At 72.8% G+C, this 56,325-nt stretch carries 54 protein-coding genes (2 of these 54 running past the window's edge); 30 read left to right on the top strand and 24 right to left on the bottom strand.

Features of this window, described 5'->3' with window-relative positions; all coding sequences use genetic code 11:
- A protein-coding gene (locus Mco01_RS23610) for a GNAT family N-acetyltransferase (RefSeq protein WP_204059085.1) crosses the window boundary here: on the bottom strand, positions 1–77 show its start. Its footprint begins 1,033 nt before the window's first position; 77 of the gene's 1,110 nt are visible here — the first part of the coding sequence; the start codon lies at positions 75–77; its stop codon lies off the left edge, out of view.
- Positions 78–180: 103 nt separating this feature from the next.
- Between Mco01_RS23610 and Mco01_RS23615 the strand changes: the two genes are divergently transcribed.
- The 4 genes from Mco01_RS23615 (at position 181) to dop (ending at position 6,007) form a co-directional block, all read left to right on the top strand.
- Positions 181–1,044: a tRNA (adenine-N1)-methyltransferase gene (locus tag Mco01_RS23615; protein ID WP_204059086.1), complete on the top strand. Its 864-nt coding sequence runs from the start codon at positions 181–183 to the stop codon at positions 1,042–1,044.
- A 205-nt stretch (positions 1,045–1,249) separates the two neighbouring features.
- Positions 1,250–3,013, top strand: coding sequence for a proteasome ATPase (arc, locus tag Mco01_RS23620; RefSeq protein ID WP_204059087.1), 1,764 nt, complete (start codon positions 1,250–1,252; stop codon positions 3,011–3,013).
- Positions 3,014–3,226: 213 nt separating this feature from the next.
- Entirely contained in the window at positions 3,227–4,414 is a 1,188-nt protein-coding gene (locus Mco01_RS23625) for an acyltransferase family protein (RefSeq protein ID WP_204059088.1), read from the top strand.
- 75 nt (positions 4,415–4,489) lie between these two features.
- Entirely contained in the window at positions 4,490–6,007 is a 1,518-nt protein-coding gene (dop, locus tag Mco01_RS23630; RefSeq protein ID WP_204059089.1) for a depupylase/deamidase Dop, read from the top strand.
- 9 nt (positions 6,008–6,016) lie between these two features.
- Here the strand turns inward: dop and Mco01_RS23635 are convergent, their stop codons facing one another.
- Positions 6,017–6,952, bottom strand: coding sequence for a serine/threonine-protein kinase (locus Mco01_RS23635; RefSeq protein ID WP_204059090.1), 936 nt, complete (start codon positions 6,950–6,952; stop codon positions 6,017–6,019).
- A 121-nt stretch (positions 6,953–7,073) separates the two neighbouring features.
- Positions 7,074–7,478 (bottom strand): hypothetical protein, encoded by a 405-nt coding sequence (locus tag Mco01_RS23640; RefSeq protein WP_204059091.1) that lies wholly within the window; start codon positions 7,476–7,478, stop codon positions 7,074–7,076.
- A 209-nt stretch (positions 7,479–7,687) separates the two neighbouring features.
- On the opposite strand from Mco01_RS23640, the gene Mco01_RS23645 reads away from it, so the two are divergent.
- Complete coding sequence (locus tag Mco01_RS23645) at positions 7,688–7,897, top strand: ubiquitin-like protein Pup (protein WP_036318734.1); 210 nt, start codon at positions 7,688–7,690, stop codon at positions 7,895–7,897.
- A gap of 389 nt (positions 7,898–8,286) precedes the next feature.
- Here the strand turns inward: Mco01_RS23645 and Mco01_RS23650 are convergent, their stop codons facing one another.
- Entirely contained in the window at positions 8,287–9,132 is an 846-nt protein-coding gene (locus Mco01_RS23650; protein WP_204059092.1) for a helix-turn-helix transcriptional regulator, read from the bottom strand.
- Positions 9,133–9,261: 129 nt separating this feature from the next.
- Here Mco01_RS23650 and Mco01_RS23655 point away from each other — a divergent pair, with 129 nt between their 5' ends.
- Entirely contained in the window at positions 9,262–10,155 is an 894-nt protein-coding gene (locus Mco01_RS23655) for an NmrA/HSCARG family protein (protein WP_204059093.1), read from the top strand.
- Positions 10,152–10,664 (top strand): cupin domain-containing protein, encoded by a 513-nt coding sequence (locus Mco01_RS23660; protein ID WP_204059094.1) that lies wholly within the window; start codon positions 10,152–10,154, stop codon positions 10,662–10,664. The genes Mco01_RS23655 and Mco01_RS23660 overlap by 4 nt, the downstream gene beginning before the upstream one ends.
- Positions 10,665–10,706: 42 nt before the next feature.
- Here the strand turns inward: Mco01_RS23660 and Mco01_RS23665 are convergent, their stop codons facing one another.
- The 7 genes from Mco01_RS23665 to Mco01_RS23695 form a co-directional block, all read right to left on the bottom strand.
- A complete protein-coding gene (locus tag Mco01_RS23665; RefSeq protein ID WP_239103864.1) occupies positions 10,707–13,466 on the bottom strand; it encodes a glycoside hydrolase family 38 N-terminal domain-containing protein in 2,760 nt (919 codons plus the stop codon).
- Positions 13,456–14,604, bottom strand: coding sequence for a Gfo/Idh/MocA family protein (locus Mco01_RS23670; RefSeq protein ID WP_239103865.1), 1,149 nt, complete (start codon positions 14,602–14,604; stop codon positions 13,456–13,458). The genes Mco01_RS23665 and Mco01_RS23670 overlap by 11 nt, the downstream gene beginning before the upstream one ends.
- 104 nt (positions 14,605–14,708) lie before the next feature.
- Complete coding sequence (locus Mco01_RS23675) at positions 14,709–15,950, bottom strand: CehA/McbA family metallohydrolase (RefSeq protein WP_204059095.1); 1,242 nt, start codon at positions 15,948–15,950, stop codon at positions 14,709–14,711.
- A gap of 2 nt (positions 15,951–15,952) precedes the next feature.
- The gene (locus Mco01_RS23680; RefSeq protein ID WP_204059096.1) at positions 15,953–17,017 is read right to left on the bottom strand and encodes an ABC transporter ATP-binding protein; all 1,065 of its coding nucleotides are present in this window, start codon (positions 17,015–17,017) and stop codon (positions 15,953–15,955) included.
- Complete coding sequence (locus Mco01_RS23685; protein ID WP_036318750.1) at positions 17,014–17,838, bottom strand: carbohydrate ABC transporter permease; 825 nt, start codon at positions 17,836–17,838, stop codon at positions 17,014–17,016. The genes Mco01_RS23680 and Mco01_RS23685 overlap by 4 nt, the downstream gene beginning before the upstream one ends.
- On the bottom strand, positions 17,835–18,737 hold the full coding sequence (locus Mco01_RS23690; protein ID WP_204059097.1) for a carbohydrate ABC transporter permease: 903 nt from the start codon (positions 18,735–18,737) through the stop codon (positions 17,835–17,837). The genes Mco01_RS23685 and Mco01_RS23690 overlap by 4 nt, the downstream gene beginning before the upstream one ends.
- Positions 18,724–20,091: an extracellular solute-binding protein gene (locus tag Mco01_RS23695; RefSeq protein ID WP_204059098.1), complete on the bottom strand. Its 1,368-nt coding sequence runs from the start codon at positions 20,089–20,091 to the stop codon at positions 18,724–18,726. Before Mco01_RS23695 ends, Mco01_RS23690 begins: the two co-directional genes overlap by 14 nt.
- Before the next feature lie 233 nt (positions 20,092–20,324).
- Here Mco01_RS23695 and prcB point away from each other — a divergent pair, with 233 nt between their 5' ends.
- The 5 genes from prcB (at position 20,325) to Mco01_RS23720 (ending at position 25,274) form a co-directional block, all read left to right on the top strand.
- Positions 20,325–21,140, top strand: a complete 816-nt coding sequence (prcB, locus tag Mco01_RS23700; RefSeq protein ID WP_204059129.1) for a proteasome subunit beta — start codon at positions 20,325–20,327, stop codon at positions 21,138–21,140.
- 28 nt (positions 21,141–21,168) lie between these two features.
- On the top strand, positions 21,169–21,966 hold the full coding sequence (gene prcA, locus Mco01_RS23705; protein WP_204059130.1) for a proteasome subunit alpha: 798 nt from the start codon (positions 21,169–21,171) through the stop codon (positions 21,964–21,966).
- 168 nt (positions 21,967–22,134) lie between these two features.
- On the top strand, positions 22,135–22,806 hold the full coding sequence (locus Mco01_RS23710; RefSeq protein WP_204059099.1) for a hypothetical protein: 672 nt from the start codon (positions 22,135–22,137) through the stop codon (positions 22,804–22,806).
- Positions 22,807–22,886: 80 nt separating this feature from the next.
- Positions 22,887–24,245: a Pup--protein ligase gene (pafA, locus tag Mco01_RS23715; RefSeq protein ID WP_204059100.1), complete on the top strand. Its 1,359-nt coding sequence runs from the start codon at positions 22,887–22,889 to the stop codon at positions 24,243–24,245.
- A gap of 111 nt (positions 24,246–24,356) precedes the next feature.
- Positions 24,357–25,274: an FKBP-type peptidyl-prolyl cis-trans isomerase gene (locus tag Mco01_RS23720; RefSeq protein ID WP_204059101.1), complete on the top strand. Its 918-nt coding sequence runs from the start codon at positions 24,357–24,359 to the stop codon at positions 25,272–25,274.
- Between the two features lie 115 nt (positions 25,275–25,389).
- On the opposite strand, the gene Mco01_RS23725 is transcribed toward Mco01_RS23720, so the two are convergent.
- Positions 25,390–26,253, bottom strand: coding sequence for a chitosanase (locus tag Mco01_RS23725; protein ID WP_239103866.1), 864 nt, complete (start codon positions 26,251–26,253; stop codon positions 25,390–25,392).
- 265 nt (positions 26,254–26,518) lie between these two features.
- On the opposite strand from Mco01_RS23725, the gene Mco01_RS23730 reads away from it, so the two are divergent.
- Both Mco01_RS23730 and Mco01_RS23735 read left to right on the top strand, forming a co-directional pair.
- The gene (locus Mco01_RS23730; RefSeq protein ID WP_204059102.1) at positions 26,519–27,184 is read left to right on the top strand and encodes a helix-turn-helix transcriptional regulator; all 666 of its coding nucleotides are present in this window, start codon (positions 26,519–26,521) and stop codon (positions 27,182–27,184) included.
- 14 nt (positions 27,185–27,198) lie between these two features.
- A complete protein-coding gene (locus Mco01_RS23735; RefSeq protein WP_204059103.1) occupies positions 27,199–27,678 on the top strand; it encodes a DUF3291 domain-containing protein in 480 nt (159 codons plus the stop codon).
- On the opposite strand, the gene Mco01_RS23740 is transcribed toward Mco01_RS23735, so the two are convergent.
- On the bottom strand, positions 27,621–28,694 hold the full coding sequence (locus Mco01_RS23740) for a DUF3866 family protein (RefSeq protein ID WP_239103867.1): 1,074 nt from the start codon (positions 28,692–28,694) through the stop codon (positions 27,621–27,623). The two genes, Mco01_RS23735 and Mco01_RS23740, sit on opposite strands and share 58 nt — an antisense overlap.
- Before the next feature lie 39 nt (positions 28,695–28,733).
- Between Mco01_RS23740 and Mco01_RS23745 the strand changes: the two genes are divergently transcribed.
- From Mco01_RS23745 to Mco01_RS23785, 9 genes are all read left to right on the top strand, one after another.
- Entirely contained in the window at positions 28,734–29,675 is a 942-nt protein-coding gene (locus tag Mco01_RS23745; protein WP_204059104.1) for a helix-turn-helix transcriptional regulator, read from the top strand.
- Between the two features lie 34 nt (positions 29,676–29,709).
- Entirely contained in the window at positions 29,710–30,663 is a 954-nt protein-coding gene (locus tag Mco01_RS23750) for a helix-turn-helix transcriptional regulator (protein WP_204059105.1), read from the top strand.
- Positions 30,664–30,701: 38 nt separating this feature from the next.
- On the top strand, positions 30,702–30,890 hold the full coding sequence (locus Mco01_RS23755) for a hypothetical protein (RefSeq protein WP_204059106.1): 189 nt from the start codon (positions 30,702–30,704) through the stop codon (positions 30,888–30,890).
- Positions 30,891–30,953: 63 nt separating this feature from the next.
- A complete protein-coding gene (tatA, locus tag Mco01_RS23760) occupies positions 30,954–31,286 on the top strand; it encodes a Sec-independent protein translocase subunit TatA (RefSeq protein WP_204059107.1) in 333 nt (110 codons plus the stop codon).
- 46 nt (positions 31,287–31,332) lie between these two features.
- Positions 31,333–32,199, top strand: a complete 867-nt coding sequence (tatC, locus tag Mco01_RS23765; RefSeq protein ID WP_204059108.1) for a twin-arginine translocase subunit TatC — start codon at positions 31,333–31,335, stop codon at positions 32,197–32,199.
- Between the two features lie 331 nt (positions 32,200–32,530).
- On the top strand, positions 32,531–33,526 hold the full coding sequence (locus Mco01_RS23770) for an amino acid ABC transporter permease (protein WP_204059109.1): 996 nt from the start codon (positions 32,531–32,533) through the stop codon (positions 33,524–33,526).
- Positions 33,527–33,534: 8 nt separating this feature from the next.
- On the top strand, positions 33,535–34,287 hold the full coding sequence (locus tag Mco01_RS23775; RefSeq protein ID WP_204059133.1) for an amino acid ABC transporter ATP-binding protein: 753 nt from the start codon (positions 33,535–33,537) through the stop codon (positions 34,285–34,287).
- A 34-nt stretch (positions 34,288–34,321) separates the two neighbouring features.
- Positions 34,322–35,323 (top strand): ABC transporter substrate-binding protein, encoded by a 1,002-nt coding sequence (locus tag Mco01_RS23780; RefSeq protein ID WP_204059110.1) that lies wholly within the window; start codon positions 34,322–34,324, stop codon positions 35,321–35,323.
- Positions 35,324–35,458: 135 nt separating this feature from the next.
- On the top strand, positions 35,459–36,343 hold the full coding sequence (locus Mco01_RS23785) for a diacylglycerol/lipid kinase family protein (RefSeq protein WP_204059111.1): 885 nt from the start codon (positions 35,459–35,461) through the stop codon (positions 36,341–36,343).
- Between the two features lie 27 nt (positions 36,344–36,370).
- Here Mco01_RS23785 and Mco01_RS23790 read toward each other — a convergent pair whose 3' ends face one another.
- Genes Mco01_RS23790 through Mco01_RS23805 form a run of 4 tightly spaced genes read right to left on the bottom strand, consistent with a single transcriptional unit; the run spans position 36,371 to position 40,981 of the window.
- Positions 36,371–38,167 carry an FtsX-like permease family protein gene (locus tag Mco01_RS23790; RefSeq protein ID WP_204059112.1) on the bottom strand — a complete coding sequence of 599 codons (1,797 nt, stop codon included), beginning with the start codon at positions 38,165–38,167 and terminating at the stop codon, positions 36,371–36,373.
- Positions 38,168–38,173: 6 nt separating this feature from the next.
- A complete protein-coding gene (locus Mco01_RS23795) occupies positions 38,174–38,914 on the bottom strand; it encodes an ABC transporter ATP-binding protein (protein WP_204059113.1) in 741 nt (246 codons plus the stop codon).
- Positions 38,911–39,450: a PadR family transcriptional regulator gene (locus tag Mco01_RS23800; protein WP_239103868.1), complete on the bottom strand. Its 540-nt coding sequence runs from the start codon at positions 39,448–39,450 to the stop codon at positions 38,911–38,913. The genes Mco01_RS23795 and Mco01_RS23800 overlap by 4 nt, the downstream gene beginning before the upstream one ends.
- Before the next feature lie 55 nt (positions 39,451–39,505).
- A complete protein-coding gene (locus Mco01_RS23805) occupies positions 39,506–40,981 on the bottom strand; it encodes an MFS transporter (protein ID WP_204059114.1) in 1,476 nt (491 codons plus the stop codon).
- 78 nt (positions 40,982–41,059) lie between these two features.
- On the opposite strand from Mco01_RS23805, the gene Mco01_RS23810 reads away from it, so the two are divergent.
- Together Mco01_RS23810 and Mco01_RS23815 are read left to right on the top strand one after the other, a co-directional pair.
- On the top strand, positions 41,060–41,698 hold the full coding sequence (locus Mco01_RS23810; protein ID WP_204059115.1) for a TetR family transcriptional regulator: 639 nt from the start codon (positions 41,060–41,062) through the stop codon (positions 41,696–41,698).
- A 37-nt stretch (positions 41,699–41,735) separates the two neighbouring features.
- A complete protein-coding gene (locus tag Mco01_RS23815) occupies positions 41,736–44,447 on the top strand; it encodes a DEAD/DEAH box helicase (RefSeq protein WP_204059116.1) in 2,712 nt (903 codons plus the stop codon).
- A gap of 69 nt (positions 44,448–44,516) precedes the next feature.
- Here Mco01_RS23815 and Mco01_RS23820 read toward each other — a convergent pair whose 3' ends face one another.
- Genes Mco01_RS23820 through Mco01_RS23830 form a run of 3 tightly spaced genes read right to left on the bottom strand, consistent with a single transcriptional unit; the run spans position 44,517 to position 48,173 of the window.
- Positions 44,517–45,959, bottom strand: a complete 1,443-nt coding sequence (locus Mco01_RS23820) for an RNB domain-containing ribonuclease (RefSeq protein WP_204059117.1) — start codon at positions 45,957–45,959, stop codon at positions 44,517–44,519.
- Positions 45,960–46,018: 59 nt separating this feature from the next.
- Positions 46,019–46,915 carry a 5'-3' exonuclease gene (locus Mco01_RS23825; protein WP_204059135.1) on the bottom strand — a complete coding sequence of 299 codons (897 nt, stop codon included), beginning with the start codon at positions 46,913–46,915 and terminating at the stop codon, positions 46,019–46,021.
- Positions 46,916–46,931: 16 nt separating this feature from the next.
- A complete protein-coding gene (locus Mco01_RS23830; protein WP_239103869.1) occupies positions 46,932–48,173 on the bottom strand; it encodes a PP2C family protein-serine/threonine phosphatase in 1,242 nt (413 codons plus the stop codon).
- Between the two features lie 241 nt (positions 48,174–48,414).
- On the opposite strand from Mco01_RS23830, the gene Mco01_RS23835 reads away from it, so the two are divergent.
- From Mco01_RS23835 to Mco01_RS23845, 3 genes are all read left to right on the top strand, one after another.
- Complete coding sequence (locus Mco01_RS23835; RefSeq protein WP_239103870.1) at positions 48,415–49,539, top strand: M24 family metallopeptidase; 1,125 nt, start codon at positions 48,415–48,417, stop codon at positions 49,537–49,539.
- 108 nt (positions 49,540–49,647) lie between these two features.
- A complete protein-coding gene (locus Mco01_RS23840; protein ID WP_204059118.1) occupies positions 49,648–50,793 on the top strand; it encodes an acyl-CoA dehydrogenase family protein in 1,146 nt (381 codons plus the stop codon).
- 83 nt (positions 50,794–50,876) lie between these two features.
- Positions 50,877–51,731: a sulfotransferase family protein gene (locus tag Mco01_RS23845; protein ID WP_204059119.1), complete on the top strand. Its 855-nt coding sequence runs from the start codon at positions 50,877–50,879 to the stop codon at positions 51,729–51,731.
- A gap of 22 nt (positions 51,732–51,753) precedes the next feature.
- Here Mco01_RS23845 and Mco01_RS23850 read toward each other — a convergent pair whose 3' ends face one another.
- Positions 51,754–52,776 (bottom strand): LacI family DNA-binding transcriptional regulator, encoded by a 1,023-nt coding sequence (locus Mco01_RS23850; RefSeq protein ID WP_204059120.1) that lies wholly within the window; start codon positions 52,774–52,776, stop codon positions 51,754–51,756.
- Between the two features lie 40 nt (positions 52,777–52,816).
- On the bottom strand, positions 52,817–53,596 hold the full coding sequence (locus Mco01_RS23855) for a sugar phosphate isomerase/epimerase family protein (RefSeq protein WP_204059121.1): 780 nt from the start codon (positions 53,594–53,596) through the stop codon (positions 52,817–52,819).
- 195 nt (positions 53,597–53,791) lie between these two features.
- On the opposite strand from Mco01_RS23855, the gene Mco01_RS23860 reads away from it, so the two are divergent.
- Positions 53,792–54,868, top strand: a complete 1,077-nt coding sequence (locus Mco01_RS23860) for a Gfo/Idh/MocA family protein (protein WP_204059122.1) — start codon at positions 53,792–53,794, stop codon at positions 54,866–54,868.
- 58 nt (positions 54,869–54,926) lie between these two features.
- Here Mco01_RS23860 and Mco01_RS23865 read toward each other — a convergent pair whose 3' ends face one another.
- Entirely contained in the window at positions 54,927–55,547 is a 621-nt protein-coding gene (locus Mco01_RS23865; protein ID WP_239103871.1) for a GNAT family N-acetyltransferase, read from the bottom strand.
- Positions 55,548–55,680: 133 nt separating this feature from the next.
- Between Mco01_RS23865 and Mco01_RS23870 the strand changes: the two genes are divergently transcribed.
- Positions 55,681–56,178 (top strand): Lrp/AsnC family transcriptional regulator, encoded by a 498-nt coding sequence (locus tag Mco01_RS23870; RefSeq protein WP_204059123.1) that lies wholly within the window; start codon positions 55,681–55,683, stop codon positions 56,176–56,178.
- A 50-nt stretch (positions 56,179–56,228) separates the two neighbouring features.
- Here Mco01_RS23870 and Mco01_RS23875 read toward each other — a convergent pair.
- Positions 56,229–56,325, bottom strand: part of the annotated coding region (locus Mco01_RS23875; RefSeq protein ID WP_204059124.1) for an N-acetylglucosamine kinase (this coding region is incomplete at its 5' end). 658 nt of the annotated region lie beyond the right edge of the window; 97 of its 755 annotated nt are in view.

Here is a 56,325-nt window from a genome sequence, read left to right on the forward strand (position 1 = left end):
GCCACGTCGCCGGCGTCCCCCTCGTTCGGCAGGCGGAGGACGGCGGATCCGGCGGGGATGGTCTCGAGGGGCAACATGTCCCATTGTTACCAGGGGCCCCGCCGCCGCGACCATCGGGTTTCCCACCGGCCCCCGTCGCCCGGGCGGGGGGACCGGGGCGATGCCACTAGCCTTTCCAGCATGGGTTTTCGCAGGCACGGCCCGTTCCAGGCCGGAGATCAGGTTCAGCTCACCGACCCGAAGAACAAGCGGCACACGGTGACGCTGAAAGAGGGCGGCGTCTTCCACACGCACAAGGGGTCGATCCCGCACGACGACCTGATCGGGCAGCCCGAGGGCTCCGTCGTCCGCTCCTCGGGCGGCACCGCCTACCTGGCGTTCCGTCACCTGCTGGCCGACTACGCCGTGTCGATGCCGCGCGGCGCGGCCGTCGTCTACCCGAAGGACGCGGCCCAGATCGTCGCCATGGCCGACATCTTCCCGGGGGCGCGGGTCGTGGAGGCCGGCGTCGGGTCGGGCGCGCTCACCTGCTTCCTGCTGCGCGCGGTCGGCCCCGAGGGCTCGGTCACCTCCTACGAGCGCCGGGCCGACTTCGCCGAGATCGCGACCAAGAACGTGGAGAAGTTCTTCGGCGGCCCGGTGGGGCAGTGGCGGCTCGTGGTGGGAGACCTCGTGGCCGCGCTCGACGAGGCCGACGTCGACCGCGTCATCCTCGACATGCTGGCGCCCTGGGAGTGCGTCGACGCCGCCGCCAAGGCCCTCACACCCGGCGGAGTTATTTGCTGTTATGTCGCTACAACGACGCAGATGTCCCGAACGGTGGAGACCCTGCGCGAGCACGGGAGTTTCACCGAGCCCCACGCGTGGGAGACCCTGGTTCGCGACTGGCATGTCGAGGGCCTCGCCGTACGGCCGGACCACCGGATGGTCGGCCATACCGGGTTTCTCGTCACCGCCCGTCGCATGGCGGACGGCGTGACGCCCCCGCCCCGACGCAGGCGCCCGGCCAAGGGGGCGTATGGAGAGGGGATCGAAGCAGTGTGACAATTCAGCCACAACCCGGCAAAGCCACGTGACACGGGAACAGATGGGTGTGTTCCTAATGCTGACCCGAAGAAACGGTCCATAAGGTATCAAACGCCGAACACCCAACGTAACTACACGAACACTGCCCGGCCAGGTTACGTACAGCGCCAAGATAGGTAGGGTCTTGAGTAGTCGTTCTCGACGGGGAAGGAGGTGACGGGGCGTGGCAGCTCGCGACGATGCCGAGGCTCGAGCCGCGCAGCGCGAACGGGAGGTCGCCGATCTCACAACACAGGTCTCCTTCCTGCAGGAGGAGATCACCGCGTTGCGCCGGAAGCTGGCCGAGTCCCCCCGGCAGGCCAGGGTCATCGAAGAGCGTCTGCATGAGGCGCAAGCCCAGGTGGCCGCCCTCACCAGCCAGAACGAGCGGCTGGTTTCCACCCTCAAGGAGGCCAGGGATCAGATTGTCGCGCTCAAGGAGGAGGTCGACCGGCTGGCGCAGCCGCCGTCCGGTTTCGGCGTCTTCCTGGAGTCCAGGGACGACGGCACGATCGAGGTGTTCACCGGGGGCCGCAAGCTCCGGGTGAACGTCAGCCCGGCCGTGGACGTCGACTCGCTCAAGCGTGGCCAGGAGGTCATGCTCAACGAGGCGCTCAACGTGGTCGAGGCTCTGGGCTACGAGGACGTCGGCGAGATCGTCATGCTCAAGGAGCTGCTGGAGACGGGCGACCGCGCCCTCGTCATCTCCCACGCGGACGAGGAGCGGGTCGTCAAGCTCGCCCACTCGCTGCTCGACCAGCCGCTCCGCGCGGGCGACTCCCTCCTGCTCGAACCCCGTTCCAACTACGTGTACGAGCGGATCCCGAAGTCGGAGGTGGAGGAGCTCGTCCTCGAGGAGGTCCCCGACATCTCCTACGAGGAGATCGGCGGCCTCAGCCGGCAGATCGAGCAGATCAGGGACGCGATCGAGCTGCCGTACCTGCACGCCGACCTGTTCCGCGAGCACAAGCTCCGCCCGCCGAAGGGCGTCCTGCTGTACGGCCCGCCCGGCTGCGGCAAGACGCTCATCGCCAAGGCCGTCGCCAACTCCCTGGCCAAGCAGGTCGCGGAGAAGACCGGTCAGTCCGGCAAGAGCTTCTTCCTCAACATCAAGGGCCCCGAGCTGCTGAACAAGTACGTCGGCGAGACCGAGCGGCACATCCGCCTGGTCTTCCAGCGGGCCCGGGAGAAGGCCTCCGAGGGCACCCCGGTGATCGTGTTCTTCGACGAGATGGACTCGATCTTCCGCACCCGCGGCTCGGGCGTCTCCTCCGACGTCGAGAACACCATCGTCCCCCAGCTGCTGTCGGAGATCGACGGCGTTGAGGGCCTGGAGAACGTCATCGTCATCGGCGCCTCCAACCGCGAGGACATGATCGACCCGGCGATCCTGCGGCCCGGCCGCCTGGACGTCAAGATCAAGATCGAGCGGCCGGACGCCGAGGCGGCCAAGGACATCTTCTCGAAGTACCTGGTCAGTGAGCTCCCGCTGCACGGCGACGATCTGACCGAGCACGGCGACAGCCGTGAGAGCACGATCTCCGCGATGATCCAGCGGGTGGTCGAGCGGATGTACGCCGAGAGCGAGGAGAACCGCTTCCTCGAGGTGACCTACGCCAACGGCGACAAGGAGGTCCTGTACTTCAAGGACTTCAACTCCGGCGCCATGATCCAGAACATCGTGGACCGGGGCAAGAAGATGGCCATCAAGGAGTTTCTGGAGACCGGGCAGAAGGGTCTGCGGATCGCCCACCTGCTGGCCGCCTGCGTGGACGAGTTCTCCGAGAACGAGGACCTGCCCAACACCACCAACCCCGACGACTGGGCCCGCATCTCCGGCAAGAAGGGCGAGCGGATCGTCTACATCCGCACGCTCGTCCAGGGCAAGCAGGGCACCGAGGCCGGCCGGTCGATCGACACGGTCGCCAACACCGGTCAGTACCTGTAAGCGGCGCCTTCGGGAGCCGGCACGGCGTCACCTGGAGCGGCGCGATCTCCGGATCGCGCCGCTCCGGCATGTCCGGGCCCAAGCGGTTTTGTCCCGTTCCCGTCCCCCGGGACCGGACGACCGGCGCACAAAGCGGGTGAAAAGGGGGGAACCGGGAGGGAACCGATCGCGTCAAAGGTGCGTGATCTACCTAGGCGTGCCAGGGTGACCCCTGTGCCCTCCCCAGGTTCCCCGGCCGTCAAGGCGGCGAAGGGGCCCCGCCTCGTCGAGCTGGACGCCCTGCGGTTCGTGGCCGCGTTCGCGGTGATGTCGTTCCACTTCATGGCGGCGAGCCGGTCCCTGTGGGACGAGTACCCGACCACGCTCTTCGCCCCCGTCAGCCGGCTGTCGTCGCTCGGCATCCTGGGCGTCGAGCTGTTCTTCCTCATCAGCGGGTTCGTGATCCTGATGAGCGTGTGGGGGCACACGGTCGGGGAGTTCGCCGTCTCCCGGGTGTCCCGGCTGTTCCCGGCGTACTGGTTCGCCGTGGTCGTGATCTTCATCATGTACCGCTTCAGCGGGGTCACCGCCTTCGACCCGAAGCTGTCCACCGGGGAGTACCTGCTCAACCTGAGCATGCTCCAGGGCGCGTTCGGCGTCGGCCACGCGGGCGCCGTGTTCTGGTCGCTGTGGGTGGAGCTGCGGTTCTACGTCCTCATCGGGGTGTTCGCCCTGTTCGGGATCACCCTGCGGCGGTGCCTGGCGTTCCTCGGGGCGTGGCTCGCGCTGGCCCTGGCCGCCGAGCTCACCCAGAACGACGTGCTCGTGTTCGTGTTCCAGCCGCGCCAGGCGCCGTACTTCATCGCGGGAATGGCCTTCTTCCTGATCCACCGGTTCGGGCCGCGGGCCGGGTGGCTGCTGCCGTGGGCGTTCGTGGCGGGGGGCTACGCCATGTCCCTGTACGCCGCCACCGAGCGCGTGGGGGAGCGCGTCCGGCTGATCGGGCTCAAGCACTACCCGGCGCCGCCGGAGAACGTCGTCGTCGCGATTTCGGTGATCTTCCTGCTGATGGCCGCGGTCTCGCTCGGCTGGCTGCGGTGGCTGCGCTGGAGGCCCCTCATGACCCTCGGGGCGCTCACCTATCCGCTGTACCTGCTGCATCAGACGGTCTCGGCGGTTCTCATCCCCACATATCGGGACATCGTGGATCCCTGGCTGCTCGTCGCGATCACGATGGCGGTCTCGATCGCGATCGCGTACCTCGCGTACCGGATGGTCGACAGGCCAGGTCAGCGGTGGCTCAGGGTCCGTCTGGGCGCTCTGGTGGCCCGTACGGGGGGACGCCGCGGGGCCGGCGGAGGCCCTGCTTCCCCTGTCCCGCAGCCCCTCGCCGCGCAAAGTCACGAGGCATCTGTGCCGTAACTGTCTGGTAGCAGGGCATAGAGAAGGGGCTAGGCTCGGATATGACGACGACAGCCTGAAACAGGCGGGGTGCGAATGACGGTTCGGCGGGTGATGGGCATCGAGACCGAGTACGGCATCGCCGTACCAGGTCAACCGGGAGCGAACGCGATGGTGACCTCGTCGCAGGTCGTCAACGCGTACCTGGCGGCATCGGCCGCCCGGGCTCGCCGGGCCCGGTGGGACTTCGAGGAGGAGAACCCGCTCCGCGACGCCCGAGGGTTCGACCTGGCCCGCGAGGTGGCCGACCAGAGCCAGCTCACCGACGAGGACCTCGGCCTCGCCAACGTGATCCTCACCAACGGCGCGCGCCTGTACGTCGACCACGCCCACCCGGAGTACTCCACGCCGGAGACCACGAACCCGCGGGCGTCGGTGATCTGGGACAAGGCCGGCGAGCGGGTCATGTACGACGCGGCCGTCCGGGCCTCGTCCATGCCCGGCAACGCGCCGATCCAGCTCTACAAGAACAACACCGACGCCAAGGGCGCCTCCTACGGCTGCCACGAGAACTACCTCATGCGCCGGGCCACGCCGTTCGCCGACATCGTGCGGCACCTGACGCCGTTCTTCGTGTCGCGGCAGGTCGTGTGCGGGGCGGGCAAGGTCGGCATCGGCCAGGACTCGCGCGGCGAGGGCTTCCAGATCAGCCAGCGGGCCGACTTCTTCGAGGTCGAGGTCGGCCTGGAGACCACGCTCAAGCGGCCCATCATCAACACCCGCGACGAGCCGCACGCCGACCCGGAGAAGTACCGCCGGCTGCACGTGATCATCGGCGACGCCAATATGTCGGAAATTTCGACATATTTGAAGCTAGGGACCACCGCGCTCGTCCTCGCGATGATCGAGGAGGGCTTCCTCACGGCCGACCTCACGCCGGAGTCCCCGGTCGCCGCGCTCCGGGCGGTGTCCCACGATCCCACCTGCCGGTACGAGATCGCGCTGCGCAGCGGGCGCAAGATGACGGCCGTCCAGCTCCAGATGGAGTACCTGGAGCAGGCGCGCAAGTACGTCGAGGACCGGTTCGGGTCCGGCGCCGACGACATGACCAAGGACGTGCTCAACCGCTGGGAGTCCGTGCTCACCCGGCTCGCCGAGGACCCGATGCAGCTGTCCCGCGAGCTCGACTGGGTGGCGAAGCTGGAGCTCCTCGAGGGCTACCGGACCCGGGACGGCCTGCCGTGGTCGCACCCGCGCCTCCAGCTGGTCGACCTCCAGTACTCCGACATCCGTCCGGAGCGCGGCCTGTACAACCGGCTGGTCGCCCGGGGGCGGATGCAGCGGCTGGTGAGCGACGAGGAGATCGACCGCGCGGTCGAGCTGCCGCCGACCGACACCCGCGCGTACTTCCGCGGGCGGTGCCTGCGGCAGTACAGCGACTCGGTCGCCGCCGCCTCCTGGGACTCGGTGATCTTCGACATCCCCGGCAGGGAGTCGCTGCAGCGGGTGCCCACGCTGGAGCCGCTGCGCGGGACCAAGGCCCACGTCGGGGAGCTGCTCGACCGCTGCCGCACCGCGGCCGACCTGGTCGCGGCCCTGACCGGCGAGAGCTGACCCGCCTCCTCAGAGGGCCGGGTGGTCGGGGACGGGCCAGCCGGTCCCCGACCGGCGCGAATCTACATTGTAAGGGCGGGCGGCCGGGAGCTCGCCCTGGCTGCGGCCGGGCGCGGCGGCCGGGATGCCCTGCCGCCGAAGCACGTCGGCCAGCAGGCGGGTCGCGGCCTCGGCGCTCAGCCGCTCCTCGGGCTCGCGCCGCAGCAGGCCGTCCAGGACCGCGCGCAGGGGTCCGGCGCGGTGCGCCGGGTCGGGCTCCCGGGTGAGCGCCAGGCCGGCCGCCAGCGGGCCCACGCTCGGGTACGGCGGCCTCCCCTCGACCCCGCAGTACAGGGTGGCCCCGAAGGACCACAGGTCCGCGGCGGGCGCCGGGGCGCCTCCGCGCATCCGCTCGGGGGCGAGGTACGCTCCGGACCGCGTGAGCGGCACGGTGGTCGAGGAGCCGGGGTCCCGTTCCAAGGCCGCGATGCCGAAGTCGGTCAGCACCACGCGGTCCTCGGTCAGGACCACGTTGCCGGGGCGGATGTCGCCGTGGATGACCCCCAGGGAGTGGGCGTGCCGCACGCCCGTGAGGAGCTGGAAGCCCACCCAGGCCGCCCAGTGCACCGGGAGCCGTCCGAGGTGCCGTACGGTCTCGCTGAGCGTGAGGCCCTGGAGGAGCTCTGTCACGATCCAGAGCCTGCCCCGGTCCTCCAGCAGGTCGTGCACCGTGATCACGGCCGGGTGGCTCAGCCGGGCGGCCGACCGGGCCTCGCGCAGCGCCTGCCGCCGCGCGGCCTGCAGGTCCGCCGCGTCCACCCGGTACGGCGGCTGGACCTCCTTGATCGCCACGTCGCGCTTGAGGCGCAGATCGTGGGCGTGCCACATGATCCCCCCGCCGTCACGGCGGAGGGGCGACAGCAGCCGGTAGCGATCCGCCAGCAGTTGCCGTGCACCCGTTCCCATCAGCCACCCGTGTGCTCGAAACCGCTCGACTGTACCGAGATCCTCAACATTGTGATCCGAACGGTCGCCGCCCCGCGCCGATTGGCCGTCACCAAGAGTGTGACATCGATAACGATCCGGTCTACAGCAGCCCGATGCCGAGGATCAGCGTCCCGGCCGCGAGCGCGGCGCCGCCCAGGACGGTGAGCAGGATGAGCCGGTTCGGCCGGGTGTCGGACGGCCGGGCGACCGACAGGAAGAAGCCGAGCGGCATGAGGATGGGCGCCGCGACGATCAGCAGCCGGGCGAGCGTGCGCAGGCCGTCCGGCAGGTCGGCCTGGTCGAGGTAGAGCAGCGCGACGAGGGAGAACAGGACGAGCACGCCGGCGTGGGCGTGGCCGGCCCGCCACAGCCCCCGCCGCACGGGGTTGTCCAGGTATCCGGGGACCTTGCGGAGGATGGCGGTCAGCAGCGTGAGGCCGCCGTAGCCCACGCCGGTGACGGTGATCAGCAGGATTCCGGCGGTGGTGGCGGACGCGGGGGACATCGGGTGCTCCTTCATTGGACAGCAGTGCTATCCAATTATTGGATAGCGAGGCTATCCGTCAAGTGGGTTTGCGTTGTGGCCGGTGGGAGGGTTGGCTGGCAGGACGCGATGAGGCCCGGCAAAGATCGCGGCTCCATTCGCGCGCAATGTCGTCCGGTTCGGGGAAGATATGGGGGAGAGGCGTCCCCCCGAGCAGCGGAGGTACAGGGATGGCGACCAAGGACACGGGCGGGCAGAAGCAGGCCGGCCGCCAGGACCACGAGGTCGAGGAGACCGAGGCGCAGGCGTCCCCGGACGTCCAGGAGCGCAACGAGAAGCTCACCGACGACGTCGACGCGATCCTCGACGAGATCGACGAGGTCCTCGAGGAGAACGCGGAGGAGTTCGTCCGGTCGTACGTCCAGAAGGGCGGCGAGTAGGCCGGGCCCGACGGCCCGCGGCCGGACCGGCCGGCCACGGCGCGGTCCGGACCGCCGGTGACCGGCGGCGCCACGGGCGCGTGCCGGGAGCGGGAGCGGCCGACGTGCCGGGCCCCGGCGCGCCGGATCACCGGCTCCTCGCCGCCCGGCCCCGGGCGCACGGCCGATCTCGGACGGCCCGGGACGGACGACAGATCCGCACGGCCGTGAAGGACCAAGGGTCCGCCCGGCCCGTGCTCATGACGAGGCGCAGCACGGCCTTGAGGGACGACCGGTCCCGCACGGCCGGTGCGCATGACGACTCCGGGGGCACGACGGGTCGCACCGCCCAGGGCGCGAGAACGCGCGCGAGGGGCCCCGCACGGACCGGATGACCGTCCGGACGACAATCAGGCCGGCGAGGCGCCCAGCAGCGCGGTGACCCGCCGCAGGTCGGCGGCGGTCGCCGGGACCTGCAGCACCATCAGCAGATCGGGCCGCTCCACCGGGCGGAGCTGGTACATGACGAGGTCGACCCGCCCGGCCTCCGGGTGGTCGACGCCGATCGTCGCGGGCCGGAAGTACCGGTCCGGATACTCGGCCCACCACCGGCGGAACTCGGGGCTCTTCTCCGCCAGCTCGGCGACGAGACCTGCGAGCCGTGAGTCCTCCGGCCGCTCGCCCACCGCGACCCTGACCTGGTTCAGCACCGCCCGTGCGGCCGCCTCCCACCGCACCAGACGAGAACGGGCCACGTCGTCGCCGAACATGATCCACAGCAGGTTCCGCCGGCCCTCCGGCAGGAGCGCCGGGTCGTGGCGGAGCCGCGCGTAGGCCGAGTTCCACACCACGAAGTCGAAGCGCGCGTCGTACACCGACGCGCAGTTGGGGACGGCGGCGTCCACCAGTCGCTGCAACCGGAGCAGGCCGTCCGTCCCCGCCGTGTCCGGCTCGGGCGCGGCCAGGCCGGCCAGGCGGCACAGGTGCCGGTACTGGTCGGAGTCCAGCCGCAGCGCCCGCGCCAGCGCGGCGACCACCTGGGCCGACGCCGCGATGTCGCGGCCCTGCTCCAGCCACGTGTACCAGGTGAGGCTGAGCCCCGCCAGCTCGGCGACCTCCTCGCGCCGCAGGCCGGGCGTCCGCCGCAGGCCCGGTCGGAGGTCCTCCGGGAGCCCCACGTCGGCCGGGCGCAGCCGCCCCCGCTGGGCGCGCAGGAACGCGCCGAGCTCCGCGCGGCGGGACCGGTCACCGCCCATCTGACCTGACTCCCCGTGTCGGTGGCTCCCGCGCCGACCGCCTGCCTGGCACCAACGCCACCAGGACGGGCGTCGTCGTCGTGTCTACCGTGATGATCGTAGCGATTCGGACACGACACGGAGGACACGATGAACGAGACAGGAGGGCCGGTGCTCGTCATCGGCGCGACCGGGCAGCAGGGCGGCGCGGCCGCGCGGCACCTGCTCGACCGCGGCCGGAGGGTGCGGGCGCTGGTGCGCGACGCCGGCGCCCCCGCCGCCGCGGCGCTGCGCGAGGCGGGCGCCGACCTGGTGACCGGCGACCTCGACGACGCCGCCTCGCTGGAGGCCGCCATGGAGGGCGTCCACGGCGTCTTCCTGGTCCTGACCATGATGGAGGGGCCGCGGATCACGGCGGCGGGGGTGGCGGCCGAGGAGCGGCGCGGCCTGCTCGTGGCGGACCTCGCCGCGCGGCTCGGCGTCCGGCACCTCGTCTACAGCTCCCTCAACGGCGCGGGGGCCGGCTCCGGCATCCCGTACTACGAGAGCAAGGAACGGATCGAGGACCGCATCCGGGCGCTCGGCGTGCCGGCGACCGTCCTGCGGCCCGTGTCCTTCATGGACAACTTCGCCACCTACAACCGCCCGGTGATGGAGGACGGCCGTCTGGTGGTCGGCCTCGCCATGCCGCCGGACGTCCCGATGCCGCTGATCGCGGTGGACGACATCGGCGCGTTCGCCGCGCTGGCGTTCGAACGGCCCGGACGGTACCTGGGCAGGACGGTCGCGATCGCCGGCGACGTCCTCACCCCGCCGGAGATCGCCGAGGTGCTCGGCCGGGTGCGCGGCGTCCCCGCGCTGTTCCGGCGGGTGCCCATCGAGCGGGTGCGGGCGTTCGACGAGCAGCTCGCGATGATGTTCGCCTTCTTCTCCGAACAGCCGGCCCAGGTGCCCGACGTCGAGGCGCTGCGCGCCGACCATCCCGGCCTGATGACGCTGGAGACGTGGGCGCGGACGCGGGACCTTGCGGAGGCGGGCCGATGACCGACGGACTGCTGCTCCCGCCCGGCGGCGGACGGGCGATCCAGGCGATGACGCTGAAGACGGGCGCCGAGCGGAGCCCGGTGTGGTCGGTGTTCGAGGCCGAGGTCGCCCCCGGCTTCGACGTCGGAGCCCACCTGCACGAACGGGCGGAGGAGGTGTTCTACGTCCTCGACGGCGAGCTCGACCTGCTGGCCTTCCGGCCGGCCGGCGAGCCGGTCGGCGACTGGCGCACCTGGGAGTCGGAGTCGGGCACCCGGGTGTACCGCGGCGGGCCCGGGAGCTTCATGCACGTGCCGGCCGGCTGCCCCCACGCGTTCTTCAACCCGGGGCCGGCCCCGGCCCGGATGCTGTTCCTGGTGTCCCCCTCCGGCCACGAGCACTACCTCAGGGAGCTCACCGATCTGCTGGCCGCGCCGGGGGCGCCGGACCCCGCCGAGATCGCCGCGCTGCGCGCGCGGCACGACATCCACCAGCTCACCCCGCTGACGGTCCGGCCGCCCGCCTCATGAGCGCCCGTCGTCGTGCCGCCGCCCCGGCGGCAGACAGCGGGGTCAGGGCGGGTCGCCGTACGCCAGGTGCACGGTCGCGATCTCGAACGGGCGCATCGGCAGGCGCAGCGTCCCGTCCGCGACCGCCAGAGGACCGGCCGGCACGCCGAGGGCGCCGGCCCTGCGGGCGGCCGTGAAGTCCCCGCGCAGGACGGCCTCGGTCGCCGCCGGGCGCTCGGCGACCAGGCGGACCTCCAGCCACCCGTCACGCTCACGCAGCGCCGCCATCGCCACCCCCTCGCCGCTGAGGGAGAAGGGTCCGGGCGTGTCCGCCACCGCGGCCCTCGTGCCGTCCGTCATGCCGTCTCCTGCCGGGCCCGCGCCGGGGACGGCGAGCAGCCCGTGGCGGTACTCCTCGGCCAGCCGCACCAGCCCCGCCTCGTGCCATTCGCCGGCGAACGGCAGCACCGCGAACCGGGTCGCGAACGGGCCCTGGCACTGGGCGGCCGGGGTCGGCACCTGCGGACCGGCGGGCTCGTCCCGGTACGGGTTGCGGTTGCGGGACAGGTAGCCGACCGACCGCACGAGCGTCAGCGCCATCTCGGCCGCTTCGCTCCCCTCCGGCCCGGCGGCCACCAGCTCGTACTCCGTCACGTGGTCGAGGAGCACCGCGAGCCCGCCCGCCGCGGCGAACGACTCGGCCGGGAACGTCGGGATCGGCCGCTCGCCGCAGCCGCCCTCGGCCGTCAGGCCGCGCCGCACCACGGCGAACTGCCCCTCGGCGTACGACTCCCGCGCCGGGCGCGCGAGCGGGGCGTGCCAGCGGATCCGGTGGTCGCGGCAGCGCACGTCCATCTCCAGCTCGCACCGGACGAACGGCTCCCCGGCCCGCAGCTCCACCCGCGTGACGACGGCCGTGCGCACGGTCTCCTCCGGCGTCCCGGACGGCTCCGCCCCGGCCGGCCAGTCGTAGGCCCGGGTGACCTCCAGCACGGCCGTGAGCGGGCCGTGACAGATCTCCTCCACCGTCACCGAGACGGGCGTGCCGGCGAGCAGGTCGGCGGGCGGGGGAGCGTGGTTGTAGGTGTCGCCGACGTCGCCGCCGTGCACCACGCGCCCGACGCCGTGCGCCTCGGCGCCGTCGCGGCTCCGCAGCGACAGTGTGCCGTCGGGGGCGACCGACACCCGCAGCAGCCCGTTGTCCAGCACGCCGTCGCCGGCCTCCGGGTCCAGCGGGGCGACCGGGACGTACGGCACGGAGCCGTCGAAGACCGGCTCGCGGGCGGCGAGGACCGACCGGCCGAGCGGCGGCACGGTCACCAGCGCGGCCACGGTCACGACCGGCTCGGCCACGGTGCGGACCACCCACGGGCCCGGCCCAGCCGCCAGGATGTCCCGCCGCAGGTCCTCGTACGCGTAGGAGCCCGAGGCGTGCCGGCTGACGGTGACGGTGAAGACCCCGTCCTCCACGGCCCAGGAGACGATCTCGTGGCCGAACAGCTCGCGTTCGTGGACCCGGCCCAGCAGTTGCGGCAGGTCGTCCATGACGGTCTCGTCGAGGAGCGTGGGCGCGTGCTCGAGGCGCTGCACCGGCACGGGCCCCCCGGCCGCCGTCAGGCGGGTGCGGCCCTCCGGCACGTCGGCCAGGACGAGCCCGGTCCGCTCGAACGGCGAGGGGTTCAGCACCACGAGCGACCCCCTGGGGGCGGCGGCGGCCAGGGAGGCGCTCACCAGGTCGACGACGGCCTGCCCCATCTGCTCGGCCTCGGAGATGCGGGCGGCCACCTGCTGGGCCGTCTCGTCCGAGCCGCAGCCGGTGACCGAGTCGTGCCCGCTGCACGCGACGATCCGCCGCCAGGCCGTGTCGACCATACGCCGCGACGCGGACCGGTCGGCCGGCCACAGCGTCGACAGCGGCTCGGCGTACCGGGCCACGACCCGCTCCGCCCGCGCCATGGCCTGCTTGAGCCCGGCGCGGGCCGAGATCACGCCCGGCAGGATGTTGGCCCGCGCGTGCGACCGCAGCTCGCCCTCCACGACCGGCAGCGGCCCGTGGGCGTCCTCCTCGGCGAGGAACTCGCCGAGCGTGGCCAGCCGCAGGCCCGACCGGGCGATGTCCGGGTCGGGGGCCGAGTGGTCCGCGCCGTACATGGCGAGCAGCCGCTCACCCGACGCCCAGCCCTTCATCCCGGCGGCGAACGCGGCCACCCGGTCCGGCAGGCCCTCGGCGGGGCCGTTGAACAGCGCGACGGCGTTGCCGTACCCGCCGGGCAGGTAACGGGTGCGGACCGTGGTGCCGTCCGCGCCGGTCCAGTCGAACGCGTCGAGGCCGACCGACGCCGGCACGCCCCGCCACAGGCAGGCGACGCGGAGCCCGGCCAGCGCCAGGATCTGCGGCATCTGGGCGCAGTGGCCGAACTGGTCGGGCAGGTAGCCGACCCGCATCACGCCGCCGAGCGCCGCCGCGCCCCGCATGCCGTACTCCAGGTTGCGCAGCAGCGTCTCGCCCGAGCACAGGAACTCGTCGGCGAGGATCAGCCACGGCCCGGCCGCGAAGCGGCCCTCCGCGACGAACCGGGCGAGGTCCTCCCGCCGCTCCGGCCGGATCTCCAGGTAGTCCTCCACCGCGGCGAGCTGGCCGTCCATGGTGAACCGCTGGCGCGGGTCGGCGGCCATCGCGTCGAGGACGTCGTCGAGCATGCGGACCAGCCCCATCCGGAACCGCTGGAACGGCAGGTACCACTCCCGGTCCCAGTGTGTGTGCGGCACGACGACGATCTCGGGGGCGCCGCGACCGGGCCCGCGGCCGGGCTCATCGTCCAATCAGGGTCTCCTCCTTCGGGGAACGGCCCGGGTCCTCCTCGGCGCACTCGCCGCTCACGGGGATCCCGGCCCACTGGGCGTACCGGCGGACCATGCGCTGGGCGGTGACGATGTCGCTGAGGCCGCCGGCGAGCCCGGTCAGCGGCGGCTCGCCGGCGGTGACGAACCGGTGGAAGGCGACGAGCTGCCGCTCGAACGCCTCGGCCACGTCGCGGTAGACGGTGGTCCGCTCGGTCGTGCCCACCCGGCAGCGCACCGTTAGCTCGGTCGGGGCGTTCATCAGGTAGGGCGAGGGGAAGACCAGCTCCAGCGAGCCGTGGTCGTGGTGGAGCGTCACGGTCTCCCGGTAGGCCGGGTAGCCGGGCAGGTAGTGCCAGCGCAGCCCGTACCGGCCGCCCTGCGGCAGGGTCCCGCTCACCTCGACCGAGGGCGGGAAGACGTCCGCGGGCCACACGGCCACGTGGTCGACCGTGTCCGGCGCCCCCACGAGCAGCCGCATCAGCGACATGTCGTGGCAGACGCTGCCCAGCAGCACGTCGGCGTACAGCCGCCGCAGGCGCCGCGACGCCGGGCCGACCGCGGCGGTCAGCGCCGCCTCGTCCGCCTCCGCGTACGGCGCGACCGCCTCCGGCGACGGGCGGGACGCCCGGGCGCGCGCGAACAGCAGCTGCGACTCGCCGGAGGGGTGCAGCACGGTCACGTCGAGCTGGCGCACGTTTCCCGGCCCGCCCGCCTCGGGGAGCGTCTCCAGCAGCCGCTGGGTGGCGGGGTCGTACTGCTTCATGTAGCCGACCATGAGGCGCCCGTCGTCCGGGAGGCCTTCCAGCTCCGCGCGGCTGTAGGCGAGCGGCTTCTCGCACAGCACCCACAGGCCGCGCTCCAGCGCGGCCCGCACGAGCGGCCCGTGGGAGCCGGGGGTCAGCACGAGCAGCGCGTCGAGGCCGCCGGCGTCGAGCATCCGCCCGGGGTCGCCGAACGCGGGAGCGCCCACCTCCCGGCCGAACCGGGCGGCGTGCTCCCCGTCCAGGTCGCACACGGCGGCGACGGTGAACATGTCCCGCCGCCTGGCCAGCAGGGGCAGGTAGACGACCTGCGCGACGACACCCAGTCCGGCGACCCCCACCCTCAGTGCGTCCACTCCATCACCCTCCCTCGATTCGGGCCGGAACGTCAGGCGATTCCGGTTTCAGGGGTTTTGTCCCTGTGACGCACATCCCCGCCGCCTCAGCCGGGCAACCCCGTTCAGCCGCACAGCGCCATCACCTGGTTGGCCGGCGTCTCCAGCCGGTGCAGGCCCGGCCGGGCGGGCAGCCGCACCCGGTCGCCCCGCACGACCGTACGGTTGTCCGGGCCCCACAGGACGAGCCCGTCGGCGTCCACCGCCAGGAACTCGTCGCCGTGCCGCAGCAGCAGCGGCCCGTCCGGGGAGGCGGACACGGCCGTGCGGCCCTCGGCGACGGCCGCCACCACGGCGTCGGCCGCCTCGGGCCCGCGCCCGCCCGTGGTCTCGGCGAGCACCCAGGTGGTCGGGTCGCCGGGCGGGTGCCCTTCCTCGGGGCTGTGGTAGTCGCCGCCGCCCACGGGCACCACGTCGTCGGCCCAGGCCCGCCCCCAGGCGAGCGGCGCGCCCCAGGTGCGGTCCCACCAGCTCCAGTGCCACAGCTCCGCCACGCGGGGGCGGCCGGTCATCGGGTGCCGCCAGGCGCAGTCGCCGGCCACCGGGTGGTTGACCGACAGCACGCCGCCGCCCTCCCGCACCCGGTCCGCCCACTCGTCGGGCGGGCGGCGGAAGTCGACCCAGCCGATCCGGCCGAACGCGTTGGCGTGGCCGAGGTCGGTCGTCACCTCCTGCCCGGGCACGAGCAGGATCCCGGCCAGAGCGGAGGCGGCGGGCAGCTCGGCGTGGTGGCTGACCGTGTTGTGGTCGGTCACCGCCAGGTAGTCGAGCCCGCGGTCGGCCGCCACGCAGGCGAGCTCGTACACGTCGAGGGAGCCGTCCGAGTGGGTCGTGTGGGCGTGCAGGTCGCCCGCCAGCCACCGCATGCCGCCGACGCCCGGCAGCCCCCGCCGTACGGCCGCCGGCTGGCGGTGCGGCGAGCGGGGCGTGCGGACGCACCGGCTCGGATGCCGCCGCGGCACGGCCGGGGCCCGCCGGTGGCGGATAACCCGGACCTCGTACGGCAGGCCGGCGAGGGGCACGCGGTACAGGCCCAGCACCACCTTCCACACCCCGGGCTCCGGCTCGCCCGGCAGGTAGCCGGGGGTGGCCCAGGTGGGCGCGATCGTGTACTCGGAGCGGGCGCCGCCGGACCAGCCGCGGAAGCCGCCGGGGCCCTCGCAGCCGAGGTCGAGCACGCCCGCCGAGCGGTCGTAGGAGAGCCGGACGGTCACCGCGGCCGTGCCCGGCGGCACCTCGAACTCCAGCTCCTTCACCGGCCCGTCCAGCCGGTCGTCCAGCGTCCACACGCCTGTGATCGCGGCCATGGTCAGGCCGCCGTGAGGAGCGCGTCGTCCCGGTAGATCAGCGCGCGCCCCGGGCGGGGGACCACCCAGGCGAGCGCGCCGAGCGCCGGCTCCTCCCCCTCGGGCGCCACCGCCTGCACGAGGTGGTCGCCGCACTCCAGCGTGACGAGGTGGGCGGTGCCGAGGTTCTCCACGACCGCTACCTTCCCCGAGAACGCGTCCCCGTCCCCGAACGGCGGGGGCGACGGGGACAGGTCGGCGTACTCGGGCCGCAGGCCGTACACCACCGGCCCGTCGGGCACCTCGGACGGCAGGGGGAGCACGGCCCCGGCCACGTGAAGCCTGCCGCCCTCGGCCGTGCCGGGCAGCAGGTTCATCGGGGTGGAGCCGATGAAGCCGGCCACGAACGTGGTCGCCGGCCGCCGGAACACCTCGGCCGGCGTGCCGAGCTGGGTGATGCGCCCCGCCGACATGACGGCGATCCGGTCGGCCAGGGCCAGCGCCTCGCCCTGGTCGTGGGTGACGAAGACCGTGGTCACCGCCAGCTCACGCTGGAGGCGCTTGAGGAATGTCCGGGCCTCCAGCCGCAGCCGCGCGTCGAGGTTCGACAGCGGCTCGTCGAACAGGAACACCTTCGGGTGGCACGCGATGGCCCGCGCGAGCGCCACCCGCTGCTGCTGGCCGCCGGACAGCTGGCCGGGCCTGCGGGCGAGCAGCTCCGTCAGGCTGAGCCGGGCCGCCGTCTCGGCCGCCTTCTCCTCCCGCCGGGCCCGGGGGACCTTCCGGATCCGCAGCGGATAGGCGATGTTGGCCGTCACGTCCATGTGCGGGAACAGGGCGTAGTCCTGGAACACCATGGCCACGTCCCGGCGGCCCGGCGGCAGCCGGGTCACGTCGGCGCCGCCGATGGCGACCGTCCCCGACGTGGGGGTCTCCAGGCCGGCGATCGTCCGCAGCAGCGTCGTCTTGCCGCAGCCGGACGGCCCCAGCAGCGCGAAGAACTCCCCGTCGCCGATGTCCAGGTCGAGGGCGTCGACCGCCCGCACCCCGCCCGGGAACTCCTTGGTCAGGCCGCGTAGCGAGATCACCTCTTGATCCCTCCGTGGAAGCGGAAGCCGTACCTGCGGCTGACGAACACGTACATCACGACCACCGGGAGCGAGTAGAGCAGCGAGAACGTCGAGATCAGATCGAGGCGCGGCGAGCCGCCCTCGGTGTAGAGCGTGTAGAGGATGACCGAGCCCGGCGCCTTGTCCGGGTCGCGGAGCAGGATGAACGGCTGCAGGAAGCTCCCCCACACGTTGGCCACGGCCCAGACGGCGATCGTCGCCAGCCCCGGCCGCACGAGCGGGATCACGATGTGGCCGAGGATCTGCAGCGGCGACGCCCCGAACACCCGGGCCGACTCCTCGTACGACGTCGGCGTGGCGTCCATGAAGTCCTTCAGGATGAAGATCGCCGCCGGCAGCAGCCCGCCCGACAGCGTCAGCACCACCCCGAGGTGGGTGTCGATCAGGTTCAGCCGGGTCGCCAGCTCGAACAGCGGCACCATCGCCGCCGTCCCGGTCACCACCGACGACAGCAGCAGCAGGACGTACAGCAGCGCGTCCCGCCCGGGCACCCGCACCCGCGACAGCGCGTACGCGGCGAGGGCGGCCAGCACCACCACGAGCGCGGCGCTGGCGGCCGCCTGGATCACGGAGTTGCGCAGCGAGCTGAGCACGTACGGGTTGTCCAGCAGCGACCGGAAGTTCGCCAGGGTGAGGCTCGGGACCGACGCCGTGATCGTGGGATGGGCGTCGAACGGCGCCGAGGCCAGCCACAGCAGCGGCAGCGAGAAGAACCCGAGCACGGCCGCCAGGAACGTCGCCCGCATGATCACGCCCACCGCGCGGCGCGCGTCGGTCATGGGACGACCACCTCGCGGCGGCCGCGGAGGATCCGCAGGTAGGCGAAGGCGAAGACCAGGTTGATCAGCAGCACGAGGAACGAGATGGCCGCGCCGAACCCGAGGCGGCCCCCGCTCAGCGCGACGTTGTAGATGTACATCGGCAGGATCTCCGAGCGCCCCTCCGGCCCGCCCGCGGTGATCTGGAAGGCCGTGAAGTCGTTGAACGTCCACAGACTGATGAGCAGCAGGTTCGTCAGCACGTGTCCCCGGATCCGGGGCAGCACGACGTCTCTGAGCTGCTGCACCGTGGACGCCCCGGCGAGGCGGGCCGTCTCCAGGTGCGACGGGGGCACGTTCTCCAGCGCCGCGCCGTACAGCATCATCGAGAAGGCCGTGCCCCGCCAGACGTTGAACACGATGATCGACGACATGGGGTGGTCGAGCAGCCACGCCGTCCCGGGCGTGTGCAGGATCGCGTTGAGCGTCCCCTCGTCCCGGTCGAGCAGCGCGATCCACAGGAACGCCACGACCGAGGAGGGCAGGATCCACGCGAGCAGCACCAGCCCCTCGGTGATCCGCTTGACCGGCCCCGGCCGGTTCCGCAGGGTCCACGCGAGCGCGAACCCCAGCACCGCCTGGCCCACCACCGCCGAGCCGAGCACGTACTGGACGGTGAGCCACAGCGACGAGCGGAACCGGTCGTCGCCGAGCGCCTCGGTGAAGTTGGCGGCGCCGACGACGTGCGGGTCGGCCGCCGCCAGGCCGGTGAGGCGGTAGTCGGTCAGCCCCAGGTAGATGGTCCACAGCGCCGGGAAGACCAGGAAGACCCCGATCAGCACCAGCGCCGGGAGCATGAACCCGACGGCGCGCCTCCGCCCCAGACCGGCCGGCGAGACGGCCGGGTCAGCCCGCGACATGCGCTGCGCCGCCGACCAGGGACTCCACCTTGCTCTGGTAGCCGGCCGCCGCCTCCTCCACGCTCCGGCCCGACACGATCGCCGCCGTCGCCTCCTGCAGCGCGACCGACACCTGCGGGTAGACCGCGAGCGGCGGCCGGTACGCCGTGATCGGCAGCACCTTGTCCGACACGAACTTCAGCATCGGGTCGACGCCCAGCACCGTGTCGTTGACGTCCTTGCGGGAGGTGATGCGGGCGGCCCCGGCGAGCTGCGAGGTGGTCGCCTCGGCCGAGTGCATGAACGACAGCAGTTCCCACGCCAGGCCGGGGTTCTTCGAGTTCGGGTTCAGCACCCGGACCGCGCCGCCTGACATGCTGACGAAGTCCTGCCCGCGGATGCCGGCGCCGGGACGCTCGGCGGGGATGAGGGCGTACCCGACGACGGCGTCCCGGTTCTGCATGGGAGCGACGCCGGCCTTGGGCTCGACCACCGACCGCCAGAAGTAGTCGCTCTCCGCCAGGATCCCGATCTTGCCCTGGGCGAACTCCGCGAACGACTTGTCGCGGCCCTGGGCCTCCTGCTGGAGGCGGGGGTCGCCGAGCCCGGTCGTGTAGATCTGCCGGTAGAGGTTCAGCACGTCCTTGAGGGGTTGCGAGGCGCCGGTCCACTTGCCGCCGGCGTAGATCTCCGCCCCCGCGCCCGCGAGCAGCGGCAGGACGCCCTGCATGGTCGTCGCCTCGCCCATCGCGGTGCCCGCGTCGAGCTGGATCGGGATCTGGACGCCCGCCTTCTTGAGGGCCGTGCCCGCGTCGACGATCTCCTGCCAGCTCTTCGGCTGCCAGGGGTCCGGCAGGCCGGCCTTCCTGAACAGGTCCTTGTTGTAGAACAGCACCCGGCCGTCGGTGCCCTGCGGCAGGCCGTACCGCTTGCCGTCGAAGGTGCCGAGGCCCTGGACGGCCTGGGGGATCTGGTTCCACCCCTCCCAGGAGTCCACGCTTGCGCCCGCCACGTCGGTCAGCGGCTTGATGTACCCGGCCTGGGCGAACTCGCCGACCCAGATGCCGTCGAGGTCGATCACGTCGGCCCCGGCCCGGGACTTCAGGTCGAGCGCGATCTTCGTCTTGTACTGCTCGTCGTCGACGCCGCTTGGCTGGAACCGCACGTGGACGGTCCGGCCCTTGGCCTTCTGGGCGGCCTCGAACTTCGGGATCACCCACTTCGCGGTCCAGTCCGCGGTCTCCGCGTTCTTTCCGCCCGAGATGGCGTTGGAGGTGATGGTGAGGGTGACGCCGTCGTCCTGGGAACCGCCGCCGGTGCCGCACGCGGCGAGCGCCAGTACGGCCCCCGCCAGCACCGCGAGTGCAGGTCTCATGCCGACCTCCCCGTCAAGTCATGACGTACAGACAAAACGACACTCGCACGTGATAACTAACTCGTAAAGAAACGGTTTGGTGAAGGAGTTAGTGCGGCCCGTGGCGGGTCCGGACGGATGTCCGGTTCGCGCTGAGCTGATCGGGAAGAGTGCAACCAGTGCGGAGACATGAGTAGGGTCGGGCGTAACAACGCACGCTTGGAGGGAGTCGCGTGGCATCTCAGCCAGCCTGGATGAACAGCCTCTTCACACATACGGGGTCGTCGTCGTTCACCGAGTTCCTCGGCGCGCACGCGCCGAACCTGCTGCCCACGCGTGCCGAGACGCTGGCGGCGCCGGTCGGCGACCAGATCCCGCACGCGACCACGATCGTCGCGGCGACCTGCGCCGGAGGCGTGGTGATGGCGGGCGACAGGCGTGCGACCTCCGGCAACATGATCTCCCAGCGGGACATGGAGAAGGTGTTCCGCGCCGACGACTACTCGTGCATGGGCATCGCGGGCACCGCGAGCACCGGCATCGAGGTGGCCCGGCTGTTCCGGGTCGAGCTCGAGCACTACGAGAAGACCGAGGGCCGCTCGCTGTCCACGGAGGGCAAGGCCCACCGGCTGGCCACCATGATCCGCGGCAACCTCGCGATGGCCATGCAGGGCCTGGTCGTCGTCCCGCTCTTCGCGGCCTACGACCCGGCCGCCGACAGCGGCCGCATCTTCAGCTACGACGTCGGCGGCGGGCCGTACGAGCAGCACGACTTCCACTCGATCGGCTCCGGCTCGATCTTCGCCCGCGGCGCGCTGAAGAAGCTCTACCGGCCCGGCGCCAGCCCGCAGGACACGGTGCTCGCCTGCCTGCAGTCGCTGTACGACGCGGCCGACGACGACTCGGCCACCGGCGGGCCCGACGTCACGCGGAAGATCTGGCCGGTGGTCGCCGTCATCACCGCCGACGGCTTCCGCCGCCTGCCCGACGAGGAGGTCGGCGAGTTCGTCCAGTCGTTGCTGGAGGCCCGCATGACCGACCCCGACGGCCCGACCGCCCCGCTGCGCTAACGGACAGAGAGGAACACCCCCGGTGTCCATGCCCTTTGGATATGCCTCACCCGAGCAGATCATGCGGGACAGGGCGGAGTATGCGCGTAAGGGCATCGCGCGAGGCCGCAGCGTGGTCGTCATGCAGTATGCCGACGGCATCCTGTTCGTGGCGCCCAACCCGTCGAAGGCGCTCCACAAGATCAGCGAGATCTACGACCGGATCGGCTTCGCGGCGGTCGGGCGGTACAACGAGTTCGAGTCGCTGCGCCTGGCCGGCATCCGGTACGCCGACATCAACGGCTACACCTTCAACCGGACCGACGTCACCGGCCGCGGGCTCGCCAACCTGTACGCCCAGCAGCTCGGCATGATCTTCACGGATTCGATCAAGGCGCTGGAGGTGGAGATCGTCGTCGCCGAGGTGGGCGACACCGCTCAGGACGACCAGATCTTCCGTCTCACCTTCGACGGATCGGTCTTCGACGAGCAGGGCATGGCCGTGATCGGCGGCCAGGCCGAGGCCGTCGCAGGCCGGCTCAAGGAGCGCTACAGCGAGGGGCTGGAGCTGCCGCAGGCGCTCGACGCGGCGCTCAGCGCCCTCACCGAGCCCGGCGGCGAGCGGCCCCCGGCGGGGCAGCTCGAGGTCGCCGTGCTCGACCGCGGCCGGGAGCACCGCAAGTTCCTGCGTCTCGCCGGCCCCCGCCTGGAGCGGCTGCTGGAGAGCGCCGCGGCGCCCACGGAGACCCCGGCGGCGCCCGAGTCCGGCGAGGGTGCGCCGCCCGCTCCCGAGACCGGCCCGCCGATCGCGCCCGATGGCGACATCGACACCGGCTCCGCCGGCTGACGTCCCGCCCCGGACCCCCTCCAGGGTCCCTTCCGGATCGTCCACGACGCCGCCGCGGCCCCCACAGGGCCGCGGCGGCGTCGACGTGACACCGCGTTCGGCGGCGGGCGGCGAAGATCACAGGTTCCGGGCCCAACCAAACCCCGGTTTCGCTAGTCTCATCCGGTTGTGACGACTTTCGACCTTTTCCGGCGCGCGGGGATTCCCGCGGCGGCCGTCGCCCTCTTCTCCCTGGCCGCCTGCTCCGGGACGGCCGGCTCCGCGGCCGGCCCCACCGCCACGGTCACGGTGACCGCGACCCCGGCCGCCCCCGCCGAGTCCTCCGCCCCGGCCGCGCCGACCCCCTCCGCGAGCGCGGCGCCGTCCGTCCCGGTGGCCGACCCCACCGGCGACGACAAGTGGCCCCCGATCTCCGACAAGACGCCGCCCGTCTTCGGCGGCGTCTTCCAGTCCGATCCGGGGCACGACTTCACCAGGGGGATCAGCCCGAGCCGCGACGGCATCCTCCGTGGCGAGCTGCGGACCATGCAGGACGCCAACGTCGTCGAGTACGTCCCCGTCCGGTTCGTCCGGGACGTCGGCGGCCAGACGACGGGCCACTTCGAGGGGCCGCCGGAGGGCGACGCGATGGCCTTCGCCGCCCAGATCGACAAGAACGTGGTGTTCCTCAGCGCGGTCGGCTGCGACGGCAACGACCAGACGATCAACGGCGACTACGTGGGCACCCAGCGGTGCTCCCGCAACAAGCTGATCCTGCGGGCCGACAAGGGCGACCTGTACGCCCTCATCACCGTCAAGGGCGGCCACATCGTCAAGGTCGTGGAGATTTACACCCCCTGACCCCGTTTCCCCCGTATCGCCGGAGCAATAAGCCGCGTGATCCCTGTTCGGTTGTCGGTTTCGGGGAATAGGGTGAGGTGATGGATCGACGCATCTTCGGGCTTGAGAACGAGTACGGCGTCACCTGCACGTTCCGCGGGCAGCGGCGGCTGTCGCCGGACGAGGTGGCGCGGTACCTGTTCCGGCGAGTGGTGTCATGGGGCCGATCGAGCAACGTCTTCCTCCGCAACGGCGCCCGGCTGTATCTGGACGTCGGCAGCCATCCCGAGTACGCCACCCCTGAATGCGACAACGTCGTGGAGCTGGTCACCCACGACAAGGCGGGGGAGCGGATTCTCGAGGGTCTCCTCGTGGACGCCGAGAAGCGGCTCCGCGAGGAGGGCATCGCGGGAGACATCTACCTGTTCAAGAACAACACCGACTCGGCCGGCAACTCCTACGGCTGCCACGAGAACTACCTCGTCGGCCGGCACGGGGAGTTCGGACGGCTGGCCGACGTCCTGATCCCGTACCTCGTGACCCGGCAGATCATCTGCGGCGCCGGCAAGGTGCTGCAGACGCCGCGCGGCGCGGTCTACTGCGTGTCCCAGCGGGCCGAGCACATCTGGGAGGGCGTCTCCTCGGCGACCACCCGCTCGCGCCCGATCATCAACACGAGGGACGAGCCGCACGCCGACGCCGAGCGGTTCCGCCGCCTGCACGTCATCGTCGGCGACTCGAACATGAGCGAGACGACGACGCTGCTCAAGGTGGGGGCCACCGACCTGGTCCTGCGCATGATCGAGGCGGGCGTCGTCATGCGCGACCTGTCCCTGGAGAACCCGATAAGGGCGATCCGCGAGGTGTCCCACGACATGACCGGCCGCCGCCGGGTCCGCCTCGCCAACGGGCGGGAGGCGTCCTCGCTGGAGATCCAGCAGGAGTACCTCACCAAGGCCCGCGACTTCGTCGACCGCCGCGGCGGCGACGAGATCAGCAAGCGGGTCCTGGAGCTGTGGGAGCGCACGCTCCGGGCGGTCGACACCGGAGACCTCGACCTCGTGGCGCGGGAGATCGACTGGGTCACCAAGTACCAGATGATTGAACGTTACAGGCAGAAGTACGACCTTCCGCTGTCGTCGCCGCGGGTCGCGCAGCTCGATCTGGCCTACCACGACGTCCACCGCAAGCGGGGCCTGTTCTACCTGCTGCAGCGGCGGGGGGCGGTCGAGCGGGTCGCCGGCGACGTCCGGATCTTCGAGGCGAAGTCGGTTCCGCCGCAGACCACGCGGGCGAAGCTGCGCGGCGAGTTCATCCGCAAGGCCCAGGAGAAGCGCCGCGACTTCACCGTCGACTGGGTCCACCTGAAGCTCAACGACCAGGCCCAGCGGACCGTCCTGTGCAAGGACCCGTTCCGGGCCGTGGACGAGAGGGTGGACAAGCTGATAGCGGGGATGTGATCGGCTTACACGGTTCTGACGGCGGGTTCGGGTAGGGTTACCCGGACCCGCTGTCTGTCTGAGGATTCCCACATGCGCCGCCGTACGGCCGTAGTCGCCGCTATACCGTTGTTGCTCGCCGCCGCCTGCGGAACCGCGCAGAAGAGCGCCCCCAGCGCGAGCCCCGGCCAGCAGGCCGCCGCCTCCGGAATCAAGGTGACCGGAGACGCGGGCAAGAAGCCCACGCTCACCTTCCCGGCCGGGAAGCCGGCGCTGACCTCCTCCGCGCAGAAGGTCATCGAGGGCTCGGGGACGCCCGCCAAGGACGGCGACGTCCTCACCGCGAACGTGACGGTCTACAACTGGGACGGCAAGCAGAACAAGTCGCCGGGCTCCGACTACGACCAGGGCAAGTCGGAGTTCGTCACCGTCAGCCCGCAGCTGCCGAAGGCGCTGCACGAGGCCCTCGTCGGCGCCAAGCCGGGCGGCCGTGTGCTCGCGGTGATCGCCAAGGACAACCTGTCGGCCGACCAGATCAACCAGGCCAAGCAGCAGGGCACCGACTTCAACGCGTCGTCCCAGGTGCTCGTCGTCGACATCGTCTCGGCCGCCGCCAAGGCCGCCCAGGGCTCCGCGGTCGACCCCGGCCTCAACGGCGTGAAGCTGGAGAACCCGGGCGGCGACAAGGCCCCCACGCTGACCACGAAGACGGCCGCCAAGCCGCCGAAGAAGCTCGTGGTCAAGACCGTGATCAAGGGCGACGGCCCGGCCGTGAAGGCCGACCAGACCGTGCTCGCGCACTACATCGGCAAGATCTGGGGCACCGACAAGAAGTTCGACTCCAGCTGGGACCGGGGCGAGCCGGCCTCGTTCGCCCTCAACCAGGTCGTCAAGGGCTGGGCCCAGGGCCTGACCGGCGTCCCCGTCGGCAGCCGCGTCCTGCTCACGATCCCGCCGGACCTCGGGTACGGCAAGGAGGGCAACTCGCAGGGCGGCATCAAGGGCACCGACACGCTCGTGTTCGTGGTCGACGTCCTCGGCGCCGCCTGATCGCGGCACCGGCCGTCCTGACCGCGGGCGCACAGCTCCCAGGCACGACACGCGGAACGGCCTCTCCCGCCCCTGTCAGGGCGCGGAGAGGCCGTTCGTCTGTCCGGGGTCAGGCTCAGCTCTTGATCGCGTAGCTGTCGCCGTAGACCTTCCACTTCAGCGGCGGGTTGAGGTCGAGGTTGCCGTTCTTGAGGAACACCCGCTGCTCGGTGTCGACCCGGCTGGTGTCGCTGTGGGCCTCCTCGGTCTTCATCGCGGCCTTGCGGGCGTCGAGGAACGCGTTGAGGTAGGCGACCTCGTCGCCGCCCTGCGCCGGGGTCTTCGCCTTCTTCATGGCCGTCTTGCGGATGCCGCCGAAGCTGACCGGGTCGGTGCCCGGGCCGTGCATGACGATGGCGTCGTAATAGACGAACTGCCCGAGCGCCCGCAGGCCGTCGGCCTTCGCCTGCTTGACCGCCGGGTTGAAGTAGACCCGGTCCCGCTCGTCGTTCTGGGCCTGCTGGAAGACCTTGTCGGCCGCCGCGGTGCGCCAGTCCTTCGGGAAGTTCGGGTCGAGGCCCTTGTGGGAGTCGGTGCCGTCGACCTTCCGCAGCGCGGGGAGGTACTTGGCGAGCACGTTGTCCGGCTTGCGCTCGGTGTAGAGCTCGACGAGGTCGAGCATGTCGCCGGTGCCCGAGCAGAACCCGATGATGCCGGCCGTGTAGCCGCGGCCGTCGTCGATGTCCTCGATGTACTTGTACTGGGCCTTCCAGTCGAGGGAGGAGTTCTCCGCGCTGGAGACGAGCTCCATCGCGATCTCCTTCTTCTTCGGGTCCGTGAGGTCCGCCGAGGCCCGGGCCGTCGAGGCGTGGGCCGCGCCGGCGGCCGACGCGCTCGCCTGGGAGGCGAGCCCGGCCTGGGCCGGCAGCGCGACCGCGCCCGCGGCCAGCAGGAGGACGGCGGCACGCCGGGACGCGCGTCCGGGCAGCAGGTTCTTCACGTCGTGATCTCCGTTTCTCCGCCTGTCTCGCCGACGGGCGGCCCGCGCGGAGTGCCGCGGGCAATGGGGGTGCGCCGTCGAGGAGGGGGTGTGGCGGGTCACCCGAGGAGGGGGATCCCTTCGGGGTTAGTTAGGAAGGTTTCCTAATGAAAGCAGTCCGATCACGACGGTGTCAACGCCCCGGAGTCCGGCGGTCCGCGTGCCGGCCGGGCCCTCGGTGGCGGTCCCCGCCGGGCGTCAGCGGGGCGGTTCTAGACTCCGGGCTGTGAAGAGCGACGACCTCGAGTCGATGAGCGTGCTCGCCGATCCCGTCCGCAGGGAGCTGTACCGCTTCGTGGCGTCCCAGGGGCGCGACGTGGGGCGCAACGAGGCGGCCGAGGCCGCCGGGGTGCAGCGCACGCTCGCGGCGTTCCATCTGGACAAGCTCGTCGACGCGGGCCTGCTGGAGGCGGGCTTCCGCCGGCTCACCGACCGCACTGGGCCGGGCAGCGGACGGCCGGCGAAGGTCTACCGCAGGGCCGCCGGCGAGCGGGCCGTGAGCCTGCCGCCGCGCGACTACCGGACCCCGGCCCTCGTCCTGGCGGAGGTGGTCGGCCTGCTCGGCGGCGACGAGCAGGCCGAGGCGGCCGCCAGGCGGGCGGGCGAGCGGATGGCCGCCGGCACGGAGGGCGCGGGCCTGGTCGAGGTGCTGGACGCGCGCGGATACGAGCCGTACGAGGAGGGCGGGCGGATCCGGCTGCGCAACTGCCCCTTCCATCTGCTGGCCGAGGAGCACCCGCTGCTCGTGTGCTCGATGAACCTCGCGATGTGCGAGGGACTGCTGGCCGCCCGCGAGGAGCGCGGCGTCACGGCCGCGCTCGACCCCCGGCCTGGGGAGTGCTGCGTCGCGTTCACCCGGGACGCCGGGGGTTCTAAAAACAATCAAGACTGACATAGAATCCGGGCATGCATCTCGCGCAGCTCAACATCGCCCATCTCCTGGAGCCCATCGAGTCCGCACGGCTGGCGGGGTTCGTCGCCGCCCTCGAGCCGATCAACGCCGTCTCCGACGTCGCGCCCGGGTTCGTCTGGCGCATGAAGGGCGGAGACCTGCCGACCGACGTGGTCCGCCACCAGTACGGCGACCACCTGCTGATCAACCTGTCGGTGTGGGAGTCCCGCACGAGTCTGTGGAACTTCGTCTACCGCAGCCCCCACCTCGGCGTGCTGAGGCGGCGCAGGGACTGGTTCCACCGGGCGGCCGAGCCGTACAGCGTGATGTGGTGGGTCCCCGAGGGGCACCGGCCGCCGCTGGACGAGGCGATGGGACGCCTCGGCCTGCTCCGCTCCCGGGGGGCCGGGCCGGAGGCGTTCACGTTCAAGGAGTTCTACGAGCCGAGCAGCCCGGCCGCGTCCCGTCCCGCCGCCGCGGAGGCGAGGAAGTAGGCGAGGTCCTCCGTCAGGCCGCGGCCCATCGTCGACAGGCGGACCGGCGACGCCTCGAGCGCGCCCAGCAGCCCGTCCACCGGCACGGTGACCAGGTCGTGCCGCGCGCCGAGGGACGCGGCCTGCTCCCGGACCCGGTCCCCGAAGTCCCCGGGCAGGTCGGGCACCGCCACCCGTGCAGGTGCGAGCGCGACCCGCCCGTACGCCGTGAGCGAGTGGTGCGAGACGCCGCGGTGGCGGTCCCGGGCGTCGCCCTCGCTCACCCGCAGCGCCGCCACCGGGCGTCCGCCGAGGACGGCGGCGGCGTTCACCGCCTCCCCGGCCGACACGCCGGAGAAGCCCCACCGGGTGCCGGTGCCGAGGTTGCCCGGTCCCTGGGTCACGACGGCGACGTCGGCGCCCAGCACGTGCCGGGCGGCCAGCAGTCCCGTGTGCGTCGTCACGGCCTCCACGTCGCCGCCGAAGGACTGGCCGGTCGTCACGACCCCGCACAGCCACTCGCGCGCCCGCAGCTCCGCGCAGGACATGGAGAACCAGGCCGGCAGGGCGCCGCCGTCGAGCATCACGTACGCCACGCGGGGCCGCGCCGCGGCCGAGGCGTACAGGCCGCACAGGATCGCGGGCAGGGCGGAGTGGAGGTCGGCGACCACGACGGGCATGCCGTCGAGCGAGTCGGCCTCCCGCAGGACCTCGTGATGGGGGGAGTCCTGCTCGTCGGCGCCGAGCACGGTCGCCTGGAGCGGGGTGTAGCGCGCCTTCACCAGATGGCCCGGGCCGGCGGGATCTTGCGGCAAACGGTCCGGAACCGCCACCACCATGGCGTACCCTCCCGTACCGAGGCCCATGGCGAGCGCGGTCGTGTTGAGCAACACGGCGTCGCCCGGCTCGGGCCGTCCGACCAGCGGGGGATAGGCGAGGGCGCGGCACTCGCCCTCGGCGAGGGCGACGTCGAGCTCCATCGCCCCCGGCCACTCGCGCCGGATCCGGACCACCTCGCCCTTGCGCCATCTGATCACGCCGAAAAGGGTAGCGTTCTCGATTGGAGGGGAGGCCCGATGTCGCGGCGGAAGACCGAGCGGCTGCTCAATCTGGTGATCTGCCTGCTCGCGACGCGGCGGCCGCTGAGCGCCGAGCAGATCCGGCAGGCCGTCCCCGGGTACGACCCGGACAACGACGAGGCCTTCCAGCGCATGTTCGAGCGCGACAAGAACGAGCTGCGCGAGATCGGCATCCCGATCGAGGTCCACAAGGATCCCTGGGAGGACGACCCCGGCTACCGCATCGTGCGGGAGGCGTACGAGCTGCCCGAGATCACGCTGGAGCCGGACGAGGCCGCGGTCATCGGCCTGGCCGCCCAGGTGTGGCAGCGGGCGAACCTCGCGGAGGCGGCCGGCGGCGCCCTGCTGAAGCTGCGCGCCGGAGGCGTGCGCACCGACCAGGTGGAGAGCCCGCTGGAGCTGCGGGTGGACACCCGCGACCCGGCGTTCCCGGCCCTGTGGGAGGCCGTGCGCGACCGCCGGGCCGTCCGGTTCGACTACCGCTCGGCCGGCAGCGAGTCGGTGCTCACGCGCACCGTGGAGCCGTGGGGGGTGGTGAGCCGCCGCGGCCGGTGGTACCTGGCCGGCCACGACCGCGACCGCGGCGCCGCCCGGGTCTTCCGGCTCAGCCGCATCACCGGGCCCGTCGCGACGCTGGGCCGCCCCGGGGCCTTCACGGTCCCCGAGGGCCTGGACCTGCGGGCCATGGTCGGCTACCAGGAGGTCCCCAACGAGCGGACCGCCCTCGTGCGGATCCGCCAGGGCTCCTGCCTCGGCCTGCGGCACGCGGCCCAGTCCGTACGGCCGGGGACCGACGGGTGGGACGAGGCCGAGGTGACGTTCGCCGACCCGGAACGGCTCGCCGGGTGGATCGCCAGCCTCGGCCCCGACGCCGTCGTGACGGACCCGCCGGACGCGCGGGAGGCCGTGATCCGCCGACTGAAGGGGGCTCTGCAGTGAGCGCGCGACCCGACTCCGGGAAGGCGGGGGGACGATGAGCTCCGACCGGCTGCCGCGCCTGCTGGCGCTCGTGCCGTACCTGATGTCGCATCCGGGCGCGCAGGTGCCGGAGGTGGCCCGCCTGTTCGGCCTGTCGGAGAAGCAGCTGATCGACGATCTCCAGCTGGTGTGGATGTGCGGCCTGCCCGGTCACACGCCGGGCGACCTGATCGACGTCTCCTGGGACGGCGGCGAGATCCTCATCGACAACGCCGACGCGATCGCCCGGCCCCTCAAGCTCGGCGTCGACGAGGCGAGCGCGCTGCTGGTGGCGCTGCGCATGCTGGGCGAGCTCCCGGAGTTCCAGGACCGCGACGTGCTGGGCCGGGTCATCGCCAAGCTGGAGCAGGCGGCCGGCGAGGGCGCGGCGACCGTCAGCAGCCAGGTCCAGGTCGAGATCGGCGCGGCGCCCGACGCCCACGCCGTCATCACCGAGGCCGCGCGCCAGGGCAGGCGGCTGTCGCTGCGCTACTACGTCCCGGGGCGGGACGAGATCACCCCGCGCGAGGTCGACCCGCTCCGCGTGGTCCTGGTCGACGGGCACCACTACCTGGAGGGGTGGTGCTACCGGGCCGAGGCGATGCGGATGTTCCGGATCGACCGGATCATGGAGGTCGAGGTCCTCGACGTCCCGGCCGACCCGCCGGCCGAGGCCGAGCCGATGGACGTCACGCAGGGCGTGTTCCGGCCGTCCGAGAGCGACGAACTGGTGGAGCTGGAGCTGACCCCGGCCGGGCGGTGGGTGGCCGAGTACTACCCGTGCGAGGAGGTCACCGAGCTGGGGGAGGGCCGGCTGCGGGTGGCGCTGCGCGCCCGCGACCAGTCGTGGGTGGTCCGGCTCGCGCTGCGCCTCGGCGACGGCGGGCGGGTGCTGTCCCCGGCCTCGCTGGGCGAGCGGGTCGCGGAGACGGCGACGGCGGCGCTGGCCAACTACGAATCCGCCTGCTGACCGCGCGACGGCCCGCGACGGCGGCTAGCATGGCCGCCATGACGTGGATCTTCGCGGCCGTCGGCCTGGCCGTGGCGGGGCTCGCCGTCCTGGCCGTGCCGGCGGTGCGGGTGTTCGCCGCGGCCCGCGGTCTCGGCGCCGAGCTGGACAGGGCGAGGCGACGTCTCGGGCCACCGGAGGATGAATTTCCGGCGGCCGGCAGCACGCTCCGGGCCGAGCGCGGGTGAAGACCGGCCTGTGGTGCGCGTACGATCGGTGATGGTACCTCCCTGCGTGTGAAGGAAGCGGTCATGTCCCAACTCGGTGTGCCGGAACTGCTCATCATCGGAGTCGTCCTGATCCTGCTGTTCGGCGCCAAGAGGCTGCCGGACACCGCGAAGTCGCTCGGGCAGTCGCTGCGGCTGTTCAAGAAGGAGACCTCCAAGCTGCGCGAGGAGGACGACGCCGCGACCGTGGTGAAGGCGGAGGCGGCGCCCCCGCAGCAGATCGCCCCGGCGACGCCGTCCATCGAGGACCGGCTGCGGGTCCTGGAGGAGGAGAACCGCCGTCTGCGCGCCGCCTCCGAGCCCACCGTGAACGGTGTGCCCCTGTCCCAGACGCAGAACGACCAGCGGTCGAGCTGATCCGTCCGGGCGTCCTGATGGCCCCTTTACCGAGCAGGATCAACAGATGGCGCTGCTGAAGCGGTCCAGCCCGGAGCCGACGTTCGACGACGGGCGCATGACGCTCATGGAGCATCTCCGTGAGCTGCGCAACCGCATCGTCAAGATGCTCCTGGCGGCCGTGGTCGGCACCGGCATCGGGTTCGCGTTCTTCGGCCCGATCTGGACCTTCATGACGGCCCCGTTCTGCCGGCTGCCCGAGGCGTACAAGATCACGAACGGGCAGAGCTGCACGCTGGTCGTCCACGGCGTGCTCGACGGCTTCATGATCAACCTCAAGGTCGCCGTGATCTTCGGCGTGGTGGTGACCGCGCCCCTGTGGCTGTACCAGATCTGGGCGTTCGTCACCCCGGGGCTCTACCAGAACGAGCGGCGCTACACGATCGCGTTCCTCGGCCTGGCGATCCCGCTGTTCGGCGCCGGCGCCGCCCTCGCGTACCTCACGATGGACCGCGGTCTGTCGCTGCTGCTGGGGTTCGTCCCCGGCAACGCGCTGGCGCTGATCGACGTCGACGACTACCTCACGTTCCTGATCCTCATGCTCGTCATCTTCGGCATCTCGTTCCTGATGCCGTTGCTGATGGTGTTCCTCAACGTGATCGGCGTGCTGAAGTACCGGACGGTCGCCAAGCACCAGCGCATGATCGTCTTCCTGCTGTTCGTGTTCGCCGCGGTGGCCACGCCGAGCCAGGACCCGTTCACCATGCTGGCGCTCGCGTTGCCCATGGTCGTCCTCTTCTTCGTGGCCGAGGTCTTCATGCACGTCCACGACAAGAGGCGGGACGCGGCGGACGAGGCCAGGGCGCGGGCGATCGAGGAGGAGCTCGACGGGCCGGAGGAGTCCTCGCTGGACTCGCTCGACACCAGGGACTGAGCGGGCGTCACCCCTCAGGAAACCGCCGGCGGCGCCGCCTCCGGCGGTTTTCTCGTCTTCAATAACCTACTAAACAAGTAGGTCTTGACGGGAAAGCCGGATCTCTGCTGGAGTGGAGGCATGCAGGCCGGAGTGCGACTCGTGACGCGCGGCCACATCGACTTCGGTCGCGTGTGGTCCGCCGCCTGTCGCCCGTGACGCCCTGATCCTCCTTCTCCCGCGCCCCGCAGGGCGCATCTCCCCCCGGGCGCCGCCGCGCCCTCAGGAAGGGCTGACGCATGCCTGTCGACGTTGTCCCCACGCCTCCGCGCAGCCGCAGGACGGGACGCCCATGACCGCCCCCTCCGTCCCCGAGACCGTGACCCTGGCCGGGGGCGCCGCCGCGCCCCTCGGCGCCGCGGACGCCGGGTCGCTGCGGGTGATCCGCGCCCGCCACCCGTGGCGCTGGGCCGCCGCCGGCGTGGTCCTCGTGCTGCTCGCCATGGCCCTGAACGCGCTGGTCACCAACCCGGCGTGGGACTGGCCCACCGTCGGGCGGTACCTGTTCGCGCCGTCCGTGCTGCGGGCGGTCGTCCTCACCGTCCAGCTGACCGCGCTCGGCATCGTGCTGGGCTTCCTGCTGGGGACGGTGCTCGCGCTGATGCGGATGTCCCGCAACCCCCTGCTGGCCTCGGTCGCCTGGGGATACGTGTGGCTGTTCCGGTCGGTGCCGCTCATCCTGCAGCTGCTGTTCTGGTACAACCTCGCGATCCTCTACCGCAGGATCTCGTTCGGTATCCCGTTCGGGCCCGGCTTCTTCGACGTCGGCACGATGGACCTGATCGGCCCGGTCACCGCGGCCGCGCTCGGCCTGGCCCTCCACCAGGCCGCGTACGCCGCCGAGATCGTGCGGGCGGGCTTCCTGTCGGTCGGCCACGGCCAGCTGGAGGCCGCGGCGGCGCTCGGGATCCCGCGGGCCCGGCAGATCCTCCGGATCCAGCTGCCGCAGGCCATGCGCACGATCGTCCCCACGGCCGGCAACGAGATCATCGGCCTGGTCAAGGGCACCTCGGTCGTGTACATCATGGCGCTGCCCGAGTTGTTCTACCAGGTCCAGGTGATCTACAACCGCAACGGCCGGGTGATCGCGCTGCTGCTCGTGGCCGCCATCTGGTACCTGGCGCTCACGACCGTCATGTCGGTCGCGCAGTACTACGTGGAGCGCCGGTTCAGCCGCGGGTCGGCCCGGGCGCTGCCGCCCACGCCCCTCCAGCGGGCGCGCCGTCTCCTCGCCGTACGGCGGCAGGCCCGGGCGCGGGCGCTCGCGGACGCCGGGACGGCGTCGTGAGCACGCCCATGGTGGACGTGCGCGGCGTCCACAAGAGCTACGGGCCGCTCGAGGTCCTCCGGGGCGTCGACCTGCGGGTGGGGGCCGGCGAGGTGACCGTCGTGCTGGGGCCGTCCGGCTCCGGAAAGTCCACCCTCCTGCGCGCGGTGAACCACCTGGAGAAGATCGACCGCGGGTTCGTCGCCATCGACGGCGAGCTGATCGGCTACCGGCGGTCCGGCGACCGGCTGCACGAGCTGAAGGAGCGCGAGATCCTCCGCCAGCGCAGCCGCATCGGCTTCGTCTTCCAGAGCTTCAACCTCTTCCCGCACCTGACCGTCCGGCAGAACGTCGCCGAGGCGCCGCTGTCGGCGCAGCGCCGGCCCCGCGAGGAGGTGGAGGAGCTGACCGCGGAGCTGCTCGACCGGGTCGGCCTCCGGGACAAGGCGGACGCCTATCCCCGGCAGCTGTCCGGCGGCCAGCAGCAGCGCGTCGCCATCGCCCGCGCGCTCGCCCTGCGGCCCAAGGTCATCCTGTTCGACGAGCCCACCTCCGCGCTCGACCCCGAGCTGGTCGGCGAGGTGCTGGAGGTCATGCGGGACCTCGCCCGCAGCGGCACCACGATGATCGTCGTCACCCACGAGATCGGCTTCGCCCGCGAGGTGGCCGACACCGTGGTGTTCCTGGACGAGGGCCTGATCGTCGAGCAGGGACCACCCGCCCAGGTGCTCGACGCCCCCCGTCACGAGCGCACCCGCGCCTTCCTCGGCAAGGTGCTCTGACCCCGTGCAGTCCCACTCCCGGAAGAGGTCCGTCATGCCGTCCGCCCCCCGTCTCGCCGCCCTGACCGCGTCGGCGCTACTCCTTCTCGCCGCCTGCGGCACGGCCGCGGGCGACCCCGGCGAGGCCGCGGACGCGGCCGTCCCGGCCGCCGGTTCGGCCGGGCCGGGCGCGCCCCGGGCCGTCCCCTCGATCAACACCGGTCCCGACCAGCACCGGGTGCGGGCCGCCAAGGTGGACGCCATCGCGGCCCGGGTGCCGCCGGCCGTCAGCGCCAAGGGCGAGCTCGTCGTCGGGACCTCGACCTTCGAGCCGCCGCTGTCGTTCGTGGCGGACGACGACCTCACCCCCATCGGCGTCGAGGAGGACCTCGCCTCGCTGGTCGCCGACGTCCTCGGACTGAGGCTGCGCCTGGACCCCACGTCGTGGGAGAACCTCTTCCTGGCCGTGAAGTCCGGCAAGGACGACGTGGGCTTCTCCAACATCACGGTGACCGAGGAGCGCAAGGACATCTACGACTTCGCCACCTACCGGCTGGACGAGCTGGCCTGGGAGGTGCCGAAGGACAGCGCCGTCACCGCGATCGCCAAGCCGGCCGACATCGCCGGGCTGACCGTCTCCGTCGGCTCCGGCACCAACCAGGAGAAGATCCTCCTCGACTGGGACAGGCAGAACCGGGCGGCCGGGCTGAAGCCGGTGCGGATCCAGTACTACAAGAAGGCGGCCGACACCTATCTCGCGCTGAAGTCGGGGCGGGTCGACGCCTTCTTCGGCCCCAACCCCACCGCCGCCTACCACTCGGCGGTCAGCGGCGACACCAGGATCGTCGGCACCTACTCCGGCGCCGGGCCGGCCCTGCAGGGGCTGATCGCGGCCATGACGCAGAAGGGCAACGGCCTGGCCACGCCGATCAGCGAGGCCGTCAACGAGCTGATCAAGAACGGCAGGTACGCCGAGGTGCTCGCCCGCTGGGGTCTGTCCGCCGAGGCGGTCCCCGAGTCGCTGGTGAACCCGCCCGGCCTTCCGCGCGACCAGTGACCCCCGGAGAGACGGACCTCGCGGCGATCGGGCCACTCCCTCCGGAGCAGGCACCTGACCGCGGTCGGCAGGCCCCTCGCAGGTTGGGGGCCGCGGACTCTGGCGCTGTCCGATCGGTGCCGCTATGTTCCGGATGTGTCTGGTGAGCTCGTCGTCCTGGTGAACCCCGCCGCCCGCGGCGGCCGTACCCTCCGCCACCTCGACCCGGTCCTGCGGCGGCTGCGCGGGGGCGGGCGCCCCGTCTCCGTGATCGTCGGCACGTCGGCGGACGACGCCCTGGCCCGGGCGCGCGAGGCCGTGGCGGCCGGCCCGGACGCGCTGGTCGCGTTCGGCGGGGACGGGCTCGTGCACCTGGCCGTCCAGGCGGTCGCCGGGACGCCGGTGCCGCTCGGCATCGTGCCCGCGGGCACCGGCAACGACATCGCCGACGCGCTCGGCATCCCCCGCAGGGACGTCCTGGCGGCCGCCTCGATCGTCGCGGACGGCCGGGTCCGGGTGGTGGACGCCGCGCGCGTCGGGCCGTCCGAGTGGTTCGCGGGGGTGCTGGCCTGCGGGTTCGACTCCCGTGTCAACGAGCGGGCCAACGCCATGACGTGGCCGCCGGGGATGGCCAGGTACCTGCTGGCTTTGGTGGAGGAGCTCCGCTCGTTCACGCCGATCCCGTTCCGGATCACCCTGGACGAGGGGGAGGTGGTCGAGCGGGAGGCCATGCTGGTCGCGGTGGCCAACACCCGCTCCTACGGCGCAGGCATGCGGGTCTGCCCCGACGCCAGCCCGGACGACGGCCTGCTCGACGTGCTGGTGCTGGGCGCGGTGCCGAAGGCCGACTTCCTGCGCACCTTCCCCCGCGTCTACCGCGGCAGCCACGTCACGCATCCCGCCGTGTCCGTGCGGCGGGCCAGCACCGTGACGCTGGAGGCCCCTGACGTCGTCGCGTACGCGGACGGGGAGCGGATCGGCCAGGCACCCGTCACGTGCGCGGTCGAGCCGGGCGCGCTGCGCGTGATCGTGCCGCGCTGACACCTATCCCGCGAGGCGCCGGCCCGATCAGGTCGTCTCGGCGCTCAGGGCCTGGGTCACGGGCCGGCGGGCCGCCACGCGTGCGGGGACGGCGGTGAGCGCCGCCGTCGCCAGCACGGTCGCGATCGCGGCGCCGGCCATCGAGGAGATGGGAAGGGTTCTCGCGTCCCCGACGGTCACGTACACGCCGATGCCGAGGATGACTCCGACGGCGGCGCCGGGCAGGGCGGGCAGGACCTGGGCGACGGACAGCCCGGCCGTGATCTGCCCGGGGGTGGTGCCGAGGGTGCGCGCGACGGCCATGGTCGCCCGGGTTTCCATCGCCGTGCTCCAGGTCATCGTGACCGTGTTCACGAGGGCGAGCGCGATCGCCAGGACGGTCACCGACAGCAGCAGCCTGCCGCTCTGGTCGTCCCGCAGGTTGGGCAGGCCGGACAGGCCCGCCCCCCAGCCCCCGCGGTGCTGGGCGTAGCCCCAGCGCGGCTGGACGCGGAAGGTCAGCAGGGCGTCGACCGCGATCAGGGTGGCGGCGGTGGAGCAGCCGTGCAGCACGGCCCGGCCCGGCCGGCGGGCGGTCAGCCGCAACCCGAGCAGCAGCGGGGTCGGCAGCAGCGCGGACAGCGCGGTGAGCAGGGGACGGCGGCGGGGCCGGTGGGCGGTGACGGTCAGCGCGTCGACGGTCGCGGTGCGCAGGGCGAGCAGCGTGGGACGCAGCGCGGAGAAGACCGCCACCGCCACGGCCAGCGCGGTCGCCGCGACGACGACGCCGACGGTCGGTCCGACGACACTCCCGACCCGGCTGGCGGTGGGGCTGGCGACGGCGGGCTCGGCCAGGCGGGCGACCGTCAGCCCCAGCGCGTCGGCCAGCAGCGCCAGCCCGAGATATTCGGTGAGCAGCACGGCGGCGATCAGGCCGGGGGTGGCGCCGACGGCCTTGAGCAGTCCCGCCCGGCGCGTCTGCTCGGCGGCGCGTCCGGCGGCCAGGGCGGCCACCCCGGCGACGGCCAGGAAGCTGAGCAGCCACCCGCCGATGACCAGGATCGGCTGGGAGTCCCTGAGCATGACCGAGTCCTGCTGGGCGATGAACTGCGCGGGGTGGAAGTTCACCATGACGGTGGAGTCGCGGTGGGCGTCGATGAAGGCGCGGGCCGTGGCGGGGTCGCTCAGCTTGAGGCCGACGCCCATGGCCAGTGGGAGATCACGCGATGCCAGCGCCTTGGCGTCCGAGTGGGTCAGCCAGACGAGACCGCCCCCGTCGCTCGGGCCGCCGTACGGGCCGATCCCCGGCGCCCACGGGAAGACGGAGGTGGCCGCGGTCACGGCGATCCCGACGACGGGGTACGTCCGTCCGGAGACGGTGACGCGGTCGCCGACGCGGGCGCCGAGCGCTGTGGCGAAGCCCCGTTCGAGGACCGCGCCGCCCGGGCGCACCCAGTGGCCCGAGGTCACCAGCGGGCGGTCGACCGCGCCGGGCTTCTCCGGGGCGCCGTGCACCACCACGAGGGAGGCCAGGCCGCGCGAGGTGAGGGTGGCGAAGACGATGCGGAAAGGGCCGTTGTGACCGGAGACCCCCGGGGCGCGCGTCAGCTCCTCGAGCGCCGGGGCCACGGGGGTGCCCAGCTCGGGGGCGTACGCCACGATGTCAGGTCCGGCGGTGGCGGCCCGGGTCTGCTCGTAGAGCGCCTCGCTCGCCCCGCCGAGGGACAGGCCCAGGGCGACGGTCGCGGTGGCCGCGGTCACCGCGAGCAGGAGCATGGCGGCCTGGGCCCGGTGGCGGCGGACGTCGGCCAGGACGAGGCGGAAGACGAGCACGGCGCGGCCCACGGCGTTTCAGCCCTCCAGCCCGGCCAGGCCGCCGAGCCACCCGGTGGCGGCGCCGGTCAGCCGGGTGTCGTCGACGAACATCCCGTCGCGCATCGAGATCAGCCGGTCGGCGGTGGCCGCCACCCGTTCGTCGTGCGTGACGATGACGAGGGTCTGCCCCGCGGCCCGCAGGTCCTCGAAGACGCGCAGCACGTCGAGCGTCGCCGCGCTGTCGAGGTTGCCGGTGGGCTCGTCGGCCAGCACCAGCCGCGGCTCGTTGGCCAGGGCACGCGCGACGGCCACCCGCTGACGCTGCCCGCCGGACAGCTCCGACGGCAGGTGCCGGGCCCGGGCGGTCAGCCCGAACCGGTCCAGCAGCAGGCGTGCGCGGCGCCTGGCCTCACGCCGGGAGTGCCCGGCCAGCAGCACGGGCAACTCCACGTTCTCGGCCGCCGACAGCTCCTCCACCAGATGGAACGCCTGGAAGACGAACCCCACCGATCGGCGTCGCAGCCGCGCCAGCGCCCGCTCGCTCAGGGTGTCGACGCGCCGCCCGGCCAGCCACACCTCCCCCTTCGTGGGACGCTCGAGGCCCCCCAGCAGGTGCAGCAGGGTGGACTTCCCGCAGCCGCTCGGTCCCATCACCGCCAGCGTCTGACCCTCCGGCACCTCCAGGTCGACGGCGTCGACGGCCGGCACCCGGCTCTCCCCCCGGCCGTGCACCTTCGTCAGGCCGCGGGCCTCGGCCACAGCACTCGTCACGCTCACGCACCCTCGTTCTCGTCATCGCCGGTGGACCAGGCCCGCTCGCAGGCCGCCAGCCAGCGCAGGTCCGCCTGCAGCCGCAGCGCGACCCCTTCCAGCAGCACGACGGCGGCCGACTCCGTCGGCTCGGCCAGCGCCGCCCGCTGCGTCTCACGCAGGCGGCGCATGAGCTCCCGGCGCTGGGCGGCCACGAGCTCGACCGGGTCGGCGAGCCGGGCGGCGGCCGCCGCCACGAGCTTGAGATGGAACTCCGCCAGGTCGGGTTTCGGCCAGCCCACCTCGGTCAGCCAGGCGGCCACCCGCTGCTGCCCGGCCGGCGTCAGCGCGTAGACCTTGCGCTCCGGCCGCTCGGGAAGGCCGTCCGCCCGCTCGCAGACGACGAGCCCCGCCTTCTCCAGCCGGGCCAGCGTCACGTAGATCTGGCCGTGGTTCATCGACTCGCCCAGGGGGCCGAGACTCCGCCGCAGCCGGGCGCGCAGGTCGTACCCGTGCGACGGCTCCTTGGCCAGCATCGCCAGCACCGCGTCCTGCACGCCCACCCCCTAACGGTTACCCAATAGATAGCGGTTAGCCGTACGGGCTGTCAAAACGGATCTACTTTGTCAAGGCGGGGACCGGGCTCACCGGCTCGGCGCGGCGTGCGCGCAGGAGCACGGCCAGGGCCAGGGCGACGAGCATGACGCCGGCGGCCGTGAGGAACACCGCGTCGACGCCTGAGACGAGGGCCTCGGCCGCACGCCGCCGCGCCGCGGGCGGCAGGGCGCCCATCGCGGCGATCGAGGGCCTGGTGTCTCCGCTCCCGGAGTCCGTGACGCGGCTGAGGATCACCCCGAAGACCGCCGTGCCGACCGCCGAGCCGAGGGTCTGCGCGAACCGGATCGCGGTGGTGGCGACGCCGAGGCGGGACACGGGGACGGCGTCCTGCACCAGCATGACGACGGTGCCGACCACCTGGCCCTGGCCCACCCCGAGCAGGAACAGATCGGCCAGCAGGACCGGAGTGGCCGTGCCGGTCCGCAGCAGGCTCAGCAGCCCCACGGCGACGGCGGTGACGGCGGAGCCGGTCACCAGGAACGTCGTCATGCCGGCCCCGCGGCCCTGCAGCGCGCCGGACACCAGGCCGGCCGCCGTCATGCCCGCGGCGAGGGGGATCAGGTAGAGGCCGGCGTCGGCCGCGGCGACGCCCTTGACGGCCTGCAGGTAGATCATCGTGTACACGATCGGTCCGGTCAGCCCGGCGAACGCGGCCAGGAACTGCAGCGGCAGCGCCGTGCCGACGACGCGGTCGCGGAACAGCCCGAGCGGGAGGATCGGCTCGGCCGCGCGGGCCTGCCGCCAGACGAAGGCGCCCACGAGGACGGCGTCCGCCGCGATGAGCGACAGGATCGTGGGGGAGCCCCAGGCGTAGTCCCGGCCCGCCCACTCGGTGACGAGCAGCAGGACGACGGCGGCCGCGGCGGACAGGGCCGCGCCGAGGTAGTCGATGCGGCGCCGCGTCCCCTGGCGCGGCAGGCGCAGGGCCAGCGCGCCGGTCGCCAGCACCGCCAGGCCGAGCGGCAGGTTGACGTAGAAGATCCAGCGCCAGGACAGGTGGTCCACGAGCAGGCCCCCGAGCAGCGGGCCGGCGACGATGCCGACGCCGGCCACGATCCCGCCCATGCCGCCCGCCCTGCCCCGGTCCTCCGGCGGAGCGAGGAAGGCCAGCACGACGATCGTCACGCTCATCAGCCCGCCGCCCCCGATGCCCTGCAGGGCCCGGAAGACGATGAGCCAGGTCATGCTGCCCGCCGTCCCGCACAGCGCCGAGCCGGTCAGGAAGAGCGTGACGGCGGCGAGGTAGACGGCCTTGGCCCCGTAGACGTCGCACAGCTTGCCGTACAGGGGGAGGGCGGCGGTGGCGGCCAGGGCGTACGCGGTGACGAGCCAGGCCAGGTGGTCGAGCCCGTGCGCGGGGTCGAGGTCCCGCACGATGGCGACGGTGGCGGCGGACACGATGTTCATGTCCAGGACCGCGAGGACGAGCGTCAGCAGGCAGCCGAGCCCCGCCAGTCTCTTCTGGATGTCGGTCATGCGGCTTAGACTGAGCCAAACTTTATACTCAGTCAATAGATTGACCGAGATTAGAATTCGACCTGGTACAGTCTTCCCATGGAACCCGGGCTGAGGGAGCGCAAGAAGCTCAAAACACGCCGGCACCTGTACGACGTGGCGATCCGGCTGTTCCTGGAGCGCGGCTTCGACGCCGTGTCCGTGGCGGAGATCGCCGAGGAGGCCGGGGTCTCCAAGATGACCGTGTTCAACTACTTCCCGGCGAAGGAGGACATCGTCGCCGGCCCGATGGAGGAGCACGCGGACGAGCCGGCCAGGGTGGTCCGCGACCGGCCGCCGGGCGAGACGGTCGTGGGCGCGCTGCGCACCCACTTCCTGGCCGCGCTCGCCGGGCGCGACCCGGTGACCGGCCTCAACGACGTCAGGCGCCTCATCGAGGTCCGCAGGATGATGACGGAGAGCCCGGCGCTGCTGCGGCGCGTGCTGGCCTTCCGGGCCCGCCGCGAGGAGCTGTTGCGCGACGTCCTCGCGAGCGAGACCGGCGCCGCGCCCGGCGACCTCACGCCGAAGGTCGCGGCGGCCGTGATCACCGGGGTGCTCGACGCCCTGACGATGGACAACTTCCAGCGGATCGCGGACGGCGCGTCGGCCGACGAGCTCTACGCCTCCGCCGTGCGGGCCGCGGAGCACGCGTTCGGCCTCCTGGAGAACGGGCTCGGCGATTACGGAAGGCGATGAAGGACGCCCGCAATCCCGTTATCGGTAGTGTTGACGTATGAGTACGCCAGCGGAACGCTACGCCGCATTCCGTGAGCGGCACACCGGCAACGGCCCCGCTCTGACCTCGTTCCGCAAGCTGTACGACTTCGAGCTGGACCAGTTCCAGCTCGACGCGTGCGAGGCGCTGGAGGCGGGCGACGGCGTCCTCGTGGCGGCGCCCACCGGGTCGGGCAAGACGGTGGTCGGGGAGTTCGCCGTCCACCTCGCCCTCGAGCAGGGCCGCAAGTGCTTCTACACCACGCCCATCAAGGCCCTGTCGAACCAGAAGTACAACGACCTCGTCCGCCGGTACGGCGCCGCCAAGGTGGGCCTGCTCACCGGCGACAACAGCGTCAACGGCGAGGCGCCCGTCGTCGTCATGACGACCGAGGTCCTGCGCAACATGCTGTACGCCGGGTCCGGCACGCTGGCCGGCCTGGCGTACGTCGTGATGGACGAGGTCCACTACCTGGCCGACCGGTTCCGCGGCGCGGTGTGGGAGGAGGTCATCATCCACCTGCCCGAGTCGGTGCGGGTGGCGGCCCTGTCGGCGACGGTGAGCAACGCCGAGGAGTTCGGCGAGTGGCTCGGCGAGGTGCGCGGCGACACCACCGTCATCGTGGACGAGCACCGGCCCGTGCCGCTGTGGCAGCACATGCTGGTCGGCAACCGGCTCTACGACCTGTTCGTGAACGAGGGCGACGACACGCTGCGGATCAACCCGTCGCTGATGCGGGTCGCCCGCGACGAGTCCCGGCTGGCCCAGACGCGGGGGAGGCGGGGCTACTCCCGTCCCCGGGCGTCCGCGCCCAACCGCGCCGACGTCATCGAGAAGCTGGACGCCGAGGGGCTCCTGCCCGCCATCACGTTCATCTTCTCCCGCGCCGGATGCGACGCGGCCGTCATGCAGTGCCTGTACGCCGGCCTGCGGCTGACGACCGAGCGCGAGCGGCACGAGATCCGGCAGATCGTCGACGAGCGGACGGCCCACCTCCCGGACGAGGACCTGGCCGTGCTCGGATACCTGGAGTGGCGCGACTGCCTCGAGCGGGGCCTGGCCGCCCACCACGCGGGCATGCTCCCCGCCTTCAAGGAGGTCGTGGAGGAGCTGTTCACCAAGGGCCTCGTCAAGGCCGTGTTCGCCACCGAGACGCTGGCGCTGGGCATCAACATGCCCGCCCGCTCGGTGGTCATCGAGAAGCTCGACAAGTGGAACGGCGAGACCCACGCCGACCTCACGCCGGGGGAGTACACCCAGCTCACCGGGCGGGCAGGCCGCCGCGGCATCGACGTCGAGGGCCACGCCGTCGTCGTCTGGCAGCCGGGCATGGACCCGCTGGGCGTCGCCGGGCTGGCCAGCACCCGCACCTACCCCCTGCGCTCCAGCTTCCAGCCGTCGTACAACATGGCCGTCAACCTGGTCGGGCAGGTCGGCAGGGAGCGGGCGCGCACGCTGCTGGAGGACTCCTTCGCCCAGTTCCAGGCCGACCGCGCCGTCGTCGGGCTGGCCCGCCAGCTCCGCAAGTCCGAGCAGGCCCTGGAGGGCTACGCCGAGGCGATGACCTGCCATCTCGGCGACTTCCAGGAGTACGCGGCCATCCGCAGGCGGCTGTCGGACCGGGAGGCCGAGCTGTCCCGCCAGCGCGGCGCGGCCCGACGTGCGCAGGCGGTGCAGTCGCTGGAGGTGCTCAAGCCGGGCGACGTCATCCGCGTCCCCGGAGGCCGGAGGGCCGGGATCGCCGTCGTCCTCGACCCGGGCACCGGCACCCGCGGCGACGGCCCGTCCCCGCTGGTCCTGACGATCGGCAAGCAGGTCAAGCGTTTATCGGCCGCGGACTTCCCGGTGCCGGTCGAGCCGGTCGACACGATCAGGATCCCGAAGGGCTTCAACCCGCGCTCGCCGAAGGAGCGGGCCAACCTGGTCTCCACGATGCACGCCAAGCTCGGCGACCGCGACCTCGGCAAGCCCGTGCGGGCGCGCGACCACGCCGCGGAGGACGAGGAGATCAACCGGCTGCGGCGCGAGCTGCGCCAGCACCCCTGCCACGGCTGCGACCAGCGCGAGGACCACGCCCGCTGGGCCGAGCGGTACTACAAGCTGCTCAGGGAGACCGAGTCGCTGCGCCGCCGGGTCGAGGGGCGCTCGCATGTCATCGCCCGGACGTTCGACAAGGTCTGCGGGGTGCTCGACCAGCTCGGCTACCTGGAGGACGAGACGGTCACCGAGGAGGGCCGGCGCCTGGCCAAGCTCTACACCGAGCTCGACCTGCTGACGGCCGAGTGCCTGCGCTCGGGCGTCTGGAACGGGCTCGACCCCGCCGAGCTGGCCGCCTGCGTCTCGTCGCTGGTGTACGAGGCGCGGCAGTCCGACGACGCGCGCAGCCCGAAGATCCCGGGCGGCTCCGCCAAGGAGGCGCTCGTCGAGATGGTGCGCCTGTGGGGCGAGCTGGAGGGCATCGAGCAGGACCACGGCCTGTCGTTCCTCCGGGAGCCCGACCTGGGCTTCGCCTGGGCGGCGTTCCGGTGGGCGAAGGGCCACAGCCTCGACGCGGTGCTGACCGACTGCGACCTCGCGGCCGGCGACTTCGTCCGGTGGGTCAAGCAGCTCCTCGACCTGCTCGGCCAGCTCAAGGACGCCGCGCCCAGGGGCAGCAAGGTGGGCGAGGTCGCCGGGCGGGCCATCGAGGCCATGCGCCGCGGCGTCGTCGCCTACTCCTCCGTCACCTGACCGCGTCGGCGGCCTGCCCGCGTGAACGGGGCGGCCGCACGTCAGGTGGCGCACGTCAGGTGGCGGGCGTCAGGTGGCGACGGCGAAACGGACCTCGCGGGTGGCGGGGTCGGCGCGGACCAGCCGCACCGGAACCCGCCCGCCGAGCGGCAGACCGTCCCCGTCGCAGCGGGCGATCACGGCGGGGTCGGCCAGCTGGACGTGCCCGCCCGGCTTGACCTCGTCCACGTCGATCACCACGGCGTCGAAGACCTCGCCCACCCGCGGGCGCAGGACCGCGGCCTCCACCAGGTCGACGCACGCGCGCTCCACCCCGGCGGTGCGCCGCCCGGCCGACGCCATCTGCTCGGGCAGCGCGCCGAGAGCGGCCCGTACGGGCCCGGGCACCTCTGCGCCGGCCGCGAGGGCCAGGCAGACCTCGGTCGCGTAGCGGTCGACCAGGCGCCGCAGCGGCGCCGTGACGTGCGCGTACGGCGCGGCCACCGCGGCGTGGTCCGGCTGGGCGGGCGGGGCGCCGTCGAAGGCGGCGTAGGCGGCACCCCGCAGCAGGATCGTGGCCTCGTGCAGGAACGCGGCGGTGCCCGGGAGCGTGGGGTCGAGGTCGTGCACCACGTCGCCGAAGGACGCGCCGTCGGGCCAGGGGACGCCGAGCCCGGCGGCCGCCCTGCGGACCTTGGCCATGTCCGCGGGCCCCGCGGGCGGCAGGACCCGCAGCACCCCGATCCCGGCCTCCAGCATCATGGTCGCCGCCGCCATGCCCGTCATGAGGGAGATCTGGGCGTTCCAGCCCTCGGAGGGGAGGCTGGTGCGGAACTCCAGCGCGTACCCGTCTCCGGACGGCACGACCTGCTGCTCGGGAGTGGGAAGGGACACCCCGCCCCTGGCCCGCTCCAGCGCGAGCCGCAGCGGCCCGACCTCGGCCAGCAGGGCGACCGTGCCCTCGGCCGTGCCGCCGTCGACCGCGGCCTGGACGGTGTCGTAGTCGAGGCGCTCGCGGCTGCGGACCAGCGCCCGGCGCAGGTCCACGCCCGTGACCCGGCCCTCGGCGTCCAGGTCGAGCCGCCACAGCGCCGCCGGGCGGGTCTGACCCGGCAGCAGGCTGGCCGCCCCCTCCGACAGGACCGGCGGGTGCAGCGGCACCCGCACGTCCGGCAGGTAGACCGTCTCGCCCCGCACCCGCGCCTCGGCGTCGATCGCGCCACCCGGCTGGACGAACGCGGCGACGTCGGCGATCGCGTACCACACGCGGTAGCCGCGCTCGCGCCGCTCGATGCACATCGCCTGGTCGAGGTCCATCGAGCCCGGCGGGTCGATCGTCAGCAGCGGCACGTCGGTGCGGTCCTCGGACGGCAGGGCCGGGGCGGCGGCGACCCGCTCCGCCTCCTCCGCCACCGCCGCGGGGAAGCCGTCCGGCAGGTCGAAGTCGCGGCGGACGCGGGCGAAGCCGGGCGCGAGCCCCGCGGCGGGCTCGTCCTGCTCGGCGGGCTTCAGGCGGATCGTCGTGTACGGCACGCGATCAACCTACTCCTGGCCGTAGGTCCCGGTGGCAGGTGGTGTGAACCGATATGCGCTCAGGCGGCGGACAGGACCCCGAGGAGCCGGTTGAGGGGACCGTCGAGGCCGTAGCGGTCGGCCAGGGCGACCAGCCGCTCGGGGTCGCGGGGCTTGGCCGGGCAGGTGAGGTCGATCTCCGGGATCGGCGCGTCGTGGGCCACCCGGACGACGGCCGGGGCGACCTCCAGGTAGTCGCGGGCCGCGGCCAGCTTGGCCCGCGCCCCGGCGGGGAAGCCGTCGGCCGATCCGCTCTCCAGGGCCTCCAGCAGCCCGGCCAGCGAGCCGAACCGGGTGATCAGGGCCGCCGCGGTCTTCTCGCCGATGCCCGCGACGCCGGGGAGGCCGTCGCTCGGGTCGCCGCGCAGCGTGGCGAAGTCGGCGTAGGCCCGTCCCGGGATGCCGTACTTCTCCCGGACGAACGCCTCGTCGACCAGCTGGAGGTTCCGAATCCCCCTTACTGTGTAAAGGGCCCGGCACGGTTTGCCGTCGTCCACGAGCTGGAAGAGGTCCCGGTCGCCGGTCACGATGTCGACGGCCCCGGTCGCGCGGATCGCGAGGGTGCCGATCACGTCGTCGGCCTCGTAGCCGGGCACGCCGATCCGGGCGAAGCCCAGCGCGTCGAGGACGTCCTCGATCACGGGCACCTGCGGGACCAGTGCGTCGGGCACCGACTCCTCCTGCCCGCTCGCCACCCGGTGGGCCTTGTACGACGGGATGGCCGCCACCCGGAACGCGGGCCGCCAGTCGGCGTCCATGCAGGCCGCCAGCTCGGTGGGGGAGTGCTGCCGGATCAGCGTGGCCATCATGTCGATGAGCCCGCGGACGGCGTTGACCGGCGTCCCGTCGGGAGCGGTCACCGACTCGGGGACCCCGTAGAACGCGCGGAAGTAGAGCGACGGGGTGTCGAGAAGCATCAGCACCCGTCCATTGTCACGCCTGTCCGGTGAGGTCGCCGCCCCCTTCCGTCACCCGGACGGAGAGGAGACAGGTGTCGTCCTCGGGGTTGGGGCCGCCGATCGCCTCCACGAGCCGGTCCAGGCCCGCGTCGAGGTCGCCGTCGGCGCCGATGATCGCCCCGGCGGCGCCCTCGATCAGCGAGAGCCCCTCCTCGATGTCCCGTGTGCGCCTCTCCACCAGCCCGTCGGTGAACATCAGCAGCACGTCGCCGGGCAGGAGCCGGACGTCGGCCACCGCGTACCGCACGTCGGGGGAGGCCCCGAGGACGACACCCCGTGGCGCCGAGAGCCGGCGCGCGCCCCCGCGCCGCACCAGGATCGGCGCCGGGTGACCCGCCTGTGCCCACGTGAACAGGCGGGTTTCCGCGTCGAAATGCCCGCACACCACGGTCGCCGTGGTGTCGTCGAGCCGGTTGAGCACGAGCGCGTTGAGCCACGCGAGCAGCAGCCCGGGGGAGGCGCCCGTCATGGTGAGCCCGAGCAGCGCGTGGCGCAGCTGGGCCATCTCCGCGATGGCCGGCAGGCCGTGGCCGGACACGTCGCCGACCGCGAGGAACATGCGGCCGTCCGGCAGCGCGGCCGCCTCGTACCAGTCGCCCCCCAGCCCGGCCGGCTTGCCCGCAGGGACGTACCGCACCGCGATCCGGGCGTACGGCAGCTCGAACGAGCCTCCCGGCTCGGGCAGGACGGCCTGCCGGAGGGCGAGCGCCACGTGGCGTTCCTCGGCGGCCTTCTCCCGGGTCTCGGCGAGCACCCGCCGGGAGTCGGGCAGCCGCCACTCGGCCCACCCCATGTCGCCCAGCCGCTGGGCCTGCGCGACCAGGGAGCCGTACGCCTGCGCGAGGGGGACGCGGGCCCGCGCCCGGGACCTGACCCCACCGGCCTTGTGGGCCGGGAGAACCGCCGGGACGGTCGCCGGGAGCGCCGCCTGTGCGACGGCCTGTACGGCGGCCTGTACGGGGGCCTGGCTGTGAGCCGGGGCGTGCGCCTGGACCGGCGCGGGCGGGGTGGCCGGATCCGGGCCGCCGATGCCGGGAAGCGCGCCGGAAAGGATCTCCCCGGGCGGCCCGGCCACGACGAGGCCGTCCGGGCCGGGGGTGCCGGGGGTGCCAGTGGGGGGGAGGGTTCCGGCCGCGGCGCCCGGGGGCGCCGTGTCCGGCTCGCGGTCGTCCGCGGGGGGAAGGGGTGGCTGCGCGCCGCCCACTACGCCGACCATCTGACTCGCTCTCGACATGACCAGTGCGGATGTTTGTACGAACGGACGGTGATCGTCCTAGCGCGGAGCGTAGCAGCAGGCCCATCCGCCGGGGTGGGTTTTCTTCTCTCGTGTGGGATAAAGCGGCACCTCCAGGGGGAGTCCGTGTCGTCCCGGCGTACCCCCTTGGCGGGGAGGCGCCCCGCCTGCCACGGGAGCACCTGACTGTGCCGCGCGGCGTCCTCCTCGATAGGTTTGTCCCGTGACAACGACGTCCTACGAGCCCGGCGAGCTGTACCCGACGACCCGGCTGGCGGCCGTGCGCGAGGCCACGGCCCGGTCCGGCCTCGGCGCGCTCCTGCTGACCCCCGGCCCCGACCTTCGCTACGTCACCGGCTACGAGGCGATGCCGCTCGAACGGCTCACCTGCCTCGTGGTCCCGGCGGCGGGGGAGCCGTTCCTGATGGTGCCGCGGCTGGAGCTGCCCGCGGCGGAGCACTCGCCGGCGGCCCGCCTGGGGGTCGAGTTCACGGCCTGGGACGAGACCGACGACCCGTACGCCCAGGTGGCCCACCGGCTCGGCGCGGTCGGGCGGGTCGGCCTGGCCGACCGGATGTGGGCGCTGCAGTCGCTGCGCTTCCGCGACGCGATGCCGGGAGCGGAGCAGGTGCTGGCCGGCAGCGTGCTGCGGGAGCTGCGGATGCGCAAGTCGCCCGCCGAGGCCGCGGCGCTCGCGGAGGCCGGGGCGGCCATCGACGCCGTCCACGCCCTGGTGCCCGGACTGCTGAAGGCCGGGCGGACCGAGCGCGAGGTCGGCAAGGACATCGCCGAGGCCATCGTGGCCGCCGGGCACGCCCGCGTCGACTTCGTGATCGTCGGGTCCGGCCCGAACGGCGCGAGCCCGCACCACGAGCTGTCCGACCGGGTCATCCAGGCGGGCGAGCCGGTGGTGGTCGACATCGGCGGGACGATGCCGAGCGGCTACTGCTCCGACTCCACCCGGGTGTACTGCGTGGGCGAGCCCCCGGCCGACTTCGTCCGCTACTACGAGGTGCTCCAGCAGGCCCAGGAGGCCGCGTGCGCCCACGTGCGCCCCGGCGTGACGTGCGAGTCTGTCGACGCCGCCGCCCGCGAGGTCATCGCCGAGGCCGGGTACGGCGAGCTGTTCATCCACCGGACGGGTCACGGCATCGGCCTGGAGACCCACGAGGAGCCGTACATCGTGTCCGGCAACGCCGAGCCGATGGCCCCGGGCTTCGCGTTCTCCGTCGAGCCGGGGATCTACCAGCCGGGACGGCACGGCGCCCGCATCGAGGACATCGTCATCTGCGGCGAGACGGGCGGCGAGCGGGTCAACCACACCACGCGCGATCTCGTGGTCGTGTAGTCCGGGCCCTGTGGAGGGCGGCGAAGTTCGGGAAGAATGTCACGGCGGCCGGCGATCCCGGCCCCGTTCCCGAACAGCCGTACCCCACAGGGTAGGAGTGCACCCGCGATGAGCGTCGACCGAGTTCTGCCCACGCCCGAGGCTCGCGAGCTGCTGGAGCTCGTCCGTGAGCTGGCCGTGAAGGAGGTCGCCCCGCGGGCGGCCGCCGGCGAGGCGGCGGAGCGGTTCCCCCGCGACCTGTTCCTGCTGCTCGGCGCGTCGGGCCTGCTCGGCCTGCCGTACCCGGAGGAGCACGGCGGGGCCGGCCAGCCGTACGAGGTCTACCTGCAGGTCGTGGAGGAGCTGGCGGCGGCCTGGCTCGCGGTGGGGCTCGGGGTGTCGGTGCACACGCTGTCGTGCTTCCCGGTGGCGGCGTACGGCTCGCGGGAGCAGCGGGAGGCGCTGCTGCCCGCCATGGCCGGCGGCGACCTGCTGGGGGCGTACTGCCTGTCGGAGCCCCAGTCCGGCTCCGACGCGGCCGCGCTCAGCACGCGGGCGGTGGCCGACGGGGACGGGTACGTCGTCGACGGGGTGAAGGCGTGGACCACCCACGGCGGCGTCGCCGACTACTACACGCTGATGGCCCGCACGTCGCCCGAGGGCGCCCGCGGCGTGTCCTGCTTCCACGTCCCGGCGGGCCTGGACGGCCTGTCGTACGGGACGCCCGAGCGCAAGATGGGCATGCGGTCGTCCCCCACCGCCCAGGTGCGGTTCGACGGGGTGCGGCTCCCGGCGGACGCCCTCATCGGGTCGCCCGGGGAGGGCTTCCGCATCGCGCTCGCGGCCCTCGACGGCGGCCGGCTCGGCATCGCCGCGTGCGCGGTCGGCGTGGCCCAGGCGGCCTTCGACGTGGCGTCCGCGTACGCGCGGGAGCGGCGCCAGTTCGGCTCCCGGATCGCCGACTTCCAGGGGCTCGGCTTCATGCTGGCCGACATGGCCACCTCGATCGCCGCGGCGCGGGCGCTCTACCTCGACGCCGCCCGGCTGCGCGACGCCGGCCGGCCGTACGGGACCCGGGCGGCCATGGCCAAGCTGCTGGCCACGGACATGTGCATGCGGGTGACCACGGACGCCGTGCAGGTGCTCGGCGGGTACGGGTACGTGGAGGACTTCCCGGTCGAGCGGCACATGCGGGAGGCCAAGGTGCTCCAGATCGTCGAGGGCACCAACCAGATCCAGCGGCTCGTCATCGCCCGGTCGATCGTCCGGGAGTGACCCGGGGGCGCCCTTGCGGCGACTTCGGGAATTCCCAGCGGATGTTCACCTCCAGGCCCACCGGCCTTCCTAGGTTGCCAGCCATGCCATGGAAGAGCAGGGTCAACGCGGCCATCGAGGGGATCACCGGATACACCGTCACACGCGCGCAGGCCCGGCCGGTGCCGACACCGCCGCCGGTCGAGCCGGCCCGGCCCCCGGCGGACCCGGCGGCCGACCGGCTGCTGCGCGCGCCGGTGTTCGTGCTGTCCCCGGTGCGGTCGGGCTCGACGCTGCTCCGCGTGCTGCTGAACAGCCACTCCCGCCTCCACGCGCCGCACGAGCTGCACGTGCGGCGGATCGCCGTCACGCTGACCACCGACCCCGTACGGCAGGCCATGGCGGCGCTCGGGCACCGGACCACGGACATCGAGCACATCCTGTGGGACCGGATGCTGCACCGCGAGCTGGTCAGGAGCGGCAAGCAGGTCATCGTGGACAAGACGCCCAGCAATGTCTTCGCGCACCGGCGCATCGCGACGTGCTGGCCCGACGCCCGCTTCGTCTACCTGCTGCGCCATCCCGCCTCGATCGCGCGCTCGTGGCACGAGGCCGACCCGGTCACCCGCCCGATGGAGGAGGCGGTCCGGCTCACCGCCCAGTACATGCGCCACATGAACGAGGCGAGGCGGGCGCGCGCCGGGGTCGAGGTGCGATACGAGGCGGTGGTGGCCGACCCCGAGGGCGAGCTGCGGCGCGTCTGCGCGTTCCTCGGCGTCGGCTTCGAGCGGGACATGCTCGCGTACGGCGAGAAGGACCACGGAGACTTCGTGAAGGGCATCGGCGACTGGCGCGACAAGATCCGCAGCGGCCGCGTCCAGGAGGGCCGGCCGCTTCCCGCTCCCGAGGAGGTGCCGGAGGACCTGCGCGAGTTCTGCGCGGCCTGGGGCTACCTGTGACCCCGGCCGCGCCTCGGCGCGGTCAGCGGCGCGGGGGAGCGGTGGACCTGCGCTCCACCAGGCGGACGCCGAGCACGGTGTCCCGGCTGGTCGTCTCGGGACGGCGGACGCGCTGCACGAGGTGCCAGACGGCCTGCGCGCCGAGCAACTCCTTGTCGGAGGCGATCGTGGTGAGGGGCGGGGAGGCGTGCGCGGCCATCGCGACGTCGTCGTACCCGATCACGCTCACGTCGTCGGGCGCCCGCAGGCCCCGCTCCCGCAGGGCGTCGAGGGCGCCGATTGCCGACACGTCGTTGGCGCAGAACACCGCCGTGGGCGGCGCGGGGAGGTCGAGCAGGGCCGTCATCTGCTCGTACCCGGTGCGCGCGCTGAAGTCGCCGCGCCGCACGTACGCCGGGTCGGCGGCCAGGCCGTGCTCGGCGAGCGCCCTGAGGTACCCGGCCAGCCGCCGGGACGCCGGCACGATGTGCTCCCCGGCCGTGATGATCGCCGGCGGCGGGGCGGTGTGGCCGAGGCCGATCAGGTGACGGGTGGCGAGGTACCCGCCGGTCTCGTCGTCGTGGCGCACGTAGTCGACCGGGAGGTCGAGGACGGCGTGCTCCAGGAGGACGCAGCTCACCCCCGCGTCGAGGATCCGCGCCAGGTAGTCCCTGCTCGCGCCCACGTTCAGCACGAGCAGGCCGGCGACCTGGCCGCGCTCGACGCACAGCGGGAGCCGGTCCTCCTGCGGCTGGATGACCTCGTACGTCATCGACAGGTCGAGCTCGGCGCAGGCCTGCTGCGCGCCGTACAGGACCGGGGCGTAGTAGAGGTTGTCGGGGGAGAACAGCTCGCTCACCCAGGAGACGAAGCCGATCATGCCGGTCTCCGCCTGCTTGCGGCCCCGGGGGCGGTAGCCGAGCTCCTCGGCGGCCCGGCGGACCACCGAGCCGGTGGCGGACGACACCCAGGGCTTGCCGGCGAACACGGCCGAGGCCGTGCCGATGGAGACGCCGGCCCGCTCGGCCACCTCCTTGAGGGTGGACCGTCCCGTCATCCGCCCCATGCGCCCTCCATGGAGCACAACCTACCGGTGGCGGCGCCGGTCAGCGCGCGCCGATCCTCCTGAGGTGCTCGAAGCTGAGCGCGGCCGACTCCCTCGGGGTGAGGACGGGCCGGTCGCGCTCCACGACGAGCCACCCGCCGTACCCGTCCCGCTCCAGCGCGGACAGGTACGCGGGCAGGTCGAGCCCGGCGTCGCCCTGGCCGATCTCGGCGAAGAACCGGTCGCGCCTGCTCCAGTCCTTGAGGTGCGTGTGCACGACCCGGCCGGGGTGGGCCGCCACGACCCGGGCGGGGTCGGACCGCACGGCGGTCAGGTGGCCGGTGTCGACGCAGAGCCGCAGGTCGGGCAGGTGGCGCAGGAGCAGGTCGATCTCCTCGTGGGTCTCCACGATGGTGCCGGTGTGCGGGTGGAAGGCGACGGTCTGGCCGTTGCCCGCCGCGTGCTCGACGGCGGCCGCCAGGCTCTCGGCGAACCGGGCGTAGTCGTCGTCGAACGTCGTCCGCCGCCCGGCCTCGCCGAGCCAGCCGCCGCACACCATGATCGTGGTGATCCCCAGCCCGGCCGCGTAGTCCATCTCGGCCTTGTGCTCGCTGTCGTCCTCGATCCTCGCCGGGACGAGCGTGGCGTAGGCCGCGGCCGCCAGGTCGTGCGCGGCCAGCCGGTCGGCCACCTGCCGGGCCGGGCCGAACGAGGCGGCCCGCATCAGCTCCACGCCCTCGTAGCCGGTCGCGCGGATCTCCTCCAGCATCGTGTCGAGCTCCAGCGGGTCGCCGTCCCGGTGCCAGTCGAGCCAGGTCAGCATGTGGTGGGCGATGCGCATGCGGTCATCCCGTTCTGCTACTGAAATTTCAGTGAAAAGTCCTCCACGCACGACGCTAGGCCGAGGAATCGCGGCGCGTCAAGGTAGGAAATCTGGTGAAAAGTCCATCTTCACGAGTCCATTGACCGGTCCGTGTGGGCGGCGTAGCGTCCCAGCGGGAGTGCGCAGTTTCACTGAAATCCGAGGAGAGCGATCGTGACTTCCGACAGCACCGGCGTGGCGATCGTCGGCTGCGGCAACATCGCCGCGCGGTACGCCGCCGACCTGGCCCGCTACCCGGAGATGCGCCTGGCCGGCGCCCACGACGTCCTGCCGGAGCGGGCGGAGGCGCTCGCGGCGCCGCACGGGGGCCGGGTGTACGGCTCGCTGGAGGAGGTGGTCGCCGACGACGCGGTGGACATCGTGGTCAACCTGACCGTGCACCGGGCGCACTACGACGTGATCCGGCGCTGCCTGGAGGCCGGCAAGCACGTGCACAGCGAGAAGCCGCTGGCGCTGACGCGCGAGGAGGCGGCGGACCTGGTGGAGATCGCGGAGAGCCGGGGGCTGCGGCTGGGCTGCGCCCCCGCGACCTTCCTCGGGGAGGCCCAGCAGACCGCGCTCAAGCTGCTCAGGGAGGGCCGCGTCGGGCCGGTCCGGCTCGTCTACGCCGAGGTCAACTGGGGCAGGATCGAGGCGTGGCACCCCGAGCCGGACGGCTTCTACGCCGTGGGGCCGCTGTTCGACGTGGGGGTCTACCCGCTCACGATCGTCACCGCCGCCCTGGGCCCCGCCCGGCGGGTGACGGCGTTCGCCTCGGTCGTCCACCCCCGGCGCCGGCGCCTGGACGGGGCCGAGTTCACGATCACCACGCCCAACTACGTGGTCGCCAACGTCGAGTTCGACGGGGGTGTCCTGCTGCGTCTCACCTGCTGCTTCTACGTGGGCAACGACTCCACCCGGCAGAAGGGCCTGGAGTTCCACGGGGACGACGGCTCGCTGCTGCTGGAGAGCTGGCACGACTTCGACCCGCCGCTGGAGGTCCGGGCGCCGGGACGCGACCCCGAGGCGATCCCGTTGCTGCGGGAGCCGTACCGGGGGGTCGAGTGGGGCCGCGCCGTGCGCGACCTGGCCGCCGCGATCCGCGAGGGCCGCCCCCACCGGGCCACCGGCCGCCAGGCCGCGCACGTCGTGGAGATCCTCTGCGCGGCCAAGGAGTCGTACGAGAGCGGGAAGCCGGTCGACCTGACGTCGGACTTCACCCCGCCCGCGCCGATGGACTGGGCCGTCTGACGCCCTCCCGCCGGCCTGGGGCTCCCGGCCCCCGGCGGGCGGGCGGCCGGGAGGTCCGTCAGCGGAGGGTCAGCGCGTACTCCACCTGGGGGATCGGGTGGCCGTCGCCGAAGTCGTGGCCCCGGACCGCGCCCGACTCGGCGAAGCCGCACTTGGCGTAGAAGCGGCGCGACCGGGGGGTGTCGCGCAGCGTCCACAGGTGCACCCGCCGGACGCCGCTCTCCCGCATTTCGTCCAGGGTGGCGGTCATCAGCGCGCCCGCGACGCCGCTTCCCCAGCCGTCCGGGTGCGCGTAGAAGCCGAAGATCTCCGCCGACTCCGGCGCCGCCGGCGGTGAGCCGAAGTAGGAGAAGGCCAGCGGCCGCCCCCCGGCCGCGGCCAGCAGGACCGTGCCGCCCGTGCCGCCCGTGCCGCCCGTGCCGCCCGTGCCGCCCGTGCCGCCCGTGCCGCCCGTGTCCCCGGCCGTGTCCCCGGCCGTGTCCCCGCCTGGATCGCTGTCTGGGCTCCCGGCCGCGGCGAGCACGTCGTGCCACTTGCCGCGCCGGTGGCGGACCGCCTCCGCGAAGAACCGCGGGGCGAAGAAGCCGGCGTACGCCGCCTTCCACGACTCGGCGTGGATCTCGCCCACGACGTCCCCGTCGCCGGCGGCCGCCGGGAACACAGTGAGGTCTCCCGTCATGGAGATCACCGTACCCCTGTTGCGAAGTCTCAGTAAATGCAAATAAGTCGCAATACTGTCCCGGAATGGATGGAATCATGCCGTGACCCGCAACGAACCCGAGCCGGTCCGCCGCGCCGCTACCGTTGCAGGGGTGGAGGAGATCGATCGCCGAATCGTCACCCTGCTGGCGAGGGACGGCCGGATGAGCTTCACCGACCTGGCCAAGGAGACCGGCCTGTCCGTGTCCGCGGTGCACCAGCGGGTCCGCAGGCTGGAGAAACGCGGGGTCATCCAGGGTTATTCGGCGCTCGTCGACTACGACGAGATCGGCCTCCCGCTGACCGCGTTCGTCTCGATCAAGCCGAACGACCCGGCCGCGCCCGACGACGCGCCCGAGCGGCTGAGCCACCTCAGCGCCATCGAGGCCTGCCACAGCGTGGCGGGCGACGAGAGCTACATCCTCAAGGTCAGGGTCGCCTCGCCGCTCGCGCTGGAGGAGCTGCTCCAGCAGATCCGTGCGTCCGCGCACGTCAGCACTCGGACGACGGTCGTGCTGAGCACGCCGTACGACTACCGGTCGCCGGCGGTCGCGCCGGAGCCGGAGGCGGACGCCCTCGGTCCCGGCGCGGCCGCGGCCGGTCAGGAATGAGCCCTCCCGGCACGGGGAGGGCGTGAATCTTTCAGCGGATGCGGGGGAGATCAGCCCGCGGGAGCGGTCAGCATCTCCTCGCCGGGACCGGGGTCCGTGCTCGGCTCCGGGGTGAAGTGGGCCCGGACCCGCGCGTACGCGTCGGGG

Origin of the sequence: Microbispora corallina, from assembly GCF_016863035.1 — a bacterium.
Classification (GTDB): Bacteria; Actinomycetota; Actinomycetes; order Streptosporangiales; family Streptosporangiaceae; genus Microbispora; species Microbispora corallina.

Excerpts from the sequence above, each read along its gene's own strand:
- Mco01_RS23615 (WP_204059086.1), top strand. The coding sequence starts at position 181 with ATGGGTTTTCGCAGGCACGGCCCGTTCCAGGCCGGAGATCAGGTTCAG.
- dop (WP_204059089.1), top strand. The coding sequence starts at position 4,490 with ATGACGGTTCGGCGGGTGATGGGCATCGAGACCGAGTACGGCATCGCC.
- Mco01_RS23635 (WP_204059090.1), bottom strand. The coding sequence starts at position 6,952 with ATGGGAACGGGTGCACGGCAACTGCTGGCGGATCGCTACCGGCTGCTG.
- Mco01_RS23640 (WP_204059091.1), bottom strand. The coding sequence starts at position 7,478 with ATGTCCCCCGCGTCCGCCACCACCGCCGGAATCCTGCTGATCACCGTC.
- Mco01_RS23645 (WP_036318734.1), top strand. The coding sequence starts at position 7,688 with ATGGCGACCAAGGACACGGGCGGGCAGAAGCAGGCCGGCCGCCAGGAC.
- Mco01_RS23650 (WP_204059092.1), bottom strand. The coding sequence starts at position 9,132 with ATGGGCGGTGACCGGTCCCGCCGCGCGGAGCTCGGCGCGTTCCTGCGC.
- Mco01_RS23655 (WP_204059093.1), top strand. The coding sequence starts at position 9,262 with ATGAACGAGACAGGAGGGCCGGTGCTCGTCATCGGCGCGACCGGGCAG.
- Mco01_RS23660 (WP_204059094.1), top strand. The coding sequence starts at position 10,152 with ATGACCGACGGACTGCTGCTCCCGCCCGGCGGCGGACGGGCGATCCAG.
- Mco01_RS23675 (WP_204059095.1), bottom strand. The coding sequence starts at position 15,950 with ATGGCCGCGATCACAGGCGTGTGGACGCTGGACGACCGGCTGGACGGG.
- Mco01_RS23685 (WP_036318750.1), bottom strand. The coding sequence starts at position 17,838 with ATGACCGACGCGCGCCGCGCGGTGGGCGTGATCATGCGGGCGACGTTC.
- Mco01_RS23690 (WP_204059097.1), bottom strand. The coding sequence starts at position 18,737 with ATGTCGCGGGCTGACCCGGCCGTCTCGCCGGCCGGTCTGGGGCGGAGG.
- Mco01_RS23695 (WP_204059098.1), bottom strand. The coding sequence starts at position 20,091 with ATGAGACCTGCACTCGCGGTGCTGGCGGGGGCCGTACTGGCGCTCGCC.
- prcB (WP_204059129.1), top strand. The coding sequence starts at position 20,325 with ATGAACAGCCTCTTCACACATACGGGGTCGTCGTCGTTCACCGAGTTC.
- prcA (WP_204059130.1), top strand. The coding sequence starts at position 21,169 with ATGCCCTTTGGATATGCCTCACCCGAGCAGATCATGCGGGACAGGGCG.
- pafA (WP_204059100.1), top strand. The coding sequence starts at position 22,887 with ATGGATCGACGCATCTTCGGGCTTGAGAACGAGTACGGCGTCACCTGC.
- Mco01_RS23735 (WP_204059103.1), top strand. The coding sequence starts at position 27,199 with ATGCATCTCGCGCAGCTCAACATCGCCCATCTCCTGGAGCCCATCGAG.
- Mco01_RS23745 (WP_204059104.1), top strand. The coding sequence starts at position 28,734 with ATGTCGCGGCGGAAGACCGAGCGGCTGCTCAATCTGGTGATCTGCCTG.
- Mco01_RS23750 (WP_204059105.1), top strand. The coding sequence starts at position 29,710 with ATGAGCTCCGACCGGCTGCCGCGCCTGCTGGCGCTCGTGCCGTACCTG.
- Mco01_RS23755 (WP_204059106.1), top strand. The coding sequence starts at position 30,702 with ATGACGTGGATCTTCGCGGCCGTCGGCCTGGCCGTGGCGGGGCTCGCC.
- tatA (WP_204059107.1), top strand. The coding sequence starts at position 30,954 with ATGTCCCAACTCGGTGTGCCGGAACTGCTCATCATCGGAGTCGTCCTG.
- tatC (WP_204059108.1), top strand. The coding sequence starts at position 31,333 with ATGGCGCTGCTGAAGCGGTCCAGCCCGGAGCCGACGTTCGACGACGGG.
- Mco01_RS23770 (WP_204059109.1), top strand. The coding sequence starts at position 32,531 with ATGACCGCCCCCTCCGTCCCCGAGACCGTGACCCTGGCCGGGGGCGCC.
- Mco01_RS23775 (WP_204059133.1), top strand. The coding sequence starts at position 33,535 with ATGGTGGACGTGCGCGGCGTCCACAAGAGCTACGGGCCGCTCGAGGTC.
- Mco01_RS23780 (WP_204059110.1), top strand. The coding sequence starts at position 34,322 with ATGCCGTCCGCCCCCCGTCTCGCCGCCCTGACCGCGTCGGCGCTACTC.
- Mco01_RS23805 (WP_204059114.1), bottom strand. The coding sequence starts at position 40,981 with ATGACCGACATCCAGAAGAGACTGGCGGGGCTCGGCTGCCTGCTGACG.
- Mco01_RS23810 (WP_204059115.1), top strand. The coding sequence starts at position 41,060 with ATGGAACCCGGGCTGAGGGAGCGCAAGAAGCTCAAAACACGCCGGCAC.
- Mco01_RS23815 (WP_204059116.1), top strand. The coding sequence starts at position 41,736 with ATGAGTACGCCAGCGGAACGCTACGCCGCATTCCGTGAGCGGCACACC.
- Mco01_RS23825 (WP_204059135.1), bottom strand. The coding sequence starts at position 46,915 with ATGCTTCTCGACACCCCGTCGCTCTACTTCCGCGCGTTCTACGGGGTC.
- Mco01_RS23830 (WP_239103869.1), bottom strand. The coding sequence starts at position 48,173 with ATGGTCGGCGTAGTGGGCGGCGCGCAGCCACCCCTTCCCCCCGCGGAC.
- Mco01_RS23840 (WP_204059118.1), top strand. The coding sequence starts at position 49,648 with ATGAGCGTCGACCGAGTTCTGCCCACGCCCGAGGCTCGCGAGCTGCTG.
- Mco01_RS23845 (WP_204059119.1), top strand. The coding sequence starts at position 50,877 with ATGCCATGGAAGAGCAGGGTCAACGCGGCCATCGAGGGGATCACCGGA.
- Mco01_RS23850 (WP_204059120.1), bottom strand. The coding sequence starts at position 52,776 with ATGGGGCGGATGACGGGACGGTCCACCCTCAAGGAGGTGGCCGAGCGG.
- Mco01_RS23855 (WP_204059121.1), bottom strand. The coding sequence starts at position 53,596 with ATGCGCATCGCCCACCACATGCTGACCTGGCTCGACTGGCACCGGGAC.
- Mco01_RS23865 (WP_239103871.1), bottom strand. The coding sequence starts at position 55,547 with ATGACGGGAGACCTCACTGTGTTCCCGGCGGCCGCCGGCGACGGGGAC.